Raw genomic sequence first — 57,671 nt, 5'->3', positions numbered from 1 at the left:
ACGATAGAAGAGGCGCACCGCTTCCTTGACCCAGCCATAGTTCAAAGTACCATCTTCGGCACAATTGCCCGTGAACTGCGAAAATATTTCGTCACACTTCTAGTAGTTGATCAAAGACCCTCTGGGATAGATAATGAAGTCATGTCCCAAATCGGCACTCGCATCACCGCTTTGCTCAACGATGAGAAAGACATCGACGCAATCTTTACAGGTGTTTCCGGTGCTGGTGGTTTAAGGTCTGTGCTAGCAAAGTTAGACTCCAAGCAACAAGCCTTAATCTTAGGTCACGCCGTCCCTATGCCTGTGGTAGTAAGAACCCGTCCCTACGATGCCACCTTTTACACCGAAATTGGCGATACCGCTTGGGAAGAAAAACCAGATGAAGAGGTATTTGCAGCTGCTGAACTAGCTAAAGCCGATTTAGGTTTCTGAAAATCACTAGGGGAATTAGGAATTGATGCGATGTGCAACGTATTTTTGAAACCCCTCTCCAAACCTCTCCCCTGCAAGGAGAGAGGCTTTAAATCTTGCTCCCATTCCCTTGTAGGGAAGGGGTTGGGGGTTAGGTTTGAGAGAAAGTTGCACACGGCGTTAATTAGTTTTTCTCTATCAGTCAACAGCCAACAGTAGACCTATTGCAACAGTCCGAAAATGAGATGTTTCGCTTCGCTCAACATGACAGCTTCAGCATTTATGTAAGAGGACTAGTCAAGTCCACAGTCAACAGTCAACAGTCAACAGTTCCCACAAAGAACCTATTAACTACAAATCCCCAATAGCTAATTCCTAAATTTTACTGTTCGTAACTTCCCTCCATTATCTTGCCCTACCCAGTTCGGTTATCTCCCTACTTCCATGCAACAGCAGAGGGGGTTTCCACGTCACTATAGATATAGTTAGCTGAAGAAAGGAAGTAAATTTTTTTAACAAACAAACCATTTTGGATTATAATATATATCCATCTTCGGGCTACTTTACTATCTGCCTGATTTGTTCTACGATGAGATAAGTAGAACTCATACTGACTTCGGATTGAACAGTTGCCACTAGCAACTAAAGAAAGAATTCTTGAAAACAACCCAGATTGCTTGTCAGAGATTCAAAAATGTAGGGAAGCTAGGGGAACATATCTCAAGGACGCGCCTTCTGAAAAATGGACATCCGCAATGTGAAAGTTTTGGTAGCGCGTCATGTTCTGTGATATCTGACTAATTTCCACTGTCAGATTTAGTTACTCAAGATTGATTGTGTTTAGGGAGTAGAGGACAACGCACCAATGCCTACTGTTAACACCCATAATGAAGACCTGAACGCCAAATTCACGGCTGATATGGTGCGAACCTATCTGCGAGAAATTGGTAGAGTTCCCCTGCTCACCCGTGAGCAAGAGATTGTTTACGGGAAGCAGGTGCAGCAAATGATGACACTTCTAGACGCGAAAGAAGCCTTAGCGAAGAAGTTAGAACGCGAACCCAGTTTACCAGAGTGGGCTGATCATGTTCACCAATCGGAAACCGAGGTGAAACAGACCGTAGCTCAAGGTAAACGCGCCAAGCAAAAGATGATTGAAGCGAACCTGCGTTTAGTAGTAGCGATCGCCAAAAAATACCAGAAACGGAACATGGAGTTTCTGGATTTAATCCAAGAGGGAACTTTAGGATTAGAGCGAGGCGTAGAGAAATTTGACCCGATGCGGGGCTATAAATTCTCCACCTACGCTTACTGGTGGATTCGCCAAGCAATTACCCGTGCGATCGCTCAACAAGGTCGGACAATTCGCCTACCCATCCATATTACCGAGAAACTGAACAAAATTAAAAAAGTACAGCGCGAACTAGCACAGACTTTGGGGCGATCGCCAACTCCGGCAGAAATCGCCAAAGAACTAGAACTAGAACCTGTTCAGATTCGTGAGTATCTGAACATGGCGCGTCAACCAGTTTCTTTAGATATACGAGTGGGTGACAACCAGGATACAGAACTGCAAGAAATGCTCGAAGATGACGGCCCATCACCAGAGTATTACACCACCCAAGAGTTCTTACGCCAAGACTTGAACACCTTGTTAGCCGAACTCACACCCCAACAGCGAGAAGTGGTAGCACTACGCTTCGGTTTAGAGGATGGTAACGAACTGTCTCTAGCAAAAGTCGGCGAGCGATTAAACCTTAGTCGTGAAAGAGTCCGCCAATTAGAGCATCAAGCCCTAGCTCATCTGCGTCGCCGTCGAGCTAATGTCAAAGAATACGTTGCTAGTTAAATGTAGAGTACGTCTCTATAAGGTGATGCGCCTCCTGAACCCAGGGGGCAATTTTTTGGGAAAATTTTAACGTAAACCACTGGCTAAGATTCCCAAAATTTTATTAACATCTTTAAGATAATATTCACTTAAATCAATATAGATAACTTCTCCTTCTAATTTGAGAAATTGCCAAATACTGCCAGTTGTGACAGTTCCATAAATTGTAAAATTTTCATTACCAGTGCGCTCGTTAAAAATTTTCGCTGCTAGCATTTCTGCTATACATTGTCCTAACCCAGCAGTGATATTTTCCTTTTTGGCTTCCACAATAATAATTGACTAGGTTCTATATCTGGTGAATTAGCAAATATGCCCACATCTTCAATAGTATTTATTTGAAATTTTTGTTTAATTTTTTCTAAATTAAAATCACTATATGCCATATAATCAGTTCACCCTAGATAACTATAGTAATACCAATTCAAAGCTCTTAGGACTTACGCAACTGGCAATTTTTCGCGTAGGGTGTGTGACGCTGCGAAAGTATTTGAACTTAGTCATGAGACTTATAGCGTCACGCACCAACTATCGATTGTGACACTTGCGTAAGTCCTGAAGGACTAAAGTCCTTACTACAAACGTATCAAAATTAAGAAATTTTAATGTAGGGTGTTTTGTCGCACAGCGCAACGCACCGCCAACAATTCAAGGTGCGTTAGCCTACGGCATAACACGCCACTACTATTTACATTTTTTCATATACATTAGATTTTTCTCACCAATTTACTTAAGTATAAAAACTCATGTCTGTAGGATATTCAAAAATAATTGCACCTTTTCCGAAATTGAATTATTTGCCGTTGTAGATATCTATGTACTTAACAAAGCGAGACGTTATTGAGGCGAAACGTCAATTTTTTTAACATATTAAATATAGCAGCAAGATGTCAAACCCTCTCAGTGCATGGGATTTTACGAGCGCATCCCCCAATAGAATGAACCTTCTGGGTGAAGCGTTAATGTCTTTATCAGTGATAAGGTAGGACTATCATCGGAAATTGCATAAAAACTCATTTTTTAGCTGTTTGTTATTCTCAGAAATTTTAATCAAACCTTTGACCGAATCTTAAATAATAGAAACTTAGGTATGGTTTAAGTGAATCGCTGAGGAAGTCGTTAAGTTTGTAACAGGAGAAGTCGGGTGCTTAACAACATATCTAACCTTTTTTCTTTGCGCCAATTGACAATCCCCGCCATTGGTTTAATTTTCACCCTTGGTGTGGTGGGTGAAAAAACTTTACTAAATAATCAGATCAAACAATCGCCTCACTCTACACAAGCGATATCTAGGACGGGTTATGCTTACGCTGCGACTCTCCCTACATCGACGCAAAAAAAACAAGATAGTTCCTCGACTCCTCTGCTAGTGCAACTAAGACAAATTCGTGAGCAAAGAAGTCAACTGCGGACAGTAGCCAAAGACACTGAAAGCATTAACAATCTTCAGTCACAGCAATCAAGACTAGTTTCCTCTGTCAGTTTAGAGAAGAATATTAATACTCAAAAAGCTGCTAAAAACTCAGGAAATAGCCAAAAAGTCAACGTACCTACAAAAGATGGAATTTATCTATATGGTCAATCAGCACAACCAAACCAGATAGGCCAAGGCTATGTTGTATTTCAAAAACGGCAAGGTAGATTAGTGGGTGCATTATATATGCCTAGGTCTGAGTTTAGCTGCTTCCAAGGCACACTCAACCAATCTGGAGAGTTGGCAATGACTGTAACTAGTACACCAGATGCCGGTATTTCACCAGATGTAGCTACAGCTAGTAGAATACCTAGATTTTCCAGCGATGAGCCAATGACTTATGCCCACTCTGTAGCCCTGCAAGACTATCATCAGATTAACTCTATTAGTGGAGACGATCGCCGCATTCTCCAAATGTGTACTCAACGTTAACTGTCACCTGTCATTTGTCCCCTGTCCCCTAATTAAAACTCAATCCCTGGTTGCGCCTTGACGTTTTGGTCACGAAAAGGATGCTTAACCAGAGTCATTTCTGTAACTAGGTCGGCGCGGTCAATGATGGCGGCTGGTGCGCCTCTACCAGTGAGGATGACGTGTTTATTGGCTGGTTTCTCTGCTAGACCAGCTAACACTTCATCTACTTGTAAATATCCCATTTTCAGCGCAATATTGATTTCATCTAATAGCACTAGCTGAAAATCAGGGTTGCGGATGAATTCTAGTGATTTTTCCCAAGCTGCGCTGGCTTTTTCCAAATCGCGATCGCGGTCTTGGGTTTCCCAGGTGAAGCCTTCCCCCATTGCGTGAAATTCTATTTGGTCTTCCCAAAGGCTGAACACCTTTTTCTCTGAAGGTTCCCACGAACCTTTGATGTATTGGACAATGGCTACTTTGTAACCGTGACCAAGCGATCGCAACACCATTCCCAGTGCGGCGGTTGTTTTCCCTTTACCGTTACCAGTATTGACAATAATTAACCCTTTTTCTGGCACAGCTGATGCTATGCGTCGTTCTTGTACTTCTTTACGACGCTGCATTTTTTCGCGGTACTGTTCATCAGTCAGATTGGCTGACATTATTTCATCAATTAAACGCTCAATTTCCTTATCTGATTCTAATGCTTCTGGTGTATCACTTGTCATCAAAGTCATCCGAGGATACAGAAAATAGATGTTACAACTAACAAAACCAAGAAAAATTTGTGCTGAGATTAATGAGCATCTGAGGTGAATCTGGCAGAGAAACAAGAAAATTTTGTGAAAAAAGACTGATATTTTTGACTAAATCTGCTCCTGTTGGAGATGTTGCGTGCATGATTTAGTGTGAGATTGTATAAGAATATATCTGGTGAATCTGTATAATTGTCTTCTAGCACCTAATTTTTGCAATTGAGTCTTGAGGATTTGAGTATGTCTAATCAGATTGCTCTAGAAAATATTGATAATATACTCACCTTTTTAACATTATTTTCTCATCAAGACTGCCAACTATATGACATACAAACAGAACCTCTAGCGTTAGACTCCTACAACTATTCTAAAGAATTTAATAGATTCATCACAGCACTTTATACAGAAAAATTTGTCATATCTTTTGATTGGACAAATTGGCAGCATGAAGCTAATAGTTTTGTAACTACTCCTGAATTATTAAATGTAGCCGATATTTCTACAATACAGAAATTATTTACTAGCCACGTTCGTCAAGAACGTTTTTGTAGTGGACATTTAGCACAACTCATAGATAATGGTCATTTCTTGACAATATTGCAGCGACTACAAGCAATCCGCAAGGGTTTAATTTGAGAAAATTCTGACAAATCTAGCCAATAGAATTCAAAGTAATATTACTCTTCTGCAAGCCCTAATTCTAGCTAGTCGCACAAAGAGCGATCGCTATCTTCTAAAGCTATATTAGTTTTCAAATAATCTTTGACTAAATTGCAACCATAAGCTGGTGCATCTAAGTTGAGAATGCGCTGCAAATTCCAGATAATTAGTGTGTTGTCATCACCGCCTGAAGCCAGCAACGTTCCATCGCGGCTGATAGCAATTTTCCTAATAGCTGCGGTATGTCCTTTGAGGGTTGTTAGTTCTGTACCATCTAGCTTCCATAACTTAATGGTAGTATCCACACTAGCAGAAGCAAGTATTTTGCTGTCGGGACTAAAAGCCACTCCCCAAATCGCAGCTGTGTGACCTTTGAATGTTTTCAACAACTTACCATCAACAGTCCATAACTTAGCAGTATTGTCGCCACTTCCAGAAGCTACCATTTTACCGTCTGGACTAAAAGCAACTCTCCATACTGCCGCCGAATGTCCAACAAGAGTTCTGAGTAACTGGCCATCCAGTGTCCATAACTTTACATTACCATCACCACTGGCTGAGGCAACCAGCCGACTGTCAGGGCTAAATGCAACCTGCCACACTTCAGCTTGATGTCCTTTAAGAATCTGTGGTGCAGACTGATCACGCTTCCATATCTGAGCAATTTTATCAACATTGGCGATCGCGATCGCTTGACCATCAGGACTCAATACTGCGCCTGTGCTTTTGCCATAAGGATATTTGTAACTAGCGATTAAACTACTGTCTCGCTGCTTGACTTTTACCGTATCATCGTGAGCAGGAAGAGCAACTAACTTGCCATCCTCACTGAATGAAATCTCGAAAACTACGCTTCCTTCAGTCCAAGTTTTCCGTAATTTGCCTTGGGGACTCCAAAACTTAGCAACTTTTTCATGACTGGCTGTGGCGATGGTGGAACTATCGGAGGTAATAGCGATTGACCAAATCCCTGCACCATGAGCCATCACACTCTTCTGGAATTGATTTTCACTTTGCCAGAGTCTGACTACGTTTTCTGCCCCCGCCGAAGCAATAAAGCTACCATCAGGACTGAAAGTTACGCCCCAGACAGACGCACTATGTCCTCTGAGGGTTCTCAGTTCTGTACCATCAATGTGCCAAAGTTTCATACTTTTGTCGAGACTGGCACAGACAATAGTCTGGCCATCAGGACTAAATGCTACTCCCGCAATACCCGCACTGTTACCTTGCAAAGTTTTATCCAGGCGATAGCTACCATCTGTACTGTCCCGTTGCCAAAGTTTGACAGTTTTGTCTTCACTCGCTGAAGCAATAGTCTGTCCGTCAGGACTGAAAGCAACTCCTATAACCCAACCTGTGTGACCTTCCAGAGTTTGTAGAGCTTTGGCATTTTGCCAGCCTGTAGCATCTCGTTGCCAAATTTTCACTGTTCCATCTAGATTTGCAGCCGCGACAGTTTGACCATCAGGACTAAAAGCAACTCCCCAAAACCCCCATTTGTAACCCGAAAATGTTTTGAGTAAAGTCCCGTCTTGTTGCCAAAATCTTACTGTTTTGTCCCAACCAACAGAGGCTAAAAACTGACCATCAGGACTAAAGGCGACTCCCCAAACAGAAGCAGTGTGACCTTTAAATGTTTGAGAGACACGCCACAGTGCATCTGTGTCCTGCCGTTTCCAGAGTTTAATCGTACCATCCTCACTCGCCGAGGCAAGTATCCGACCGTCAGGACTAAAAGCGATCGCCCTGACTGCTCCCTGATGACCTAGAAGAGTTGCAACTGCTGTACCATCACGTCGCCACAGCTTAATTGTTTTATCTATACTGGCTGAAGCAATGAGAGAACTATCAGGACTAACTGCTACGGCCATAACTGCTGCTGTATGACCGACAAAACGGTTGTACTCATCTGCACCATAAACAGCTTGACGCAGTACATTCTCTACCTGATGCTGAATATTCGTGTTTGGTTTTGCTAGTTTTTGCAGCCTATCTTTGGCTTTAATTGCTTCTATAAGCGCATCTAGCTTGCGATGTGAGGCAAATAGTCCCTCAGAAGAAGAGACAATCGCCCGAATTTCACTGTTTTTAGCTTGAGTTTCGCTTTTCAGAGATCGGCGGTACAAAATGAAAATTCCTACCCCTAAACTTATAGAAATGAGTAACTTAATACACATTCCAATTAGCAGAAATCTTTGCAATTTAGCAGTTTTTTTCTCATGTACCAGTCGTGCTTCTACTTCTTTAGCCTTTGCTACCTCCAATGCTGTTCGTACTTCGCGCTGTTCGTATTCTTGACTAGCGGCAAAAAACTTATAATCGAAATCGCTCAAACTTTTACCTTGCGACCAATTTTGAGCATCTTTTAAAGCTTGCCCTCGCAGTAACCGGGACTCATCTTTATAGCCCGATGCTACCCAAGCATTGAATACTTGCGAGTAAGGACGCAGATTGTCTAATTGCCTTACCACCCATTCAGAATTAAAAATATGCCGATAAATGGGATTTTTAATCTTGAGGTAGCCGTTGTGTTTCTCGACTAAACCAGATAACAATAATTCTGTCTGTTCTCGACTGTCATCGATGACTATAGGAGCGTTAGCCTGCGCCTTTTCTCTTGCTGTCTCCGCTTGCAACACCTGCTGATAAAGGCCTAACAACCGCCCTGCCCGTTGTTCGTTGAATAGGAGGCGATCGCGGATCGTGCGGAGGTGTTCGGGATCGTCTTTGGCTTTCCAATGTTGAATAATATGCTTTTTTACCAGTTGCTCTAGCCAATATCCTTCTGTACCTGGGGGTAGATTAATTTTTTTGGTTGGTGTTTCCCCAGCAATGTGAACTACTAACTGACAAAGTTTTTGAGTCAGAAAAGGTTGTCCGCCTGTCCAGGTAATAATCTTCTGTAGAATTATCTGGGGTTGGCTGATTACTTGTGCTAACCCTGACAGCAATGGTGTAGCTTCGTCTATTTTAAAACCATACAACTCAATTGCTGTACCAATATTGAAAGGTGTGCGACGCTTGTCAGCAATTAGGTCGGATGGAGTGACTACCCCAAACAGTGCAAATCCTAAACGTTGAAATTTCGGATCGTGCGCTCTTTGGTTATAACAATGACGAATCCAGGCAAAAAAGTCACTGGCTGAAAAGCTCAAGCTCAACAAACTATCAATTTCATCAATAAAAATAAAAATACGCTGATTTCGTTTTTGGCACAATAACACCTCTTCTATAAACTGATTTAATTTCTGTACAGGGGAAAGACCTGCTTGCATCTCCCACCACTGTTTAAAATTGACTTCTTCAGCCAAATTTAAGCCGTAAAAAAGACTGATAATAACTCCTTTGTACCATTGTTCAGTTGTTGTATCCTCACTACCTAAACGAGTCACATCTAGATAAACACAGTTATGACCTTCTTTCGTCAGATGATCCCTTGTGCGATGTAGTAGAGATGATTTACCCATTTGGCGAGAATTAAAGACGTAACAAAAATCGCCTGCTTTGAGACTGGCATAGAGATGTTCGTCCGCGTGACGGATAACATAGCTAGGATCATCACTAGGGAGACTACCGCCAACTTGGTATTTCATGTCAAATTCTGATATCAAACAAAGAGATTAACACAATGGTCAGCAATTTTTAGATACTTTATGCCGATGAAATAGATATACTTTACAATGCGATTTGCTCCGTTTAAGTACATTAAATTTTAGTCCCATATCGCTTAGTTCTCATTAGGGAAAAACCAATCATATAATTTACGGATTTTTAGTTTAAATGTCTTAACTGTCTTTTTATTGCTTAACTTTCTGCTTAAATGTCTTAACTATCCTTGCATTTTAATTATAAAAGTATAAGTATAGTGACATGAGTTCAGGGTAATTAATCTGCTCTCATGTTTAGTCCAAAATTTTAGAAGATTTTCAACATCTGCGTGAAAAAATATGATTCCATAATCAAGGAGATTTGTAATTTTTAAATCTCCTTGATTATGGAATTTTAGTTAAACAATGGCAGATAGTTGTTTTTTAAAATAAGCAAGGTAAAGTTCACAACGGGGTAGGACGCGATCGCCATCAAAGCAAATCAATCCTAAACTTTCGAGTTTATAAGTATCAACAGGATCAAGAATCATACTTTGTTGTGCAAATACAAGCTGAGTATATATTTTTACTAAACTAGGATTAGTTTGTAGTCTTAACCAGTGTCGCCGTAAGTGATGGCGGTAAATTCCACCATTGGCGATCGCTTCGTGTATGAGGTCTTGTAAGGTTATATTTTGAGAGACAAGATAAAACAAAGCTAGTTGAATCAACGCTGGATGACCGCCAACAAGAGACATCAATTGAGCAGGTTCTTGACCAGAACTCCAGTCGAGTCCATATCTTCTAGCTAAATATATGACTTGTTGCTGGGTAAATTCCTCTAGGCGAATAGGGAGTCCAATATTAAATGGCGATCGGTTAATATTTAGAGATAGATACTGTTCTGTAGAGTAAACTACTACTAACTTCAGCTTCTGCCAAATTTTATCTTGCCGTGCTTCTTCGCACCAGGAACGCAACAAAGCGAAAAACTCCTGAGCAATGTGAGGATATTCAAAAAAGCGATCCACTTCACTCAATACCAAAACTATGGGACTTTTACTCGCCTTGAGAATATAGTTTTGTAAGTAAAAGCTACAGATCAACTTACAACCAAACTCCTCATCCCAATTATCGTGAAGTTTAGGGTCAATCCCCATTTCTTTAGCAATTTGCCAACACAGACAACGCAAAAGCTGATTTAAGTCAGTTAAACATTGGTCATCAATCTGGTAGCAATTTAGATTGACAGTGCGATATCCTTGTGTCTGTGCAAAGTTTAACAGACGCAGTACCAAAGAAGTTTTACCCATCTGTCTGGGAGCGCGAATCCGAATTACACAGCCTGGTTGAGTAATTTCTCTATAAACTAATTCCTCTACCGGCGGACGCTCTATATATAAGGTGGAATCCAAAGGTACTGGCCCATCTGGATATGAGAAACAACTTTCTAATTCGTCACTAGAGTATTGAGACGGATTATCTTCTGGTGTAGACAAACTCTCTGTGAAGAAACTAGATATTTCGGTTTCATTCTCTTCACTCAGGGCAATGTAGTCTTCTGCCTCTAATTCTAACTTAAAGGTACTAAAGCACAATTTGAGCGTTTTTTGATCTACACCTTTACTTAAAGACCACAATCGACTCAGAGTTTTGCTAGAAACATTGATCCGGTTGCCCAGTTCTGATAAAGTTAGCCGATTACCTTGGTTTTCTACAATCTCCCAAGATATAATCGCTTCTTGCAATCGTTGTAGACCTTGAGAAGTTAAGATAACTCCTCGTTTTCTCTTAATCTTAGTTTGTTTCATTTCCATAGGCTGTGTACCAACAATTTTTGTGGACACAAAATTTATTTGTTAAAGTCTGGTTATTAAATCACTGTGTTAATTCAAACAACACATTGCTTTGAATTAGAGAGTTTTCGTCAAATATTTAGCATTTCCAGTTTGATTAGCTGCCAAAACCAGCGACAGAAATGTTGCCCAAAAATTGGCTATATTTTACTCAAGCAAATAAGAGATATAAATAAAATTTGTTGCCAAACAAGCTAAAGAGGTTAAATACACATAAAACGCACATTTTAAGGCATAAATCGCTAAAATGTAGGTTCTAGTAGGGTTTTAAATTGTCTAGGCTTTATTTAGCCACAAATTCGTTGCTTTACCTTTATTTGCTCTGTTTTAATTTACTTCAGATATTTACGTAGGATTTTGAAGTTTTCATGAATTTATCTATGGAAACTATAGACTATCTCACAAACAAATTTACAGCATATTAACATCATAGTAAACAGTTCAGACGCATTTGATGTGCTGATTCGCCTTGAACTTGTTGTCGAAACAATACGGAACTTCCTCAGAGTTATTACAGTGATGGCTGTTCAAGTCCTAGAGTTAAAGATGAAGAATATAGCGATCGCACAGACCTGAAGCGAAGGTTGAGCGGGAATTTTTTGTTTTCTTGACGGACTCAATGTAGTCTATTTGTCACTTACCAAGGGTATTAGAATTAACACAGACTTAAGAAGTTCAGGGTACTTCAATCAATTACCTGTTTTCTCATAGACTTAATCTGTCCTCGCTTAGTTTTACTGTCGATACGTTTTCTTTGAGAACTGCGAGTTGGTTTAGTGGGTTTGCGTATTTGGGGTAGTATGACCGCGCTTAGTATCAGTTGTTTGAGTCGTTGCAAAGCTTCCTCACGGTTTTTCTCCTGGCTGCGGTATTCTTGAGCCTTGATGACAATAACCCCCTCTTGGTTAATGCGTCGGTCATTTAGCTTCAGAAGCTGTTCTTTGTAGAAAGCAGGTAATGTTGAAGCTTCAATGTTAAAGCGTAAGTGGATAGCAGTAGAAACCTTGTTGACATTTTGACCCCCTGCACCTTGAGAACGAATCGCGCTAATTTCGATCTCGCTATCGGAGATGCTGATTTTATTAGAAATTTGTAGCATAACTTAATATATGATGTTATTTAGGACGATAGCGCGGATTGTAGTCCCGAAAGCGATTATGTTCAGCCCTCCATAGGCGTTGGCCTTCCGCCCACCGGAGGCGTTGGCGTTCCGCCCACCGGAGGTGATCGCAGAATTACTAGGTTAGTGTCTACTAGGTCATCAAATTTGAATTGAGGGATCAGCTTTTTTTGTAGTAAGGACTTTAGTCCTTAGAAAAATCAGGACTAAAGTCCTCTCTACGAGACGCTACGCGAATACTACGAACCGTCAAAACTAACTTGATAGACTACTACTAATATTTTACAGAAACACTCGGTAAGATGAAAAGTGCTGTTAGCGGAAGCGGGGTGTTGAGCAGCGTGCCGTTAGCGGGAGCGCGGCGTTTAGCCGGTGCTGAGTGGCACGCCGACAATTCCTACATTCAGTCCATGCCAGAAATTGCCGAAACATAGTTAACATGAGATTCGGCGTATTTACTATTCGGGAGTCTCAAAATGGCAAAACATTTGGGTAAAAAAATTTCACCCATACCGATGTCAACGGATATTAGTGTGGTGGATTTAATTGATAATTACTTCACCGCCTATAACTCGGCACGTTTGCGGGAAGCCTGCCAAATCATGAGTCGTGATGTACTTAAAGATGGTGTCACCGTGGGAGTTAGTCTTTCCGGTGCAATGACACCAGCCGGTTTTGGGGTGTCTGCACTAGCACCTCTAATTCGTAATGGCTTCATTGACTGGATGATTAGCACTGGTGCAAATCTTTACCATGATATGCACTATGGCTTGGGTTTTGAGTTGTTCGCCGGCAATCCATTCTTAGATGATGTGAAATTGCGGGAAGAAGGCACAATCAGAATTTATGACATCATCTTTGGCTATGATGTCTTGCTAGAAACCGACGCATTCATCCGTAAGATACTGCAAGCTGAACCTTTCCAAAAGCGCATGGGAACGGCTGAGTTTCATTATTTGCTAGGTAAGTATGTGCGGGAAGTAGAGAAGCAATTGGGAGTGCAACATTCTTGCTTACTAGCTACAGCCTATGAATGTGGCGTACCTATATATACATCTTCCCCTGGCGACAGTTCCATTGGGATGAACGTAGCGGCGTTGGCGTTAGAAGGTTCGCAGTTGATATTAGATCCAGCCATTGATGTGAATGAAACAGCTGCGATCGCCTACAATGCCAGAGAAGGAGAAGGTAAAAGTGCGGCTGTCATTCTTGGTGGTGGTAGCCCTAAAAACTTTTTGCTACAAACCCAACCGCAGATTCACGAGGTCTTGGGATTAGAAGAACGGGGACATGATTTCTTTGTCCAGTTTACCGACGCTCGTCCTGATACTGGTGGTTTATCGGGTGCAACACCTGCGGAAGCGGTTAGCTGGGGTAAGATTGACCCTGATGAATTACCCAGCACTATTGTTTGTTATACCGACAGCACGATTGCCCTACCGTTGCTCACAGCTTATGTCCTCAAGCAGTGCCAACCCCGCCCCCTGAAGCGGTTGTATGATCAGCTACCCACACTATTTGATAAACTCCGCACCGATTATTTAGCAGCCAAAGACCAACCAACAGAGAAAGTTGTCACTGATGCAGAGGTAGCAACTTATCCCTGTGGGACGCCCATTCGGAAATAGCCTGTAGAGACGTTGCATTGCAACGTCTCTACTTTAACCAAACCGTATTACACCCCTAAACACTCCCATATATTGGAATCGCTGCGCCTCGGATATCCTTAGCTGCATCTGAGCCTAAAAAGCAGATTAATTCGGCTATAGATTCAGCTTTTACCCACTTATCGGCATTTTCTGCACCCATAGCTTGACGATTTTTGGGGGTATCAATCACCGAAGGTAAGACGACATTAGCTGTGATATTTGTACCTTTAGTTTCATCTGCGATCGCTTTTGTAAAGGCTACCACACCAGCTTTCGCCGCAGAATAGGCAGCTAGTTGTCCCGCAGGTTCTAAAGCTGACCTAGAACTGACGGTGACAATGCGCCCATAACCATTTTCCAGCATCTTTTGCAGGCTGTACTTGCAAGTCAAAAAAGTGGTATTCAGATTGATGGCAAACTCATGCTGCCAACTGTCATAACTGTATTCGTGGGTTTTGCCCATTGAAAAGCCTCCTACCAGATGAATTAACACATCAACCCGTCCCATGCGGTTGATGATATTTGCTACTGAAGACTCTTCTTCCAGGTTAGCGGTGATAAAATTCACCCTGGCGAAATCTGCGGGAGGGAGAATTGCTTTGAGGCGTTCGACTTCTTGGGGATTGCGGTAAGTAATCGTAACGTCAGCACCTTGAGCCAGAACTGCTGGTGTAACACCTAAACCAAGTCCACCAGTCCCGCCAGTGATTAGCACTTTTCTGCCTTTCATAAAATATGAGACCCTCAGAGCATCATGTTTAAGATACCGCGAATAGGGGATAGGGGATAGGGGATAGGGGACAGGGGACAGGAGACAGGAAACAGGTTACGAGCATCTCCAGAAATGAAATATGCGTTATCTAGAAACCTTGTAGAGAGAGATGTAGCATTGCTACGTCTCAACTAATTAAAGAATTGTGCCTACGTCGTTTTTGGAGATATCTAATATTTCTGTCACCTGTCACCTGTCACCTGTCACCTCTTTTTTCTCAGGAGTTTAAAAATTACTCAATCTTTAAATTGAAAGGCAAACGAGCATAAACCCCTTGGGGGTCGTTCATATTTTGCATAATTGCTAGTTCCTGTTGGATTTTTTGAAATTCAGCAGTTAGGAGATTAGTTGGCTTAGTGTCTAATTTCTGCACACCTAAAACGGTGCTGGCTTCTTCAATTGCTCGCCCAAAAAAACGTTCCCCCAATGTGCCTTCTTTGGGATATTCTTGTAACTGCCAATCTTTGCCGAGTTTAGCTTGTTTGGCGGCGTATGTCAGGGCTGCATTTAAACCACCAATTTCATCAACTAAACCAATTTGTTTAGCCGCTACACCAGACCAAACTCTACCTTGAGCAATTTCTGCTACTTTTTGTTCTGGGAGTTTGCGACCTTGGGCAACTTTATTAAGAAATAGATTATAAATGCGGTCAACACTGCGTTGATAAAGGGCTAATTCTTGGGATGATTTGGGACGCGCAAAGGTTTGACTATCAGCATAACGAGCAGTTTTTACAGAATCCCAGGTAATACCATTGTCATTTGCTAGCTTTTGACCATTGAGTAACACCCCAAATACACCTATTGAACCTGTAATAGTATTGGGTTCGGCAAAAATGCGGTTGGAATCGCTGGCTATCCAGTAACCACCAGAAGCGGCGACATCTCCCATCGAGACGACAACTGGTTTCACTTGGCGAGTTAGTCTGACTTCGCGTTGCATCACTTCGGAAGCTGTAGCACTACCACCAGGACTGTTAATTCTTAAAACAACAGCTTTGACATTTTTATCTTGGCGGACTTTGTTGAGGATAGTAGCAAAGCGATCGCCTCCTATTTGTCCACTGTCACCTTTACCATCGACAATTTCACCCTCAGCATACACTACAGCAATTTTATTCTTAGCTTGGCGTTCTACAGGTAAAGACTTGTTAGGGACTTCTGCATACTCAACTAAATCGATTTGGCGGAAAGTTTTATCATCTTTATCGCTATTAGTTAATTTCTTTAAGTCAGCCACGACCTCATCAGTGTATGCTACTTTATCTACTAAACCGTTAGTTTTAGCTGTCTTGGCTTCCAATAATGCTTGAGTATCTGCGATCGCTTGTAACTTTTGCGGAGTAATTTTCCGGCTTTTACCTACTGTGGTGCGCCATTCTCCCCAAATATCATCTAATAATTTCTGAGTTTGTTCGCGGTTTTCGGGGCTAAGTTTATTCAGTAACAAGGGTTCGACTGCACCTTTGAATTTCCCCACACGGACAATCTGCACCCCAATCCCATACTTTTGTAATGCACCTGCTAGAAATAATGGTTGGCTACTCAAACCGTTAATTTCCATTGCACCAAAGGGATTCAAGACGACGGTATCAGCAACGGAACTGAGATAATATTCCTTTTCGCCCCAGTCCACACCATAGGCGACAACCTTCTTCCCCGCCGCACGGAATTCTTCTAAAGCTTTACGAATTTCTTTAAGAGAAGCAAAACCTAAGCTACTCGTCCCACTGCTGCGTGTTGCATCTAGATAAATACCAACAATCCGCGAATCACCCTTAGCTTTTTCTATGGTGTCTAGAACACTACGGAGTGTCATTCGTTCATCTCTTACTCCAGACAGGGTATTTTGTAGCACCTCGCCAGAACTAGGTTTTCTATCAGTGATGTTCGTTGATAAGTCAAAAACTACAACTGACTTATCTTTGACTGTGGGGCCTGGATCTTTAGAACTAGCAATAGCTAACACCAAAAATAAAAATCCGACTGTACTGATACCAGAGAAAATCATGAGTCCTAGTACAGTCCCGACTAAGCTAGCAAAAGTTTGTTTTAAAAAGTTATTCATTAGTTTTTAGTTAATAGTCATTAGTGTATTTTTCTCCCCCTGCTCCCCTGTCCCCTACTTCCCCCCTGTCACCTGTCACCTGTCACCTGTCACCTGTCACCTGTCCCCTGTCACCTATCCCCTGTCACCTGTAAACTATTTGAGTGTTTCAACTCGGACAGGTTTGTGTTGCCTGTACAGAATAATACAGTAGTGATTTCTGCAATTAGTACCTCAGCTAAATCTTGCAGTGCTGTTTCTGATTCTACTGCGGCTTTAAGGAAAGGCATAGCCAAACCTGCGATATCTGCTCCTAGTGCGATCGCTTTGGCAACATCTAAACCATGACGCAACCCACCGGAGGCAATTAAGGGTATATTGGGTGCGATCGCTCTGATACTCGCAATACATTCTGCTGTCGGTATTCCCCAATCTGCAAAGGTTCGGCCTAAACGTCGTTGCAGTGCGTTTTCTGCTCTTTCTCCTTCTACCTTTGCCCAAGACGTACCGCCTGCACCAGCCACATCAATAACAGTGACTCCGGCTGCTATCAGTTTCTTTACCATTGCGGCGGAAATACCATTACCTACTTCTTTCGCAATCAATGGCACTGATATCTTACTGCATAAATTATCAATTTTGTCTAGTAAACCGCGAAAATTAGTATCACCGCTAGGTTGAATAAACTCCTGTAGGGGGTTGATATGCAAAATTAAAGCATCCGCCTCTAACATATCGATGATTTGCAGACATTGATCTAAACCATATTTGTAGTTCAGTTGCACCGCACCGACATTGGCAAACAAAAGAATATCCGGTGCATACTTGCGAACCGCAAAAGTATCAGCTACTTGGGGTTTTTCTACCGCCACTCGTTGAGAACCTACACCCATTGCCAATTTATAGTTTTGGGCAACTATGGCTAAACGCTGGTTAATCATTTTCGCTTGTTCAGTTCCCCCAGTCATAGAAGAGATTAACAGGGGTGCGTTGAGAGGTTTGCCTAAAAAATTTGTCTTGATATCAATGTCGTTGCGGTCTAATTCTGGTAAACAGCAATGAGTGAAGCGATAGCGTTCTAGTCCGTTGGTGATTTCGTGACATTGTACATCTTCTTCTAAGCAGATACGGATGTGATCTGCTTTGCGTGACTGGGTTTGGCCTGATGTGTTATTAGACGCGTTCACTGGTGGGTATGATTTATAGCTTGCGATTACTATTGTATGGTTTACTCAATCTCCAAGTAACTCGCAACATCTCTACTTTCGCCTCTGTGTTCTCCGTGTCTCTGTGGTTTAAAATCATCCATCTAACCACAGAAAGAAGATATTAAAATTTGTTAAAAATGGCAACAAAATCAATTCATCGGGCGATCCATATTATACAGGCACTAAGACAATCAAAGAGTTGATTCTAGAAAGCAAGTTAAATGCGGTGAGGAGTAAAAATCATGCAACCAAAACTTAAACATATTATTAACACATCAATATTGGGTATAGCATTGGTCGGTAGTGCGATCTCTTCCATAGAGATATTCACACCACAGCAACCAGCTTTCGCCAGAGATTCATTAGGGCAATGTATTCAAAACCTCAGAAACCGTGGTGTTTCTGCACGCGAGGCGGCAAACATTTGTAGAAACCGACGGGATAGGGATGATAGGGATGATAGGGATGATAGAGATGATAGAGATGATAGAGGTGATAGATATAACAATAGAGATAGAAGAGGGAGAGAGCGGTATATAGAGCTACGTTCTAGGTCTGGTCGTACCCGCGAAGGACGTTGGCGTTACTCTGCTCCTGGTGTGCCTTATGAAGCTATGCAAAGAGCCGGGTGTCAACGCATTTCTGGGGATGATTGGCGTTGTTCTACACCTAGAATCCGAGTGCTAATCCGAGACGATAGGGATCAGTATCCACGCCAAGACCAGAGGACGCAGTATATAGAGCTACGTGCTAGGTCTGGCCCCACCCCCGAAGGACGTTGGCGTTACTCTGCTCCTGGTGTGCCTTATGAAGCTATGCAAAGAGCCGGGTGTCAACGCATTTCTGGGGATGATTGGCGTTGTTCTACACCTAGAATCCGAGTTCAAGTGACAAATAGATATTAATTGAAGTCGGGGATTTGGTTTCTCATGAATGATTTAGGATGGCTCTATGTGTGACGAGTAAGTTACCCAATTTTGCGAACACCTACGGTGGAGCGCAGCCCATCGCCATCAATTTAAAACATACTAATGAGTAAAACCCCAAAAATTGACCGTCAACGCGAACACCAAGCCAACGAGCGGACTTTTTTAGCTTGGCTACGTACTTCTATAGCTTTAATTGGCTTTGGGTTTGCGATCGCTCGTTTTGGGCTATTTTTACGTCAGCTTAATGTTGTCATAACACAAAAGGAAACATCCGTAAATCCCTGGTTTAATTCAGAAAACTTAGGGATTATGTTAGTCGTTTTCGGTATTGTCACTATCGGTTTGGCTGCATGGCGTTACAATCAAGTGTTTTGGCAAATTGAACGCAGTGACTATCAACCTAACCGTTGGGCAGTTTGGATTATGACTGGAGTAGTCATGATTTTAGGATTCTTGAGTATTCCTTTGCTTCTATTGCGAAATCATATTTCCCCTCGCCCATCATCTCCCCTTCAGCCCCAATCCCGCAATTTTCAACGTTGAAGCATTTTCTCGCAGGATACAGACTGTTTTTGAGTTTAACTCAAATGTATCAATCTCTTAACCTACGCATGATATTTATACAAGAGTTTAAATATATTTACAGTTTTTAACTCTATGTAAGGGGAGAGATAGCGACATGGAAACTCAAATCGACCAATTGCAAACTTACATTCCTTCAACTGTATCTTCTCAGGAGTTACTTCTCATTGATAACGTGATTGTCGGTACACCTTTGAAGGATGTTCTCTTGGGGACTCCCTGGAATGATCTGATAATTGCCCTCGCAGGAGACGACCATATTATCGGCAGTGTTGGCAACGATATCTTAATTGGCGGCACGGGACTTGATACTGTTGACTATAGTGAACTAGGTCAGGCAGTTACCTTAGAAGCGACTGGGATTATTAAAAAAGGCCAAGCTGGCACAGATAGACTATTTGAGATAGAGACTATCATTGGAGCGAAGGGAAAAGCCAATACTATCGATGCTTCCACCAGCACAGGTACAACAACATCTATTAGCGTTAATCTGGCAGCTAACAGTCTAGTTGTCAATGGTGTTCCAGGCATTGGGACGCTGAATTTTACAGTTCAAAACTTTGTCAACGTCATTGGTACTGCACAAAATGACAGCATCATTGGTGATAGTAACAATAACCTGCTGATTGGTGGTCAAGGCAACGACGAAATCTTTGGACTCAACGGTGATGATACAGTGCAGGGTGGAGATGGTGATGATGTCATTGGTGGAGGCTACAAAGGTAGTATCTTCACCTCCAGACGTAGTGATGGCAACGATATTTTATCCGGCGATAGTGGTAATGACATCTTAATCGGAGGAACTGGTAACGATTTCCTTGATGGCGGTACTGGTTTTGATACGGCTGACTACAGTAATTTGGGTGTTGCTATTACCTTACAAACGTCTGGGATTGTCAACAAAGGCATTGCAGGTACAGATCAGATCCTCAATATAGAAAGCATCATTGGTGCAAAAGGACAAGCCAATAAAATAGATGGTTCTACCGGCACAAGTACAACAACTTCCTTCAACGTTAATCTGTCAACTAACAGTCTGATAGTCAACGGTGTTCCAGGGTTGGGTACGCTGAAATTTGACTCTCAAAACTTTATCAATGTCACCGGAACTTCACAAGATGACAACATCGTTGGCAATAACCAAAGTAACTTATTGATTGGTGGTAGAGGAAATGACCAAATTTCTGGTCTTGGTGGTAAAGACACCATCATTGGTGTTGATGCTACAAATCGCCAACCAGGTATCAACGAAGTAGATATCCTCACCGGAGGTGCAGACCCAGATAAGTTTGTGCTAGGAGATCAGAGCAATCCTTACTATGTAGGTGGTGGGGGCTTTCTAGGTCTGAATGACTTCGCCTTAATCACAGATTTCCAGACTGGTCAGGATCAAATCCAACTGAAAAAGTTAGGAAATTATGTCTTCGGACGCAACTATATTGCGATCGCTAATCAATTACTATTAGAGACTAGCAAAAACTCCGATGATTCTCTGCTAGTCGCCACTGTAGATGAGATTGTCCAAGCTAACGGTGTCTACGATGCTTCTAGTCGGAGTAATCTAGAATCTTCCTCAATATTTTCTAGTTTTGATATCGTCTCAATTTTTGCCACTAGCTATAGCCTCAGTGATATTCACTTTGTCTAAAAAACTGTTGGTGTAATAGGACAGGCAATCTGCAACTACACCAAACAATTTTGCTATCCAACTATCTAGTCATATACCGACTAGCCATTTGGATAGCATCAGCAATATCAACATCGCCATCTCCATCTGCATCCAAGAAGTTATTCAGTATAGGATTACCGGCAGTTTGAGGATTTTGAGCATTAGTACCAGATTGCAACAAATTCAGCACTAAAGGCACAACCACAGGTAGCAATTGTTGAATAGTGCTAGCGTCTAAACCAGTGCGCTGGGCTGTTACTCCTGCTACTTGTTGTTGTGTGTTTGGAGAGAATAGCGAGCTTACTGCTTGGGGGTCAAAAGAAGTCCCCGCATACTGATTAACCAAAGCTTGGGCTGATTCGTTGCCCTCTGTGGCTTGCTTTTGTTGCAACGCACTGCGTACATAATTACCCACAACGCCCACAACAGATTGGATTGTTGCAGGATCTGTGCCAGTTGTATTACTCAAATCCTGTACAGTTCTGACAATAGTTTGTATTTGACCCATATTACCTTGTAAATTGGGGTTGCTCACAGCACCGAGAATTTGATCAAACAGTCCCATCGGTTGATTTCTCCTGATTGTGTTCTTGGCAAAGACAGAAAGACCAGGAAGACGAGGAATAATTTTGATTAATACCCCCAGTCCCCAGTTCCCATTTTGCAAAAATCCTGCCGACAAAACTAGGAACTTAAGGATGAGAAATGGGGAGAGCGATCGCAAATTCTAGCTCTGAGTATGATAATGACTAATGCTGAAACTATTAAGATGAGAAGCATCTGGGTAATGAATATTTAGCAATGCCACGAATCCCTTTGTCGCGCCTAGTTACGCTAATTGTTGGTTTAATCGTCATTCTGGGACTCGCCCTGTGGCTGATTGATTCCCTGTCTCGCCTGTATTGGCAGTTATCCTATTCCCCGTTTTTGGGTAATCTGCTGCTGTTGCTGCTGATTGTTCTGGTAGGGGCTTTAGTTGCTGCCTTTGTCTATTACGTACTAGTATTGCAGTCTGGTGAACAGCGTTCCCGCCGCAGCCGAAAACGGGTGACACCAGCACAGATTCCCGTTGTCAAATCTGACGCGGCTTCTTCCACCCTGCAAGCTGTACGCCAACAGGTAGCGCAAATCCAAGATGAAGTCACACGCCAAGCTTTGCTCAGTCGGACAAAAGAAATTGAATCTAACTTAGCTAGGGGTGAGATTCAAGTGGTGGTGTTTGGGACAGGGAGTGCAGGCAAAACTTCCCTGGTGAATGCCATTATGGGGCGGATGGTAGGCAAGGTAGATGCACCAATGGGGACAACCACTGTCGGGGAAACCTACTGTTTGCGGTTGAAAGGATTGGAACGCAAAATCTTAATTACCGATACACCAGGGATTTTAGAAGCTGGGGTAGCGGGAACGGAACGGGAACAGTTAGCTAGGGCGTTGGCGACAGAGGCAGATTTACTGTTATTTGTAGTGGATAATGACTTACGGCGATCAGAATATGAACCATTGAAGGGGTTAGCAGAAATTGGTAAGCGATCGCTTTTAGTTCTCAATAAAACCGACCTGTATACTGATGAAGATAAGGAGTCAATCTTAGCAAGATTGCGGCAACGGGTGCGGGGATTTATTGCTACAAATGATGTCGTAGCGATCGCAGCTCATCCCCAATCGGCTCAACTAGAAACTGGGGAAACCTTCCAGCCCGAATCAGATATTGTCCCCTTACTCCGCCGCATGGCAGCAATTTTAAGGGCAGAGGGTGAGGATTTGGTAGCAGATAATATTCTCTTACAATCTCTGCGGTTAGGAGAAGAAGCCCGTAAACTCATCGATGCCCAACGTCGCCGCCAAGCTGATAAAATCGTCGAGCGTTTTCAGTGGATTGGGGCTGGTGTGGTATCAGTTACGCCTTTGCCAGTAGTAGATTTACTAGCGACAGCCGCCGTCAATGCCCAAATGGTCGTAGAAATTGGCAGAATCTATGGTTGTGAATTGAACATGGAACGGGGACGAGAGTTAGCCCTGTCTTTAGCCAAGACTATTGCTAGTTTGGGTATAGTTAAAGGAGCAATTCAACTACTCACAACAGCTTTGCAGCTAAATGTGGCTACATTTGTGATTGGGAGAGCCATTCAAGGGGTGACGGCTGCATATTTAACTAGGATTGCCGGTAAAAGTTTTATTGAATATTTTCGCCATGATCAAGACTGGGGTGATGGTGGGATGACTGAGGTGGTACAGCGACAGTTCCAGATGAATCGCCGGGATGAGTTTATTAAAGCATTCGTGCAGGAGGCGATCGCAAAAGTCGTCAAACCACTCACACAAAAGGCTGAAGTCGTTGAAGAAGATACAGAAGCATAGTCATTGTTTTTGGATAACGCATATTTAAGGTGGATATTGAAGATACGCAATCAATCATAGGCAAAGTATTAGCAACAATTATCACAATGTCCACAACGCCAGTTAGCAGCTTCCTTGTCAAAACCAAAAGCATTTAACAAAAATTGCCAACGGCATTGTTTAGTATTTAAGTATTGAGTCATTTGCTGGGAAGCCTGTAATTGTGTTGATGGCTGGTTTTTTGGCTTGTGTTCTATTTTGTAATTGAAAGGGTCAAGCCAGTTTAATTGTCCACCACTATGGAGTAATGCTAAAGCGATCGCACTATCAGGAAATTGTCTGGTAATGGCGTTAACTTCTCCCTGTTGTGGTAATTTTTTCACTAGTTGCTGGGCTTTTTGCTGTTGCGATCGCATTTGTTCTTGAAAAAATTGCTGTCTTTGTTTATCCTCTGAATCTAGCCACCCTGTCGGTTCACTTACCAGTGTCAAAGCCTCCGCCGGTTTACCATCCCTTCCCGCACGTCCAATTTCTTGCACATATTCAGATAAAAGATGCGGTGCGTGAAAATGTATTACCCAACGCACATCAGGTTTATTTATCCCCATCCCAAAGGCGCAGGTACAAACCACAAACGGGATTTTACCACCCAACCAACTAGCTTCCACAGCCCGGCGTTCTGTTGCACCTAATCCCGCATGATAGCTAGCGGTTTTATAACCCATCTCTGCTAACCAAGCAGCTAAATTTTCACTATCTCGCCGAGTGCGGACATAAATTAATCCGGCTTGTTGCGGTCGATTTTGAATAAATTTGACTAATTGCTGTTTTCTCCCCCTAGGAGTCCAAGCAATGCGGACAGTAGGATGCAAATTAGGACGGTAAGGGTTGAGGCGAAAAATCTCTGGTTGCTGTAATTGTAAAACTGTTTGAATAGTTTTTTGCGCTGAGGGGTCAGCTGTAGCGGTAAATGCAGCAATGCTAATTTTAGTCCCTGGTGGCTTATGTTTGAGTAATGCAGGTCTGACAGCCCCTAATCTGCGGTAAGCTGGCCGAAAGGTTTCACCCCACTGCACCAGACAGTGTGCCTCATCCAATATCAATCCATTAATTTGCAATTGCGGCTGACATAATCGTTCCCAAACTGGCGGACTTAATAAAGTTTCTGGAGATAAATACAGTAATCTTAGCTGTTGTTTTTCTAATGCTTGCAAAGTTGCACGGCGTTGAAATGATGGTAATTCACTATGCAACAATGCGGCTTTTTGCTGACTTTGAAGAAGTTCCTGGACTTGATTTTCCATCAGTGCTACTAATGGGGATACTACCAAAGTCAACCCGGTTTGTAGCAATGCAGGTAGTTGAAAACAAATTGATTTTCCGCCCCCCGTGGGCATAATTATGAGCGCATCTTTTTGTGATAATAAACTGTTGACGATTTCTCCCTGTGGCGGACGAAAATCTTCATAACCCCAGATTTTTTGGAAAGCAGCGCGGACTTCTTCCCAGGATTTTGTTTTGTGAGTATTCATGAATGGTAGTAGATGCTCATATTTTTGAATTTACACTCTACTACCTAAATACTGGTTCAGTATTTTTCTCAGTTGTTTACAATAGGTAAACCATCTTCGTGGAGAGCAGTAATATAACCTGCGATCGTTCATATGACTTTCTACACAAGCTATCTCGCAAAATAATAGCATACGAAAACCAAGTTATTTGTGTAGAAGATTTAGCGGTTAAGACTATTGCTGTGTCAAGTTATTTTTGATGGTTTGTAGTAAGGGCTTAAGTTTTTACTACAAACTTGCTTATCCATCAATTCAACTTTATGAACTACTATAGCTACTCACTAGAACATTTGGCAACCTATACGTATAGCCCCCGGACACATTCGCAACATTGGACAGTGAGAGTTTAGTGAGTTTGATAGCTACTCACTAGAACATCTTTCAACCTATACGTATAGCCCCCGGACACATTCGCAACATCGGACAGTGAGAGTTTAGTGAGTTTGGACTCTTTAGGGTTTTGTTTGGTCTTATTTTTCTTCATTGTTTTCATGGATATAATCTCCTTCTGTTCCCTTATATGGGAAAGATAATTCCATTCCCTGGGCTTTCACCTGGGCTTTGGTTGAGTTGATAGTATTAATTTAGTCTGAGGTTGTAAGAGCGCACATCGGATCAATGTCATTACTTAACCGTGACATTTATCATTACTAAATTTACTTTCTCTAAACACCTGCATAACTAGGGGTGGATCTAGCGAAGACACTGTTGGCGAAATATTTCTTCACAATTTGAGCAAGTAAGATTGCATGAAAATTCTAGTTGTTTTCGCCTTAACGGGTGACAAGGTGGTTAAGCTGCAATAAATATTAGAATGTTCGCGAAGCGTTCCCGAAGGGTAGGATTACGAATTTTGGAGTTAGGAACTAGCTCTTCTGCCCTTGGAGGGGATGTAAGACCAAAGTCTTCGGGACGTAAAAAATCTACGAAGGTCGAGGCAATCACTGATGAATTGGGAAGCCTACACTGACCTTTCGGTACAGTGTAAGTTCACTTGGATTGACACTGCAAAACTTGAGCAGCAGTCAACTTGAGCTCGGTAAATATCGGTGAAGCGATCGCGCTATCCCCTGTATACACCTTCTCTTCATAAAAACCCTCTACCCATTCCAAAACCGTGACTCGCTCTTGTATGGGATCGACAATCCAATACTCAGCAATACCCCGCGCTGCATACTCTGATCGCTTATAGCGATAATCACGACTGCTTTGATTTGGACTTACCACTTCCACTACCAATAACGGTGGTGGCATTTCTGGCATGACAGTAGATCGTTTAGCACCCTCCATCGCCGTCGCCAACTCTTGAGAAAATACCACCAAATCAGGAACGCGCACCCGTGAGCCAGTAGTCACAATTTCTGTTTTCATCCGCAACTGAGAAGATGAGATACCTAATTGCACAAGATAAACAAGGATAAACATGGCAATTCGTTGATTTCTCTCACTCTCAGCCGGCATCGGTATCAGTTCTCCATCTTCCAATTCATACATTGCATCTGTGCCATCGTCATAATTAAAGAACTCCTCCAGAGTCATTTTCACAGACAGAGATTGATCTAGTGTGATTGCCATAATCACCTTACTTGCTCGTTAAAATATCAGCTTAATCTATTATCGCAATATTTCCTCTAAGTCCTTAGAGGGTATTAGTTGCCAAACCATAGGCGATATCACTAATTTCGTTACAATCTTTACCGCTAATTCCTATACCAATTAACTGTAAATTATCCTCATTGAAAATTTATATTATTGTGAATAGTTCATCTGATAATTCTCCTTGGGCAACTTTGGTAACAGAACCAGTCATAGAGATATGAAAGTCATCTTTAATTTGAATTAAAATATCTCCCCCAGGCATTTTTACGGTAATTTCAGCATCACACAAACCAAGTTTATGTGCAGTAGCCGCCGCCGCACTGCTACTACTACCCGAAGCTAAAGTATAACCAGCACCTCTTTCCCAAATTTCAATTTGAATAGTATTTCTATCTAAAACTTTCATAAATTGCACATTCGCGCGATTGGGAAATAAGGGATGAACTTCTAGAAGCGAACCATACTTTTTTGCAATGGCGGGACTAGTTTCACCTAGAGGAATTACGCAGTGTGGATTACCAATTGTCGCTGCACAAAAATCAAAAGTTTTATCACCAACAGTGATTTTTTCTTGGATGACTTCTCTCTCATTTCCTAATACTGGAATATCAGAACTCCAAAAGCTGACTTTCCCCATTTCAACCTGGACTGTTTTACCTGCATCTTTAATTACAGATTGTACTATTCCACCAACAGTTTCAATTGAAAATGGCTCTTCATTAACTAGTCCCATATCCCATAAATAACGGGAGAAAATCCGCAATCCATTACCGCTTTTCTCGGCTTCACTTCCATCGGGGTTGAAGATGCGTAAAGCGAATTGTGAGGTTTCTGATACGAATGATCCTAACAAAATACCATCAGAACCTATACCAAAATTGCGTAGGCGTAGCCCGTCGTAGACATCGCAAATTATTTTAATTTTCTCAGGGGTCAAATCAAATGATAAATCTTGGGGATTGATAACTAAATAATCATTACCCAAAGCATGATATTTACAAAACTTCAACATTTGAGGCTAGTAGTGAAACTGTCTTTAGTCGCTGCTGATTTTTGCTGCTTCTAACTTTTGTCGAATTGCGGCTTGAATTTTTTCATCAAAATCAGCATCTTCTGGACTGGCAATGATTTTGTGTGGTTGCTGATTAAGTCTATCTAGGTATGCTTGAAAAGCAGCTTTATCCTGACGGTTGCAAAGAAAGTATTGCTTCAATTCTGCATCTGACATTGCACTATAATTAACTTGGCTCATCAAAATACCTCTCCATTAGGTAATATTTGAAACTCAAGCTCTTCGTTATGTCCGGCTAAAATGTAAATGTTCAAAGTTCTGTTATCTAAGCATATAAGATGTATGGGCTGAAGCATAATATACGTCAGTTGATAACCAACGCGATATAAACTCTTTAATTGAGCCTCAGTAGCCTCTCTAGTCAATCAATCCACCTGCTATCTATTTTTACACTCATCGCGGACAACGGTACTCTCATAGTTTTGAGGCAAGGTTGAAGAAGAACAAATACTTACAACAACCTTGACTCTAAAACTGCTACACTTTTTCAGCAGTTACTTCTGTTTGCTTCTTTTGCGTTTGCAAAGATGCGTACAAACGATTTAGGGCATTAACATAAGCTTGTGCAGACGCAACTATGATATCAGTGTTGGCTGCATGGCCAGCAAATACTCGCGATTCATGTCTTAAACGGATAGTCACTTCCCCAATTGCATCTATACCAGCTGTTACTGACTGCACAGAAAATTCAATCAACTGATTGGGTACATTTACCACACGGTTAATTGCTTTATAAACCGCGTCTACTGGACCTGTCCCAATGGCTGCGTCGGTAAGCTCTTCGCCTGTGGGGGTGCGGAGGGTAACTGTAGCTGTAGGACAAGCATTGCTACCGCAGGAAACCTGTACCAATTCTACCCGGAATAAATCGGGTGCTTGTTGGATTTCGTCGGTAACAATTGCTTCCAAGTCCCAATCAGAAATTTCTTTCTTTTTGTCGGCTACTTCTTTGAATCTGACGAAGGCTTTATTGAGTTCGGTTTCTGATAGTTCAAAACCCAATTCTTTCAACCGGGTACGGAAAGCATTACGCCCAGAATGTTTGCCCAAAACTATTTGATTGTCTGTTAAGCCAATCAATTTGGCATCCATAATTTCGTAGGTGAGTTTATTTTTCAAAACTCCATCTTGGTGAATTCCTGACTCGTGAGCAAAGGCATTTGCGCCGACAATTGCTTTATTTGGCTGTACTAACATTCCCGTCAAATTGGAAACTAGGCGGGATGTTTTGTAAATTTGGCGGCTGTCAATATTTGTTAGGGGTTCTTCCGAATCTGCTGGTCTACCCAAGAATGGATTAAAATATTGCCTGCGAACGTGCATGGCCATAACTAATTCTTCTAAGGCGGCGTTTCCTGCTCTTTCACCTATGCCGTTGATGGTACATTCTAATTGCCTTGCACCATTTTTGACGGCTTCTAAGAAGTTAGCAACTGCCAAGCCTAAATCATTGTGTCCGTGAACAGAAATAATCGCTTGGTGGATGTTGGGGACGTTTTCTTTAATCCCCTTAATTATTGCCCCAAATTCGCTGGGTGTGGTGTAACCAACTGTATCGGGAATGTTAACTGTTGTTGCGCCGGCTGCGATCGCTCGCTCTAAAACTTGATACAAAAATTCAGGATCAGAACGTCCGGCATCTTCGGGGGAAAATTCCACATCATTGGTGAAACTCTTGGCATAGGCTACCATTTCTTCGGCGATCGCAATTACTTCTGCTCTAGTTTTTTTGAGCTTATATTGCAGGTGAATATCGGAAGTCGCAATAAAGGTATGAATTCTCCCTTTTGCTGCGGGTTTAATCGCTTCGGCTGCGGCTTTAATATCATCATGTCTAGCCCTCGCCAAACTGCAAATGACAGGGCCATTTTCTGTCCCCACAGTTTGAGCAATTTTGCTTACTGCTTCAAAGTCTCCGGGACTAGCAAAGGCAAACCCAGCTTCTATGATATCTACACCCAGACGCGCCAACTGTTTAGCAATTGCCAGCTTTTCATCTATGTTTAATGTTGCCCCTGGACACTGTTCACCATCGCGGAGTGTCGTATCAAATATAATGATTCTTTCTGGTTTATCTGTCATTTTGGCTCATCGTTTTAGTTTTACTTTTAATATCGCTTACATTAGTTGTTCTAGTCTTAACTTTGTAAATAATTGCTAAGGCTATTAACCTTCTGCTTTTTCTATTTTGTCTCTAATATCATTTAAGTCTATATATCGATCTGTGGCGTTACGTAACTCTCTGGCGATCATCCCTTCTGTTGAAACCACTGTAATGTGAGTATTTTTGGAACGCAATAGTTCAATTGCTCGTTCAAAGTCGCCATCACCACTAAATAAAACTACTCGGTCATACTGATCTACTGTATTAAACATATCTACAACAATTTCAATATCTAAATTAGCTTTTTGCGAGTAGCGACCGGAGGAATCATCATAATATTCTTTGAGTATTTTCGTTCTGACTGTATAACCTAAACTAATGAGAGCATCCCTAAAACCTCTTTGATCTTGCGGATCTTTTAAGCCTGTGTACCAGAAGGCATTGATTAACGTTGTTTCTGATTGCTCATGTTTAAAGTATTCTAATACTCGTCTGGGATCAAAAAACCACCCATTTTTTTGTTGAGCATAGAACATATTATTTCCGTCTACAAAAATAGACAGACGATTCATTGGAGAACCCATAGAAAAATACACCTAACAATTAGTAAAGAATTTAGATTGAACAATAGATTATAGCAATTCTCATTTGATAAATTTGCTAATATCTCAAGAGTAGCTTGTCATGTATAGCTTTTATCTTACCTCTTGCAAAGCATAAAATTATCTCAACCCTAGGATTTTATTGCCTGGGCGTTGAACATCTTAACTCCCAAGACTATAAGAGATACCCTGTAATCAAAATCTACCAATAAAATTGACTGATTAACAGGATGTTTTGCCAGCGAGTCATCAAGTTTACTTCTAAAGACGTAAGGCATAGGTCTGAGGATAGGATAGGGACTAATGAAAATCTATAGGTTGTGCAGTTAACAATATTTGCATCAGCATTCAACTATAGACGCTTTGTAAAAGCTGTACCGTGCGGATAGCATAGAGTATAATCTAGCCATAACCAAGGGATGAGTCGGTATATTTCCAGGCTCATATCATTGCTACAAGGTACGTGGATCTGGATCACAAAAAAATTTTTGGCAACGATAGTCTTAAAAGCTGCCTAGATGGATTTATATGAATAGTAAAAGTTATATTACAAATATATAAGTTAATCATTTAAGTATTATTTCAATCTGGTTGTAGTATGAGTGGGTCAAAATAAATCAAACAGTTGTACGTAAATTATTAACATGATATGGCAGAAGAACCTACATCAACTTCAAATAAGAAATATGTCTCTACTGCCAATATAGCGTCAACTAAACCAACCAAAGCAAATCTCACTGCATCATTACGCCAGTCGCAACGCATGGTAGGACTGGGTAATCTGCTCAACATTGTTGCTGCCATTGGGGCATCCCTAGTAGTGACTTCAGGTGTAGCTGTGGCTCAATGGTTGGAAAATCAAGCCTTGTCTGCATTTTGGCAAATGCGGGGGTCGCTTCTACCGCCAGAAGATATTGTAATTTTAGCAATTGATGATCAGTCCATATCATTACCCGAACAGTACTATAAGACAGATCCACACACTTACGCCTACCTAAAACCACTGAGATCATTTCCTTTTAAACGTGCTGCTTATGCCCAAGTAATTGAAAAATTAATGCAGGCGGGAGCGCGTTCTGTGGCTTTAGATGTGGTTTTTGATACTCCTGGTAGTTATGGTGCAGATGACGATCGCCAATTGCAAGCAGCATTAAAAAAATACGGCAGCAAAATCACCTTAGCAGCCCAATACGACACCTCTGAGTCCCACCAAGGCACAGTGACACAACTGAGGTTACCCTATGAGAAATTTAGGCAATATCCGGTGACTATCGGTAGTGTAAATTTTCTTTTAGAAGTAGATGGTAAGATTCATCGACTAGCGAGTGAATTTACTAAACTGCTAGCCGAAGATGATCTCCTCACTGATAAAGTCCTCTCATTTGATCAAGCAGTATTGAGGTCAGCAGCAGTCAAGTATCCACAACCGTCAGGCGATCGCATTTATTTTTGGGGGACGCCAGGTACATTTGAGCCGATTCCTTTTTGGTACGTCCTCGACGCGCAAAACTGGCATGGTTATTTACAACAAGGTCAGGTATTTCGCGACAAAATTGTCATAGTGGGCGCAACAGCCCAGTTAGCCAACGATTATCATCGAGTCCCAGTGGCTAGAAGTTGGTTGTCTTCGGAACGCATGGCAGGAGTTGAAATTCATGCCAACGCGATCGCTACTTTGATGCAAGGAAAAGCGATCGCACCAGCAATTCCCAATCCATTGCTGCGGGGTGTGTTTGTATTATTTTTAGTTGGCGGCGCATCATTAATCATAACTAGAAGTAAAAGCGGACTGAAGCGATTTTTGTTTAGTCTGATATTGGCAGGTGTTTGGGGAAGTATCAGCTATATTAGCTTTATTTATGGACAGTTAATTTTGCCGACGACTGTACCAATACTGGCGATCGCTGCTTCTGGTCTATCTTATCTGGGAACGGAAGTAGCGAGGGAAAAAATTAGAACTCGCCAATTAGTAGAAATCTTCCAGAAATATAAAACTTCTCCAGTTGTACAAGAGATTATCAGCCAACAACAGGAACTGCAAGACCTCCTGCAACAACGAGACTTAGCCCTAGCAGGGACAATACTAGGCGGACGCTATCAAATCATGAAAGTTCTCGGTTCTGGGGGATTTAGCGAAACATACATCGCCGAAGATATGCAGCGTCCGGGAAATCCCCAATGTGTCGTCAAACAGCTAAAACCAGCTAACACCCAAGCCAAGTCATTGAAAATGGCACGGCGTTTATTTGCATCAGAAGCGCAAACCTTAGAAAAACTGGGTACACATCCCCAAATTCCCCAGTTACTAGCCTATTTTGAACAGGAAGCAGAATTTTATTTAGTCCAAGAATATATTATCGGTCATTCTTTATCACAAGAATTACCATCAGGTAGAGGCATCTCAGAAACAACCGCCATCAAAATTGTTAAGGAATTACTACAAATATTAGTATTTGTTCATGAAAACAAAGTAATTCACCGAGATATTAAACCCAGCAATATTATTCGCCGTCATGCAGACAATCAACTCATATTGATTGACTTTGGTGCAGTTAAAGAAATTGCTGCACCACAGTTAGAAAATAAAGAGCCAATTCCCTTCACCATTGGTATTGGGACTAAAGGTTACGCTCCCAATGAACAATGTTTTGGTCGTCCCCAATACAATAGTGACATCTATGCAGTGGGAATGATTGGGATTAAAGCCTTAACTGGTATCCCACCCCACGATATTCCTAGAGACTCCCATGAAGAGTTGAAATGGATTGATAAAGCACTAGTGAGCGATCGTTTCGCGCAAATTCTCAGTCAAATGGTGCGGGATGATTACAAACATCGTTATCAGTCTGCATTAGAAGTATTGGCGGCAATTGATGAGTTAGAAAATGCTTCAGCTAAAAAATCTTTGCCACCAAGTGAATCATCAATAGATACGTTAGAGTCTCCAGACGATTCTGACATAACCACCGCACCTTGGCCAAAAAACTTTTAACAGTTATCACCCCTACCAAGAAGATTCTTCCTGTGGTTTATCACTAAATAATCCTAACAAGGGGCCAAGAATTGCGCCAAAGATAAAACCCCCTGCATGGGCCCAATAAGCAATTCCACCACCTTCCATACCAATATTAGTACGGGTTTCTAAGCTAACTAGTCCATAAAAAGCTTGCTGGAGAAACCAAAATCCCAAAAAGAAATATGCAGGAACACGGAAAGTTGGGAAGAACAACCCCAGAGGTACTACACCAATAATTTCAGCTTTAGGGAAGCGAAGAATGTATGCACCCATCACACCTGCGATCGCACCACTAGCACCCAAGGAAGGAATGTTAGAATCTTGAGCAAAGAACCATTGAGCCAAGGAAGCTAAAACCCCACAGGATAGATAAAACAGCAAATACTTGGCATGACCTAATTTTTCTTCGACATTATTCCCAAAAATCCAGAGAAATAACATATTACCAGCCAGGTGCAACAAACCACCATGCAAGAACTGTGAACTGATTAATGTCGCCCACTCTGGTACAGGCTGATGTATGGCAACCCCAGCAAAACTTAAACTAAGTTCACGGGGAACTACAGCCGCTAAGTGTAAAAACCCGTTTAATGCTTGCGGCGGAAGACTAGCTTCATAAAGAAACGCCAGAACATTCACCGCAATTAGTCCAAAAGTTACATAAGGCGTAATTGTTGTCGGATTATTATCTCGAATAGGAACCACGAGTATTGACCTGATTTTTAAGACACCAGCCTTAGAATACTGAATTTCCTGCGTATTTTCTTCTACCTCATGGATAGATATTGGCATCTGCCTATTATACTAAGTACAGCTTTATATAAACTCGTATCATCATCTCTAAAAAACTCCGCGCTTACCTCTGTCTGGAAAATTTCCTCCGCGTTTAAATTTCACCTAATAAATATATACAAGAATTCTGAATTACAAATTATTATGTATTTTACTAATTCTCTAGAAAATCAACTCCAGAACTGGCACAACATTATCAAAAACCAACCGCACAATGCTAATGCTTATATTAGGCGAGGCATGATCAGATTTAAACTAGCCAGAATTGAGGAATCAATTCAAGATTTTGACAAAGCAGAACAATTAGATACCCGCCTAAAACCTTATCTATGGCAACGTGGTTTATCTTATTATTATGCAGAAAGATTTGCAGAAGGCGCACAACAATTTGAAATAGATTTGACAGTAAACTCCCAGGATGTCGAAGAAACAGTCTGGAGATATCTCTGTATGGCGCGTTTAGTTGGCGTTACAGAAGCGCGAAACTCTCTATTAACAGTGAAAAATGACCCAAGGAAGATTATGCAGTCTGTCTATGATTTGTATGCAGAAAATTGTACAGTAGATGACCTTTTGGCAGTAGGCAAATTAGCAGGCGATCGCGGTGAATTTTACGCGCATCTTTACCTAGGATTATATTACGAAGCTCAAAATAACCTGGAGTTAGCAAAAGATTATCTAGTTAAGGCTGCTGATAATTATAAAATTGAAGACTATATGTGGTATTTGGCGCAAGTACACAAAAAAATCCGTTTCTCCCATTAATCTTTAATCCCTACCCAAATAAGTTTTCTAGCCTTATTAACCATTCTGATAGGTTTGGTAACAGTCGCCTCTGGAAGCGGCTCTTTTTGATAGCAAATATTACAGGACTTACGCAAAAACTCTCTCAACCCCTTATTTCTCCGTGTTCTCTGCGTCTCTGTGGTATGCGCTACGCGCACGTTATTCCGTAATTTGTGCGTAAGTCCTATATTAATTAGGTTACTAATTAAGTTCTGTTTTAATGGGCAAGATAATTATAAAGTCAGTACCTTGAGATGGTTCTGATAACACCTCTATTTTACCTTGGTGTTTTTCAATGATTTTGTAGCATATACTCAAGCCTAAACCTGTACCTTTGCCGACTGGCTTAGTTGTGAAAAAAGGGTCAAACAATCTTTTGATAATCTCTGGTGGGATTCCCGGCCCATTATCATGAATTTGTACTTTGATATGGTTGTTATCTAATTTAGTTGTCAATATAGTAATTTGTTTGTTAATTTGGTTACTGTAACCTAGTAAAGCATCTATTGCATTACTAATGATATTCATAAAAACTTGGTTGAGTTGCGCTGGATAACATTCAATTAATGGTAATTTTCCATATTCTTTAATTACTTGAACTCCAAATTTCAGCCGATAATTAAGAATTAAGAGAGTATTATCAATACCTTCGTGAATATCTACATCTTTCATATCAGCTTCATCTAAACGGGAGAAGTTACGCAGAGATAAGACAATTTCTCTGATACGTTGAGAGCCCATTTTCATAGAAGCGAGGAGATTTACTAAATCTTTGCTAATAAAGTTGAGGTCAATTTCTTCTATTGTGTCTGCAATAATAAAATCTGGATCAGGATACTGTTGCTGATATAAGTTTACTAAATGTAGTAAATCATTGATATAACCATCTGCACATTCAATATTGCCATAAATAAAATTAACAGGATTATTAATTTCGTGGGCTATACCTGCAACCATTTGCCCAAGGGATGACATTTTTTCTGTTTGAATAAGTTGTCCTTGGGTTTCTTGTAATTCTTTGAGAGTTATTTTTAATTCTTGAGTACGTTCTTCTACTCGCTGTTCTAAAGTATGGTGAGCTTGTTGGAGTTCATGGGTGCGTTCTTCTACTCGTTGCTCTAAAGTTTGGCGTGAAATTTCCAAAGCCTCAGTATAATCGCCCACCCATTCTACTAATTGATTTAAAGAATTTGCTAGAGTTCCTATTTCATCATGACTATTAATATTAGCTCTGAGTCGAAAATTTGATTCTTGAGTAATTTTTCTGGCAATGTTTGTCACTGATTGTAGGGGACGAGCAATTAAACGACTGGTTAACAAAGCAATCATTGCTGCGATCGCAGTAGATAATAATATACTGATGCCAATCAACTGTAATCTTAAAGTCCGCGCATTATTAAAACTATTACTGGCTTGCTGTTGTTGTTTTTCTGCATAGACAATCATTTGAGTTAATTCATCTGATTTCCGCTCAAATTCAACGTCAATATTAATAATTTCTTTTTGTTTCAAAAAAGCTAAGAGCTTGTTTAAGGGTAAATCGTTTGATTCTCTGGATTCTATTTCTTCCCAGAAAAGTTGAATATTTTTATTATATAATTCCACATCTTCTTTATACGCTTTTAATAGATTAAATAAAGTTTGAGAATTCATTGCTAAATCTTGGAAATGATTATTAGCAAAATTCTCTATTTCTGATAATTGCTGGTTAATATGATTAACATCTGCCAAAAATCTATTTTTTTCAAACTCTAACCAAACAGAATTATCCAGGATAGGTATTAATCTTTGAGGATGTAGTCTAGCTCTAGTTACGTCATTTTCTAAATCTTTTAAAAGATATTGCTGCTGATAGGATAAATTTAATTTTTTATAAGCTGCTAATTCATAATAATATGCAATTAATGAACCACTAATTATGCCTATTAAAGTAGTGCCAATAACAATAGTATAGCTATAACCGATTTTTTTAGTGATGCTCCAATTATAGCTAAAGCCACTTAATAGACGTAAACAACTTTTTCTTAATTTATTGAGGAAAACATCTGTCATTAATTTAAACCGGACATCATTAAACTACTTTAAGAAACTGTCTTGTCCAATTTTTTGATAAACTTCACGAATCATATTATAATCAGCATCATTTGCTATAGTCATTTGACTGCCTACATACTTACGATTAGCCTGAGCAGTTACCATACTTTGAATGAGCCTGTCTTGATTTTTCAGCATCTGCGATCGCAAGTTTTCTACAAAGCTAGATGCTAATTGATTACTAACAACAAAGACATCACTAGGAAGTTCGGGGCCTTTGAGGATGATTTTAAAATCTTTCTCTAATAAACCCTCAGAGTCTAGAACACTTTTGTATCTATCAGATGATAAAGCCCAAACATCTACTTTACCTGTTTTTAATGCTTTTCCTCCTTTGTTATCTAACATGACAGTTTTGAAATCAGTTTTGGGATCTAATCCTGCTTCTATTAGTAAACTGGTAGGTGCAATATGTCCAGAAGTTGAGCCAACTTGACGCATGGCAATTGTTTTGCCTTTTAATTGATCTAATTTTTTAATATTACTATCTGCACGCACAACAAAAATAGGATGGTACTCTTTACGTTTCACACCAACTACAGGAACAGCTTTAGCCCTAGAATGTAAAATTAGGTACTCTGATGGACCTGCAAAAGCAATATCTAAATTCCCTGATAATAATGCTGGTGCTGCTGCTGTGGGGTTTTCTACAGGGAATAATTCTATTTTGATGCCTAATACTTCTTCTAATACAGTACAAAATTCTCCAAAATCTCGTTTTAAATCATCAATTCCAGCGACATCTGTAACGGCAAATTTTAGTGATTCAGGTAAATTCGATGATTGTCCTGAACCATTATTAATAGCAGTTGTACTTGCTGTACAACCAGTAATAAACAAGAATGAATACTTAATTAAATTACGCCGTTTCATAGCTGCTTTTTTAGAAAAATATAATATTTATTGGCGATACGACAAAAATTATAAGTCTGAACAATTTTGAAGACTTCTGTGATAGTACGGAAAATAAATTTAGTTGATTTAGGTTAAGAGGAGGTTATCAATGTATTTTCAGGACATAGATGAGCTTGTTAATGTATATTTGATAAATAAATTTTTAAAAAGTTTCCTTACAAAACAGTGCATTAGGAATAAACATGAGCCAATTAATTTAAAAATAAGATCGGCAAATTCAACGAAATTATTGTCGATACAAGTAAGTCGTAGGGAAAATTCATAAGTATGTAACAAATCGCCAATCTTGTGTAGGTTTTCCATCAGATGAAACCAATCAAGTACCTCCCGACGCTGGTGTTCGGGAGCAAAATCGTGGACAATATTCCAAATACCGTCATGGCCATCACCAAGACAGGTCACGATAAGAGCAAGTGATTGGCTTTTGACCCAATCAACCATAAGGCTATTTTCTTGAAATGAGGCAGCGATCGCCTAATATGGGTGATGAGATTCTTATCAAACCCAAGAAACCCTTTGTAGAAACTACATTAAATGACGTTGCAGGTTTTTTAAAATATCAAGGCGCACCCAAATCTTTAGAAGATATAAATGTGTTTTGGTGTACATATTTAACTATTTTTAGTTTATTGTAGTACATTTGTTCGCTGCACCCAATTTACCCTAAACAGACCCAATTTTTTGTTTGGGTATGGTACTTAGGTACTATGAATTAGCTATCTTATAAACACAAAAAAACCTTGTAAGGTAAGCCTTACAAGGTTTTCACGTTTTAAGCGGGCGGCGGGAATCGAACCCGCATTAATAGCTTGGAAGGCTATATAAAATCCTTTATTTACAACAGTTTCAGCTTATTTGTACAATTTCTACACCCAATTTACACCCAACAGAACAATATTAAAATTTCCTGACTTTTTGACTTCTGATTAAGGTTGAACTATTGACAGAAATAATGAAATATGTATATGGGTTTTAGAAAAGTAGGATTGAATTTGGGCGATCGCCAATGCTCTCATTTTTATTGATCGCATGGTTCTACTACTCTATTACAAATGGCGTTAACACAACAAATTAGAGATTTTTGTGACTGCTACCACCTACAGAGGGCTGGGCGTTCTGCGCCATTGCTACCTATAAACCTTCAAACTGACAATCAGGTAATGCTTGAGAAAGTATAAAAGAAAACTTTTATAGCTCAAATATACCTTGTAATAGTATTGAAGCATTATTTAGCAAGATAGTTCTGTATCTTCGGGGTGTCGTAATGAGCTTAATTAACCTGGATCTAATTATCAGCGCAGTTACTAGCATTGCCAATCCTTTGATTAAAGAAAAAATTCTGCGTAGTGAGACAGTAATTAAGTTACTCCAGCAATTTCACCTTGATCCAGAGCATCCACCAGCCGATTTTAGTGGTGTTTACGCCTATGCCTTAGTAGAATACGGCATAGGTAAACCAAAACCATTTCTCGAATTATTTCGACAAGAAGCCATTAAGCAGGCTTGTCGTCAAGCATTAGAACATCATAACTCTTCGATTCTCCTTTCTGAAGTTGATGCTTTTCTTGATGCCTATACATTGGGTGATGAAATCAGAAATTTAGAACTGGATGTCAGACGAGAGGTAGCTGCATTTGTGACTGTGTTTAGTGAAGTTGCACAACGCAGTCGTACACCTGCTGATGTCTTGATGAGTTGGCAAATAGGTTCTTTACATGACAGGATTACCAACATTCAAGAACAACTGGAGAGATTACCTACACTGGAAGGCATTCGGACAGAAATGGCACGATTAGCCACCCAGAATTATCCAGCATTAACCGGAACTGCCACTGAAAATCAATGTAGAGCGATCGCCTTAGCCCAACAAATGCGAGGATGGTTTGAAACCTTGGGCTATCGCCTGGAAAAATATGAAATCTGGGCAGAAGAATATTTTGAATGGATTATCACCGTTCCAGTCCGCCGCAGTTATGACCGCATTCTTGTACGAGGTGTTGCGGGAGAAGTGAGACTGAGTGATGTTATAGCATTGCGTCAATCAGTTAATGAACAAAAAACCGATGAAGGCTGGTTGGTAAGTACCCGTCGGATTTCCCGTGCAGCTAGGGATGAAGTCAAGAAAGAAGAAAATCGTCACCTTGACTGCTTTACATTTGACGAACTGATTGATTTAGATGCTGACTTTACTGGTTATCTCGACTGGTTAGAAGCGGAAATCAAACGCCGAAAGATTGATCTAAAGTATGTCCCGCTTGCTTGTACTAAAGAAGAAATTGATCCAGTAACTAAGCGGCGAATTGGTGTCAGCCGTTATGAAGCAGAAGACGGTTGGATTGATGGCTATATCGACCTTTGGCTGGATGACCCTGCTAAAGAACATATTTCCATTCTGGGAGAATTTGGTACAGGTAAAACTTGGTTTGTCTTTCACTATGCTTGGACAGCACTGCAACGTTACAAAGATGCTCAAAAACGTGGTGTTGAACGTCCCCGTCTACCTTTAGTAATTACCCTGCGTGACTTTGCCAAGGCTTTAAATGTAGAAAATGTTTTGGCGGGTTTTTTCTTTACTCAACACAACATCCGCTTAAATAGCGAAGTTTTTGACCAACTCAACCGCATGGGTAAATTGCTGCTCATTTTCGATGGTTTTGACGAAATGGCAGCAAAAGTTGACCGCCAACAGATGATTAACAATTTTTGGGAACTGGCAAAGGTAGTAGTTCCAGGTTCTAAAGTTATCCTTACCTGCCGTACTGAACATTTCCCAGAGGCGAAAGAAGGACGTGCTTTACTCAATGCAGAACTACAAGCCTCTACGAACAAATTAACTGGGGAAACACCACAATTTGAAGTTTTGGAACTGGAGAAATTCAACGATGAGCAAATTCGGCAGGTGTTGTTATATCAAGCTGAACCAGCCACAGTTGAACAAGTCATGGGCAATTCGCAATTATTAGACTTAGCCCGTCGTCCAGTGATGACTGATTTAATTTTGGAAGCATTGCCAGATATTGAGTCCGGTAAACCTATTGATATGTCACGGGTTTATCTGTATGCAGTGCGGCGCAAGATGGAACGAGATATTAAGGCAGAACGTACTTTTACTTCCTTGGCAGATAAGTTGTACTTTTTATGCGAACTGTCTTGGGAGATGTTGTCTACTGACCAAATGAGTCTTAATTATCGCTTGTTCCCAGAACGTATTCGTCGCTTATTTGATTCTGTTGTGCAAGAAGAGAAAGATTTAGATCACTGGCATTATGACATGATGGGACAGACGATGCTTGTCCGTAATGCTGATGGTGACTACACTCCGGCTCATAGGTCACTGTTAGAGTTTTTTGTGGCGTATAAGTTTGCGGCAGAGTTGGGGGTGTTATCTAGCGATTTTACAGAATTGGCCCAAGCGCAATCGCTTGTAGATAAAAGCGTCGTCCCTGTTGATTATACTTGGTCTAGTTATTTTTCGCGTCAAAGGAGTGGTGAGGCGATCGCACCACTTAAGGCATTTATAAGTGAATCTTTGGAGAAGTTGAGGGAAACTTTTGGCAAAACGCCACTTACCAAAGCTGTCATGGATTTACTTTTGCCGATGGTTGATCTTGAAGCAACAGAGGCAATTATTAAAGTTATTAAGGGGACAAGGAGAAGAAGTGAGGATGAGGTTGGCTATGTTGGTGGGAATGCGGCAACTGTTTTAGTAAAAGCAGATAAGGCTGCATTAAATCATCTTGACCTTTCTCAAGCGGTAATTTTACAAGCTGATTTGACCGAAGCAACTTTACATCATGTCAATTTTTCTCAAGCTAATCTGAGCAATTCTATTTTCACTAAGGTATTAGGCACTGTCTTGTCAGTAGCATTTAGTCCAGACGGAAGGATTTTTGCTACAGCAGATGCTAATGGGGAAATCTACTTATGGCAATTTATAGATTGTAAACGGCTGTCCACTTTAGAAGGGCATATTGATTGGGTACGAACAATTGCCTTTAGTCCCAATGGTCGAATGCTCGCCAGTGGTAGCCAAGACCAAACAGTAAAGTTGTGGGATATCCTCACAGGTAGATGCGTTAAAACTTTCAATGAACACACTGATAGAATATATTCTGTTGCTTTTAGCCCTAATAGCCAAATACTAGCTAGTAGCAGCCAAGACCAAACAGTAAAGTTGTGGGATATCAATACAGGTAAATGTCTTCAAACTTTACATGGTCACACTAATAGAATATATTGTGTTGCTTTTAGTCCTAATACTCTGATACTTGCTAGCGGTGCGGAAGACCAAACAGTAAAGTTGTGGGATATCAATACAGGTGAATGTCTTCAAACTTTACATGGTCACACTAATAGAATTAGGTCGATTAATTTCAGCCCTGACGGTAAAATCCTTGCTAGTGGTAGTAGGGATCATACAGCAAGGCTTTGGGATATTGATACAGGTAAATGCGTAAAAGTTTTAGAGGGGCATACTGGTACAGTATGGTCAGTAGCATTTAATAACATTGGTCAAATAATCGCAACTGGCAGTGGTGATAATACAGTAAGGTTATGGGATTTACAAACTGGTAAATGCTTTCAAATATTACAAGGTCATTTTAATTGGGTACGTTCTGTCAGCTTTCACCCACAAAATCATATTTTAGCCAGTGCTGGTGATGACCAAGCAGTAAGATTATGGGACATTAATACTGGCGATTGTTTACGTTCTTTACAAGGATACCACCATTTACTATTATCTGTTGCTTTTAGTCCTGATGGTAAGACTTTAGTTAGTGGTAGCAACGACACTTTAGTAAGATTATGGGATATCAATACAAGCAAATGCTTCCAAATTTTACAAGGTCATAAAGCATGGGTGTCATCTATTGCTATTAGCCCAAATGGACAAATTATAGCTAGTGGAAGCTCAGATAAAACAGTAAAAATTTGGAATATACGTAATGGTAGCTGTCTAAAAACTATAGAAGCGAAAAGTAATTGGGTTTTACCGACTGTGTTCAGTCCAGATGGTCAATTTCTAGCTTTTGCTGACAAAACAACAATTCAGTTGTGGAATATTTCTACTGGTGAACATTTTAAAACTTTACAAGGACATACAGACTGGCTAAAATCTATCGCTTTCAGCCATGATGGCAAATTATTAGCTACTGGAAGTGAAGATAACACAATAAAACTATGGGATATTAGTACGGGTAAATGTATCAACACTTTGCAAGGACATCTTGATTGGGTTTGGTCAGTTAGCTTTAATCTTGATGGACAAATATTAGCAAGTGGTGGTGGTAACTATGATAAAATAGTAAAACTATGGAATATAAGCACTGGTGAATGTATCAAAACTTTGCAAGGACATAGCAGTGACGCAAGGTTTGTGGAATTTAGCCCAGATAGTCGAATTATCGCCAGTAGCAGTCACGATAGAACAATTAGACTATGGGATTTTTATACAGGTGAGTGTTTTAAAACTTTAGAAGGACATACTAACTGGGTAGTATCTATTTCGTTCAGCCCTGATGGAAAAATTTTGGCTAGCGGTAGTGAAGATGGAACAATAAAACTTTGGGATATACAAACAGGTTGTTGTATATCGACCCTGATACCTGAAAGACCTTATGAACGTATGAATATAATAGGCGTTAAAGGCTTAACCGAAGCTGAAAAAGCCACCCTTAAAGCATTAGGTGCGGTGGAATATGGAGAATAAATCTGGAATGATAACGGAAGCGATGTTTAGGCGATCGCACTACCCTTGACCTGACGCTGATATAGTAAGAGGGATCGCCCTTATGAACGCATGAACATCACAGCCTTTAAAGGCTTAACTTAAGCTGACGCACTAGAAGAATAAAAAATGTAAAATTAAAAATACAATACAAACAAGTCTTGATTTTATAATCATCAAATTGTTTCAATATATGGAAGTCACAAAAGTATCCGGCGAGGGCAAAGTAATTATTCCCGAAGAATTGCTAAAGGCTTCAGGCTGGAAAATCGGACAGGAATTAATAGCAATTAATATGGGTGATGGGATTCTTCTCAAACCCAAGAAACCCTTTGCAGAAACTACATTAAATGATGTTGCAGGCTGCTTAAAATACCAAGGCGCACCCAAGTCTTTAGAAGATATGAATGATGCCATCCGTCAAGGTATTGAGGAATCATGGCATGGTGGCAGTTGATACTAATATAGTTGTGCGTCTATTGACTCAAGATGATAAATTACAGTACCAAAAGAGTCTAGAAATTTTTCAAAACCAAAATGTTTTTATACCAGATACTGTAATTCTAGAAATTGAGTGGGTACTAAGGTTTGCTTATAAATTTAAACCTGTTGAAATCTGTACAGCGTTAAGAAAACTGTTTGGGTTGCCAAATGTCCATCTGAGTAATTCTGGTCTAGTGTTTCAGGCGTTGCAATGGCATGAATTAGGCTTAGATTTTGCTGACGCTTTTCATCTAGCGCACAGTCAGAATCATGCAGAATTTTACACTTTTGACGATAAATTTGTGAAAAGGGCTAAGGGGTTAACTACCTGTGAAGTCAAGCAGCCTTAGTAATGATTCAGCAAAAAAAACTTAGCTTCAAAATATATGATTAGGCGATCGCCCACTTTTTCACTAACATTGATTTGGTAAGAGCGATCAGCTACGCTGGGCGGTTACGCCATCGCATGGCGAATTCTGACAGGTTTCTAATGTCCGATGACCATGACAACTCTATGCCAGGATATTAATATCCTTGTCATTAACTATATATGTACAGCCTAGAAATTCCAGAAGATCAAGCTGAATTTGCTGAACTACTCCGTCGAGTGCTAGAAGGAGAAGAAGTGATTATTTCTCAAGCAGGCACTCCTATCGCGCGTATAGTCCCAATTGCTGAACAGAAATTACCTCGAATTCCAGGTTTAGACCGTGGTCAGGTAACAATTTCCCCAGACTTTGATGCTCCCCTCCCCGATGAGGTGCTAAATGCTTTTATCAACCCAACAGACGCAGAAGCATGAGAGCATTACTTGATACCCATACGTTTATTTGGTGGGTTATTGACGATAACCGACTCTCATCTACAGCTAGAAATATAATTGCTGACCCAGGGAATAACTTATTTTTTAGTGCTGCAAGCGCATGGGAAATTGTAATTAAAGTTCGTTTGGGTAAATTAAATTTACCAGAGCCACCAGAAACTTACATTCCCAGTCGGTTGACTATAAATCGATTTGAAAGTTTGCCTATTCACATGAATCACGCTTTACAAGTCGTCAATCTACCTGCTTTACATCAAGACCCTTTTGACCGAATAATTATCGCTCAAAGTCAAGTGGAAAAAATGCCCATAATTACTGTAGATAAGAAAATCACACAATATCCTGTTGATGTAATTTGGTAGCCAAAGATAAGAATTACTAAAAGATGAATAAGACTCAATCAGTGACAGAAGTGAAAGGATAGCCCATCACCGCAGTAAAGCTAATCCTCGTCTTCTCTCTCTTCACCATACTGTGCTGGTGGTTCGCCATGATATTCAAGAATCTTGGGCTTTTTCATTTTGGCATTGGCAGGCTCAATCTTTTCTAGCTGCAAATCAAACTCCCACTCATCCAGTAAATCAAAGGTAAATTGCAAATGATTTCTTACCTCAAGCGGTAATTCACCTAAGCGGAAATCGTTGGTGTTAGGTGGAATATCAACAAAGGGATGAGTAAATTCAAAAATGCGTCCTATATGGTCTTTGTAAATAAACCGATAAAGATGTTCAAAGTCAAAATCAAATGCTTCGACAACTGCGGCCGCAACTTGATCCAAATTGAGGTCGCTAGGAATGGCTATGCGTCGCCAAGCGTCTAATAGCTTCACTTTAAAAGTATAAATTGCCTGCTTAAACTCTCCGTTGGCGATGACTAAGGTTTGTTCCCATTCAGGAAAGTATTGCTGGAGATATGGTTTGAGTTTTTCAAAGGTGATGTGGAAATCTAGAGATATTTCTTCATCTTCTGGCTGTCGTTCAATTTCATCATAAATTTCAGAGAGCAAACCTATAATGGCATCTCCCCAAGGACAGCGTTTTACAGTAGTGATACGCCATCCTTTAGCGGGTTTTGGTTCTCCTGGAGTGAGGTCAAGAAAACCAAATAAATGCAACAGGCTAAGATTGTGGAAGCCTGGATAATAGACTAATTTATCTTGTTCTTGGTAACTGTTAACGGTTAAACCTTCATCTGGAATTTCTCGCCAAAATTGGCAGCAGCGAAATAATGGTCTATATATGTCTCTAGATTCGCCTAAGAGTTCGCCTTCTCCCCAAAGTAGCCAGGATTCTAAGAGTGTGAAATATTTTTCAGTTGGGTTGAAGCCTTGCCAAATTTTGAGGCGTTTTTCGTCTAAAACTAATTTGGTTTTTTTGCCTTGGGTGATAACTTGAGACAGTCCAGATGTGCGAAGGACAAAGTATAACCCGTGAATGTAGGGGTAGGATTTTTGTTGGGGACGCTTGAGGTTAGTTTCAATGGGGTAACTCAATCGAGAATTGAGTTGCTGGAGGTATTTGAGAGAGAATTGGTGATATGTGCTGCTGACTTCAACGCCGTCTGGTTGGAGAAATTCTAGGATGGTTTGAAAATCCCGCAGAATTTTTCCTGGGAAATTTTGGCTAATGCTTTGCTGTTGGAGGATTTGCTTATTATCTTCCGTCAGGGTGGGAAGTTGTTCTCGCAGATGATTGGGAACGGAGAAAAGTCGTCTCATCATCTAATTTCAACTCTCATTTACAGGGTATATAAAATGCTTTGTTTACAATAGTTGCAGCTTATTTTGACTTTGCAGAAAGTAAGATTGCATTTGGGCGATCGCACACTATTGTACAGTAGCAGCAGCCCGCTAAACCAACGCATCCATAAACAATTAGTAGCTAATTTGACATCGAGAGGCTGATATATAGGATAATACAAGTTACATACCTAAACATTATTTACGGTAGGCTATGTAATTTCACTGTCTAAACTCTAAATCAACCCTTTTATGTCAGAAGCCATTGACAAGAAATCCTTGAGTGAACGTGACATTTGTACAAAGTACATTACGCCTGCTCTAGTTAATCAAGGCTGGAATATCAACACTCAGATTCGAGAGGAAGTGACGCTGACAAAAGGTAGGGTGATTGTAAGAGGTAAGCTTACTAGTCGAGGTGAGCAGAAACGCGCTGATTATGTGCTGTATCACAAACCCGGTGTACCACTGGCTGTAATTGAAGCTAAAGATAATAATCACTCTGTCAGTGCGGGAATGCAACAGGCGATCGCAACTGGTGAACTAATTGATGTACCATTCATCTTTAGCTCCAATGGCGACGCTTTTATGATGTGCGACTGTACAGTCACCGAGGGACAGCGAGAGCGAGAAATCCCCCTCGACCAGTTCCCGACACCGCAGGAACTTTGGCAAAAATACTGTGATTGGAAGGGAATTAACTCCGACATTCAGCCGATTGTTGCTCAAGATTACTATCCCAGTCCTGACAAAAAACAGCCACGCTATTATCAACAGATTGCTATTAACCGGACAATTGAAGCGATCGCTAAAGGAGAAAACCGCATTCTGTTAGTGATGGCGACGGGTACGGGTAAGACTTTTACAGCTTTTCAAATTATCTGGCGGTTGTGGAAGTCAGGGGCGAAAAAGCGTATTCTGTTTTTGGCAGACCGCAACATTTTGGTTGATCAAACTAGAGTTAATGACTTTAAACCCTTTGGCTCAAAAATGACCAAAATTAAGCAGCGACAGATAGATACATCTTACGAAATTTATCTATGCCTGTATCAGGCGGTAACGGGAAATGAAGAGGCGAAAAACATTTATCGGCAGTTTTCAGCAGGTTTTTTTGACTTAATTATTATAGATGAGTGCCATCGGGGAAGCGCATCTGAAGATTCGGCATGGCGAGATATTTTAGAATATTTTAGCAGTGCAACGCAGATTGGCTTGACTGCTACCCCAAGGGAAACCGAAGAAGTTTCTAATAGTCTTTATTTTGGCGATTCAATTTTTACCTATTCGCTCAAACAAGGGATTGAAGATGGCTTTTTAGCTCCCTACAAAGTTATTCGCATTGACTTTGATAAAGACTTGAGTGGATGGAAACCCAAGCCAGGACAAAGAGATAAATATGGTAAAGAAATTCCTGCCCAAGTATTTAATCAGCGAGATTTTGATAGAACTCTGGTTTTAGAGAAGCGTACCGAGTTAGTCGCCCGGATTATTTCTGATTATCTCAAATCAAGCGATCGCTTTGCCAAAACTATCATTTTTTGTGAGACGACTGACCACGCAGAACGGATGCGGGTGGCGTTGGTGAATGAAAATACTGATTTGATGGCGGAGAGTAGCCGCTATATTATGCGAATTACTGGGGATGATGTTCAGGGTAAGGCAGAATTGGATAATTTCATTGACCCCGAAAGTAAATATCCTACGATTGTTACTACCTCTGAGTTACTGACGACTGGTGTTGATGCTAAAACCTGCAAATTGATTGTTTTAGACCAGCGCATCTTGTCAATGACTAAATTTAAGCAAATTATTGGTCGCGGGACTCGCATTGATGAAGACTATGGCAAAATGTTCTTCACCATTATGGACTTTAAAAAAGCGACGGTGTTATTTGCTGACCCTGACTTTGATGGTGAACCTGTACAAATTTATCAGCCTAAGCCAGTTGATCCAATTGTTCCGCCCGATAATGGAGACGATGAGGTAGTCATTGATGGTGAGATTACCCGCAAGCAAAGGCGGGAGAAGTATGTAATTGCAGACGAAGAGGTGGCGGTTGCTTTTATTCGAGAGCAATACCACGGTAAGGACGGTAAGCTGATTACGGAATCGATTAAAGACTATACTCGCAAAACAGTTAGTCAGGAGTACGCCTCGTTAGATGCTTTCTTGAAGCAATGGCACTCTAGTGAGCAGAAGCAAGCTATTATCCAAGAGTTACAAGAGTTGGGTGTACCTTTGGAAGCTTTAGAGAAAGAGATTGGTAAGGATTTTGACCCATTAGATTTGATTTGTCATGTTGTCTTTGACCAACCGCCACTAACACGGAAGGAAAGAGCAAACAATGTCCGCAAGCGTAACTACTTTAGCAACTATGGTGAGCAAGCCAGAACAGTTTTAAATGCTTTGTTAGATAAGTATGCAGATGAAGGGATTGAAGATATTGAAAGTCTAGATGTGTTAAAGGTGCAACCAATCAGCGATTTAGGCACTCCCTTAGAGATAATTCGTATTTTCGGTGGTAAGCAAGCTTATTTACAAGCTTTGTCTGTTCTCAAAGAAGAATTATATCGAGTATCTTAAATCTTTGAATAGGATATGATGTCTCTTCTAGGTGAGTTTGGTCACATCTCCGACTTGCTTGGGGATATAGCTGCCCTATAAAGGATAAGTCCTTTAACAATGGCACTGTATTGAGTCACAATGCGATTGTATTGCCTGACAATGGCACTGTATTGAGTCACAATGCGATTGTATTGCCTGACAATGGCATTGCATCGAGTCACAATGCGATTGTATTGCCTGACAATGGCATTGCATCGAGTCACAATGCGATTGTATTGCCTGACAATGGCATTGCATCGATTCGCAATGCGATTGTATCGCCTGACAATGTGATTGAATCGATTCACAATGCGTAAACCTAAAGCTGCTTGTCTTAGACATCGCATTACCTTGCAAAAATTACAAGGGGCGTTGTGGCTGAGACTAAAGCACAGCAAATCTCGGAAGGTGTCGTAGTCTCAGCTATAACACTAGCTACAAAACTACAAAATTAATTATGTCAATCAGCACTACAATTAAGACTATTCAAGATATCATGCGGAAAGATGCGGGCGTTGATGGTGACGCGCAACGCATTAACCAGTTAGTTTGGATGATATTCCTCAAGGTTTTTGATGCCCGTGAAGAAGAATATGAACTGTTAGAAGATAATTATAAATCTCCGATTCCTGAAGGTTTGCGTTGGCGAAATTGGGCAGCAGATTCCGAAGGTATCACAGGAGATGGTTTACTAGATTTTGTCGATAATGCTTTATTTAAAACCCTCAAAGAACTAAGAACTACGGCAACTGATGCCCGTGGGCAGATGATTGGTAAGGTGTTTGAGGATGCCTACAACTATATGAAAAATGGTACTCTCATCCGCCAAGTAATTAATAAGCTCAATGAAGTTGATTTTAATAAAAAAGACCAGAAAAAACAGTTTAGCGAGATTTACGAGAAGATTCTCAAAGATTTGCAGAGTGCGGGAAATGCCGGAGAATATTATACTCCCCGTGCGGTAACAAAGTTTATTGTCGATAGAATTAAGCCGCAATTAGGCGAAATTGTATTTGACCCGGCTTGTGGTACAGGTGGCTTTTTAACAGCAGCAATTGATTACATTCGCCAATATTTTCAAAGTGCTGATGTTCCAGAAATTCTGCAACGGACGATTCGCGGGACTGAGAAAAAGCCGTTACCTTTTAACCTTTGTGTAACGAATCTGATTTTACATGGTATTGATGTACCGGAAGCAGAACATGATAATACTTTGGCACGTCCTTTGCGTGATTACAGTCCTCAAGAACGGGTGGATGTAATTATTACTAATCCGCCTTTTGGTGGGATGGAAGAAGATGGAATAGAAGATAATTTTCCCGCTACTTTCCGCACACGAGAAACAGCAGATTTGTTTCTGGTGCTGATTGCTCATTTACTCAAGGAAGGCGGTAGAGGCGCAATAGTTTTACCAGATGGTACGCTGTTTGGGGAAGGTGTGAAGACGCGGATTAAAGAAAAACTGCTGCAAGATTGCAATCTGCATACAATTGTGCGCTTACCAAATGGCGTATTTAATCCCTACACAGGTATTAAAACTAATCTGCTATTTTTTACAAAAGGTGAACCGACAGAAACGATTTGGTATTATGAACACCCTTACCCAGCAGGGTATAAGTCATACTCGAAAACTAAGCCGATTCGCTTTGAGGAGTTTGCACCGGAGCAAGAATGGTGGGATAACCGCGAGGAAAATGAATTTGCTTGGCAAGTTTCAATTGCAGATTTAAAGGCGAATAATTACAACTTAGATATTAAAAATCCTCACAAAGTTGATGTAGAACACGCTGATTTAGATGAGATGTTAGCAGCGCATCAAAAGCTTATGGCTGAGTTGGGTGAGGTGCGGAGTAAATTGAAGTCTGAATTAATGGAAGCATTGGAGAGAGATGAGTGATAAAAAAATGCGGTTAGAATTGATTTATATTCTCCATATAAAAGGAATTAAATATGCTAAATTCAGTTGAATTTCAAGCAAAGATTCAAAATGGTTTAATTCAGATTCCTGATGAGTACAAACAAGAACTCAGTGAAGGAGATGATATTAAAGTAATTGTTTTAGTAAATAAAAAGTCATCTCGACAAAGAGACATAATTGATGAATTGACACAGAATCCTGTGCAGGTGGATGGATTCCTCAACCGGGAAGAAATTTACAATCGCTAATTATGATATCTGGTGCATCATTCGTTGATACAAATGTTTGGCTTTATCGCTTGTTGGATGACCAAAAAATAGAAGTAGCAGAAAGAGAAAGAAAGCGTAATATTGCTATTTCTATTACAGATGCTGAAGGAATAATTATCAGTACACAGGTTGTCAATGAAATTTCTAACAATTTACTGAAAAAAGCAGCCTTTAATGAGGAGCAAGTTAAAGCTGTGATTCAGTCGCTTTATCGTCGCTGCACTGTGGTAGAGTTTAACCTAACTATTTTTGAATCTGCTTCTAACCTCCGCAGTCGATATAATTTCTCTTTTTGGGATAGTTTAATTGTTGCTTGTGCTTTAGCTGCGGGAGCAAGTATTCTCTATTCTGAAGATATGCAGGATGGGTTAGTAGTAGATAGTCAATTACAAATTGTGAATCCGTTTAAATGAAAGTAGATAAGTTTTTTCAAAATTTTGAATTATTGACTGATGCGCCGAATGCAGTTGTAAAAATGCAGGAAATCATTATGCGGCTAGCATTCTCTGGTAAGCTTACTAAGCGTGATATTAGCGATGTTAAAGTTAACGATATTTTTAAAGAAATCAAATTTGAGAGAAAGCGTTTACTAGAAGAGACAACCTTTAGAGAACCGAAAGATTTCAAACCGATTCATCATAATGAAATACTTTTTGAACTTCCCAAAGAATGGATGTGGGCTAGAATTGGTGAACTTTTTCTAATTTCTAGTGGGACAACACCTAATAGAACGAATCATAAATATTTTGAGAATGGAACAGAATATTGGGTAAAAACGACGGATTTAAATAATGAAACAGTATTAACTTGTGAAGAAAAAATTACCAAGCAGGCAGTTTTAGATTGCAACCTCAAATACTATCCTGTTGGAACAGTTTGTGTAGCTTTGTATGGTGGTGCTGGAACTATCGGAAAGTCAGGTTTATTAGGTATAGAAACAACTATTAACCAATCTGTTTGTGGAATTTATCCTAATAAATATGTTAATGCTAAATATTTACACTTATATATCAAATTAATTAGACCTTTGTGGATGAATTTTGCTGCTAGTTTGAGAAAAGCACCAAATATTAATGCAGGGGTTGTCAATAATATGGTTTTTCCACTAGCACCTCTAGAAGAACAGAAACGCATTGTAGAAAAGTGCGATCGCCTGCTCTCAACCTGCGACGAAATCGAAAAACGCCAGCAGCAAAGGCAAGAGAGCATTTTGAGGATGAATGAGAGTGCGATCGCTCAACTCCTCACCTCCCAAAATCCCGAAGAGTTCCGCCAACACTGGCAGCGCATTTGCAATAATTTTGACTTACTCTACAGCATCCCTGAAACAATTCCTAAACTACGTCAGGCGATTTTGCAGTTAGCTGTGCAGGGTAAACTTGTGCGTCAAGATCCAAATGATGAATCCGCCTCAGTTTTATTAAAAAAAGTTGAAACTGAGAAAGAAAATTTAATAAATCAGAAAAAGATTAAAAGAATTGACTCATTGCCTGCTATTGATTTTAATAACTTACCTTATCAAATTCCAAAAACCTGGGAGTGGGTTAGATTAGGTTCACTTGTTGAAGTGATTACTAAGGGATCTTCTCCCAAATGGCAGGGAATAAATTATGTTGAGGATAGCTCTGGCACACTTTTTATAACAAGCGAAAATGTTCAAAATTATGTAATTAATGTAACTGAACCTAAATTTGTCGAAGCAAAGTTTAATGAAATAGAGCCAAGATCAATACTAAAGCGGAACGATATTTTAATGAACATTGTAGGCGCATCAATTGGTCGTACTGCGATATTTGATAGAGATGATATTGCAAATATAAACCAGGCAGTGTGCTTGATAAGATTTATTTCACCTGAAAAATTTATTGAGCTTCGCTACATACTTCACTTCTTCAACAGTCCTGTTTGTATCAGTTTCATGTTCGATAAGCAGGTTGATAGTGCCAGAGCAAATTTAAGTATGGGTAACATTGCAAAATTCCCAATTCCGCTTCCCCCGCTTGCAGAACAAAAACGGATTGTAGAGAAGTGCGATCGCCTGATGTCTCTCTGCGATACCCTAGAAACCAAACTAAAACAAGGGCGAGACAGCAGCGAGAAACTGATGGAAGTCGCAGCAAAACAGGTATTAACAGCCTAATAGCCATTTTCCGTAGGGGCGGGTTGACAAATATGCTCAATGATTAATGATGATCTGGGTGAACCCGCCCCTACAAACCGCGTTTAGACTGACGATAAGGCAAAATTAAAATATTAGCCCTGACATTTAACAGTCAAGCCAACCATGACCTCAATCAAAGCAAAACTCATCGAAGCGATCGAAACAGTACCAGATTCGATTTTAGAGCAAACCCTTGATTATCTCGAATATCTCAAAACCAGAGAACAGAAACCTCAGACTTTATCTCAAGAAATTGCTCAAACAGAAGGAGAGCCGATTTTGCGTGGTTCTAAAGCCAAAGATTTACTCAAGTTTGCAAAAACATGGCAAGGAAACGACTTCGAGGAATGCCTTCAGCTTGTTTATGACACCCGTTCCCAAGCAGAGTTCTAATGTATTTGCTTGATACCAATCACTGTAGCCGCATCATTTTTGGTGATTCTAACCTGATCCAACAACTACAGCTTCATAGCGAAGCAGGAATTGCTACCAGTGTCGTAGTATGTGGAGAACTCCTATACATGGCAGCAAAATCCGATCGCAGTGTCGCCAATCTTCAGCAGGTCAGAGTATTTTTAGACACAATCGATATTTATCCCGTCAATTTCTCAATTTCTGAGGTTTATGGCAATCTCAAAGGCAAATTGGTGAAAGCTTTCGGGCCTAAAGAAAAAGCCCAGCGTCGAAACTTCAACCTGCAAGCCCTTGGTTTTGGAGATAATGACCTTTGGATTGCAGCCACAGCAATTCACTATAATCTCACTGTAGTTTCCACAGACAATGATTTTCGACGGATTCAGCAAGTAGAAACTTTGCTTTTGGAATCTTGGCTTGCCAGTTAATTTACTGAGAAGAATTACGAATTGGTATCAGATGATCTCTGCTACTGGCTACGCCTACGCACTTTCCTAGTTGAGAAGCGATCGCCAATGATGGATTCCAGAGGTTGTAGGGGCGGGTTCACAGATATGATTCAATCATTCACCACTATCTTGGTTAACCCGCCCCTACTGCTTGTAAAAAATGCGGGGTAGGTTTTGTATAGAAGCGATCGCCTTTTCAACCAACTACAAATTATTTCGGTGTAATAGTCCCATCATTCTGAGCTTGTCTAATCGCTCGTCTCAAAATTAACACTGCCATTTGAGATAAAGAACGCTCCTCTGCATCAGCCAATTGTTGCAGGGCTTCTTTGTCTACTTCTTCCATGTAAATAGTTACAGTTACTTTTCCCATATCACCATCATAAGCTATCTTGTGTCTTTTTCTATTAAACACACTAAGACGCATAAATTAACATAGCAATACATCATATTTATGTATAATTACTGATAAGTCAAAAGCCAGCCTCGAACTTTCCTACGGCTCAAGCTGGCTTTTGGCCCCTCTATTCAGGAGTCATATACAATGTTAAACCCTGTTCGCTATAAAACAGAAGAACACCGAGCTTATCAACAAGCCTTAGATGATTTCGGCATCACCGAATTACTAGCCAAGCTCAAAAACTACTCTGAAGCTGACTTTGAGAGCACCTGGATGCAACTCCAGCAGCAAGAAATAGAAACTCTAGCGGCAATTCTGATTTCTGCGTTAACTCATAGCATCAATGGAAAATTGATTGCCGCTTATCTCAATCTCATCAGGCACAATCACCAAGATATAGCCCCAGGTTTGATTAACCTGAAATACCCAGACGCATCTATTGAGCTTCCCGCTAACTTTCCTGATGTAGCCCAGACACCCAGATTTTTATATGGCGATCGCCTGCGTTGGCTTAGTAATGAAAGCGATACTGACTGGGGTATTGTCATAGGTCGATTTTATAGCTTTGCTTCCCACCGTTGCTGCTGGAGTTGGTGTTACCTGATTTGGTTGAGTAAAGATAGCCTTAGTGCAGCTTGGACATCTGCGGATATTGCTTGGGAAGAAGATTTAGAACCAATCAGCGAGGAGACATACTGATGAATCCTCATCCACTCCAACAGCGAGAGCAAGATTTGATGCAACTCTACAGTTATTGTCAGTTAGGTATGACTCCCAAACAGTTTTACGCCAAATGGCAGGTGAACCACGAAGAAATTGCTCAGATTTGCTCTCGTTCCCTGTCCACTGTTAGACGCTGGTTTGCAAGAGGTAAAAACTACCGTCGCCCCATGCCAGCCGATTTACGCCACCTAGCACTGATGAACTTTTTGCTGGAACACTTTGAGGAAATTCCCCAAGAACTGTTGCAGAACCTGTGTTTCCCAGACGAAAGTAGGGGCGGGTTCATAGATATGTTTGAGGATAAATGAGGTTATTTGTCAACCTGCCCCTACGGCATTTAATTGCAATATCAAAATGATATTTCTTGCCAGCCACCTTCACAGTAGGCTGGCTTTTGTCTTGGAAATTACAGATAATCACCAGGAGAATTTGATGACATACCTTGAAAAGCTCAGTCCTTGGTGTATAGTTCGGCTGTTACCTAATATGCAGAACCGGATTGTCGCTCGTTTTCGTCGCCGCAGCGACGCAGAAGCTCATCTACAAGTTTTACGCCGACTCATCCCCAGTGTCAGTTTTAGACTTATTTTCGATGTGCCGTTAGAACAGCAAAACCTAACTGCTTGAAATCAACAATATCAATGATCCGTATTTAGCGATCCTAGCGATCCGAATAAACCACATTTTTGTGATCCGCGATCACATACCAGCATCAAAAATCCTGTTATGGCATTACTCAGCCTGCTGTGAAGTTGGGCGATCACCTACGGTGGGATACCGTTGGCGAAATGTTTTTTAACGCTGGAAATCCTTATGCCACCGTGGTAATCCCTCAACAAAAGTTCCAAAAACCACCCTTTTAATGAATTCGCCAACGGTATCCGGTGGGCGGAACGCCATCGCCAGGATACCAAACTGAAAACTATTGATCAGGCGATCGCTTCGCTACTCAAGGTTAATTTTTGCCAACTAGCAAATTAAGTTCAAGCAAGGAGGTTTCAAGCTGAAACATACTCCCGTAATTTCTGCTGAATTTACACCTACTGTCTGAATATGGACAACATTCTGCAAGCTAAAGTCTCAATTCTAGGAACTAGAACACTTGCCATACACCACTTTGGAATTGATGCTTTGCCATTAGAAGCTAAAGAAAAAGATGGTGTAGCTGGCCATAGTCCCAATGAGTGGAAAAAGACAGTTCTCATGGATGAAGAACGCCAATTATTTCTACTCCCAACATACTTTTTCGGCTGCATCAAATATGGCGGTAAAACTGTGAAACGGGGCAAAAGTAACTTACTTGCAGACATTGCCAGCACCTTGCAAGTTATGGATGACCAAATTTATATCTGTAGTGGCGACGGGCCAATTCAGTTACCTGATCCACCTCAAGTAATTGAAGCAGGAACTATCAAAAGCGAGAAACTACCAGATACCTACGTCGAAGTAATTGGTGTACGTAACCCATCCACTAAGGCGAGGAACATTCGTTATCGTGTTGCTGTAAAACCTGGATGGCAATGTTCGTTTACTATTCTTTGGGATTCTGTAGTTGTTGATAGAAAGTCATTAGAGACAGCGATCATCAACGCTGGAACTCTAGTAGGTGTTGGTGATGGGAGACAGAGCATTGGTTATGGGCGTTTTGAAGTGACTGGGCTTACCATTCTCTAAATACATGGTTGGTTCTGTTGTGTCCAGTTCAGTTGCGTCTAGTTTTGTTGAGTCACGTTCTGTTAAGTCAAGTTTTGTCATGTCATGTTATCAAGCAGTCTGTATCTACAAATAAAACAACGTCGTCAGCATCCCAAGCTGCCTATTTTTTGGTGGCGACGACAACCTCTAGAACAATGGGAAATTACAAGGCAACACATTTATAAACGCGATCGCGGTATTTGCCAAAGCCCAATCGATGCACCTCCCAAAATTAACGGCTTATGTATGGGTGAAGTAAAACTTGAGGTTAAATGTCACAAGTGTAAAAAAGTCTTTAATGAAAAACTGGATTTTGTAGATAAAAGTAAAGGATATACAAAAAGATTAGCGACG

At 40.6% G+C, this 57,671-nt stretch carries 50 protein-coding genes and 3 pseudogenes (1 of these 53 running past the window's edge); 30 read left to right on the top strand and 23 right to left on the bottom strand.

Translation table 11 applies throughout. From position 1 onward, the window contains the following. Together ACM0OR_RS11235 and ACM0OR_RS11230 are read left to right on the top strand one after the other, a co-directional pair. Nucleotides 1-432, top strand: partial view of a helicase HerA domain-containing protein gene (locus tag ACM0OR_RS11235; protein ID WP_414576274.1) — the 3' portion only. It extends 1,308 nt beyond the left edge of the window; 432 of the gene's 1,740 nt are visible here — the last part of the coding sequence; the start codon falls outside the window, past its left edge; it ends in the stop codon at nt 430-432. 844 nt (nt 433-1,276) lie between these two features. Continuing rightward, complete coding sequence (locus ACM0OR_RS11230; RefSeq protein ID WP_414576273.1) at nt 1,277-2,260, top strand: RNA polymerase sigma factor, RpoD/SigA family; 984 nt, start codon at nt 1,277-1,279, stop codon at nt 2,258-2,260. Nucleotides 2,261-2,326: 66 nt separating this feature from the next. Here ACM0OR_RS11230 and ACM0OR_RS11225 read toward each other — a convergent pair. Then, a pseudogene (locus ACM0OR_RS11225) lies at nt 2,327-2,578 on the bottom strand (hypothetical protein); the annotation flags it as partial. A gap of 865 nt (nt 2,579-3,443) precedes the next feature. Between ACM0OR_RS11225 and ACM0OR_RS11220 the strand changes: the two are divergent. Then, nucleotides 3,444-4,205 carry a hypothetical protein gene (locus tag ACM0OR_RS11220; RefSeq protein WP_414576272.1) on the top strand — a complete coding sequence of 254 codons (762 nt, stop codon included), beginning with the start codon at nt 3,444-3,446 and terminating at the stop codon, nt 4,203-4,205. 32 nt (nt 4,206-4,237) lie between these two features. Here the strand turns inward: ACM0OR_RS11220 and cobO are convergent, their stop codons facing one another. Further along, the gene (gene cobO / locus ACM0OR_RS11215; protein ID WP_323267647.1) at nt 4,238-4,915 is read right to left on the bottom strand and encodes a cob(I)yrinic acid a,c-diamide adenosyltransferase; all 678 of its coding nucleotides are present in this window, start codon (nt 4,913-4,915) and stop codon (nt 4,238-4,240) included. 267 nt (nt 4,916-5,182) lie between these two features. On the opposite strand from cobO, the gene ACM0OR_RS11210 reads away from it, so the two are divergent. After that, the gene (locus ACM0OR_RS11210) at nt 5,183-5,578 is read left to right on the top strand and encodes a DUF6508 domain-containing protein (RefSeq protein ID WP_414576271.1); all 396 of its coding nucleotides are present in this window, start codon (nt 5,183-5,185) and stop codon (nt 5,576-5,578) included. A 68-nt stretch (nt 5,579-5,646) separates the two neighbouring features. On the opposite strand, the gene ACM0OR_RS11205 is transcribed toward ACM0OR_RS11210, so the two are convergent. The 3 genes from ACM0OR_RS11205 to arfB all read right to left on the bottom strand — a co-directional run bounded on the left by ACM0OR_RS11205 (nt 5,647) and on the right by arfB (nt 12,147). Beyond that, a complete protein-coding gene (locus tag ACM0OR_RS11205; RefSeq protein WP_414576270.1) occupies nt 5,647-9,198 on the bottom strand; it encodes an AAA-like domain-containing protein in 3,552 nt (1,183 codons plus the stop codon). Nucleotides 9,199-9,611: 413 nt separating this feature from the next. Further along, nucleotides 9,612-11,009: an AAA-like domain-containing protein gene (locus tag ACM0OR_RS11200; protein ID WP_414576286.1), complete on the bottom strand. Its 1,398-nt coding sequence runs from the start codon at nt 11,007-11,009 to the stop codon at nt 9,612-9,614. Between the two features lie 724 nt (nt 11,010-11,733). Then, a complete protein-coding gene (gene arfB / locus ACM0OR_RS11195) occupies nt 11,734-12,147 on the bottom strand; it encodes an alternative ribosome rescue aminoacyl-tRNA hydrolase ArfB (protein ID WP_414576269.1) in 414 nt (137 codons plus the stop codon). Nucleotides 12,148-12,470: 323 nt separating this feature from the next. On the opposite strand from arfB, the gene ACM0OR_RS11190 reads away from it, so the two are divergent. Both ACM0OR_RS11190 and ACM0OR_RS11185 read left to right on the top strand, forming a co-directional pair. Next, nucleotides 12,471-12,602: a hypothetical protein gene (locus ACM0OR_RS11190; RefSeq protein WP_414576268.1), complete on the top strand. Its 132-nt coding sequence runs from the start codon at nt 12,471-12,473 to the stop codon at nt 12,600-12,602. 42 nt (nt 12,603-12,644) lie between these two features. After that, the gene (locus ACM0OR_RS11185; RefSeq protein ID WP_414576267.1) at nt 12,645-13,796 is read left to right on the top strand and encodes a homospermidine biosynthesis protein; all 1,152 of its coding nucleotides are present in this window, start codon (nt 12,645-12,647) and stop codon (nt 13,794-13,796) included. A 55-nt stretch (nt 13,797-13,851) separates the two neighbouring features. Here the strand turns inward: ACM0OR_RS11185 and fabG are convergent, their stop codons facing one another. The 3 genes from fabG to fni form a co-directional block, all read right to left on the bottom strand. Further along, nucleotides 13,852-14,547, bottom strand: coding sequence for a 3-oxoacyl-ACP reductase FabG (gene fabG, locus ACM0OR_RS11180; RefSeq protein WP_414576266.1), 696 nt, complete (start codon nt 14,545-14,547; stop codon nt 13,852-13,854). A gap of 274 nt (nt 14,548-14,821) precedes the next feature. Then, nucleotides 14,822-16,657, bottom strand: a complete 1,836-nt coding sequence (gene sppA / locus ACM0OR_RS11175; RefSeq protein ID WP_414576265.1) for a signal peptide peptidase SppA — start codon at nt 16,655-16,657, stop codon at nt 14,822-14,824. A gap of 110 nt (nt 16,658-16,767) precedes the next feature. Then, on the bottom strand, nt 16,768-17,823 hold the full coding sequence (gene fni, locus ACM0OR_RS11170; protein ID WP_414576264.1) for a type 2 isopentenyl-diphosphate Delta-isomerase: 1,056 nt from the start codon (nt 17,821-17,823) through the stop codon (nt 16,768-16,770). A 263-nt stretch (nt 17,824-18,086) separates the two neighbouring features. Between fni and ACM0OR_RS11165 the strand changes: the two genes are divergently transcribed. The 3 genes from ACM0OR_RS11165 to ACM0OR_RS11155 all read left to right on the top strand — a co-directional run bounded on the left by ACM0OR_RS11165 (nt 18,087) and on the right by ACM0OR_RS11155 (nt 21,003). Next, complete coding sequence (locus tag ACM0OR_RS11165; protein WP_414576263.1) at nt 18,087-18,749, top strand: hypothetical protein; 663 nt, start codon at nt 18,087-18,089, stop codon at nt 18,747-18,749. Between the two features lie 126 nt (nt 18,750-18,875). Then, a complete protein-coding gene (locus ACM0OR_RS11160; protein WP_323267657.1) occupies nt 18,876-19,316 on the top strand; it encodes a YidH family protein in 441 nt (146 codons plus the stop codon). A 136-nt stretch (nt 19,317-19,452) separates the two neighbouring features. Beyond that, nucleotides 19,453-21,003: a calcium-binding protein gene (locus tag ACM0OR_RS11155; RefSeq protein ID WP_414576262.1), complete on the top strand. Its 1,551-nt coding sequence runs from the start codon at nt 19,453-19,455 to the stop codon at nt 21,001-21,003. A 61-nt stretch (nt 21,004-21,064) separates the two neighbouring features. Here the strand turns inward: ACM0OR_RS11155 and ACM0OR_RS11150 are convergent, their stop codons facing one another. After that, a complete protein-coding gene (locus ACM0OR_RS11150; RefSeq protein WP_323267663.1) occupies nt 21,065-21,589 on the bottom strand; it encodes a DUF937 domain-containing protein in 525 nt (174 codons plus the stop codon). Nucleotides 21,590-21,834: 245 nt separating this feature from the next. Here ACM0OR_RS11150 and ACM0OR_RS11145 point away from each other — a divergent pair, with 245 nt between their 5' ends. Then, on the top strand, nt 21,835-23,382 hold the full coding sequence (locus ACM0OR_RS11145; RefSeq protein ID WP_190702176.1) for a YcjF family protein: 1,548 nt from the start codon (nt 21,835-21,837) through the stop codon (nt 23,380-23,382). 68 nt (nt 23,383-23,450) lie between these two features. On the opposite strand, the gene ACM0OR_RS11140 is transcribed toward ACM0OR_RS11145, so the two are convergent. From ACM0OR_RS11140 to ACM0OR_RS11110, 7 genes are all read right to left on the bottom strand, one after another. After that, a complete protein-coding gene (locus ACM0OR_RS11140; RefSeq protein WP_414576261.1) occupies nt 23,451-24,893 on the bottom strand; it encodes a RecQ family ATP-dependent DNA helicase in 1,443 nt (480 codons plus the stop codon). 1,029 nt (nt 24,894-25,922) lie between these two features. Beyond that, a complete protein-coding gene (locus tag ACM0OR_RS11135; RefSeq protein WP_414576260.1) occupies nt 25,923-26,507 on the bottom strand; it encodes a Uma2 family endonuclease in 585 nt (194 codons plus the stop codon). A gap of 169 nt (nt 26,508-26,676) precedes the next feature. Then, nucleotides 26,677-27,540: a diaminopimelate epimerase gene (dapF, locus tag ACM0OR_RS11130; protein ID WP_414576285.1), complete on the bottom strand. Its 864-nt coding sequence runs from the start codon at nt 27,538-27,540 to the stop codon at nt 26,677-26,679. A gap of 27 nt (nt 27,541-27,567) precedes the next feature. Then, the gene (locus ACM0OR_RS11125) at nt 27,568-27,783 is read right to left on the bottom strand and encodes a DUF6887 family protein (protein WP_414576259.1); all 216 of its coding nucleotides are present in this window, start codon (nt 27,781-27,783) and stop codon (nt 27,568-27,570) included. Beyond that, the gene (locus ACM0OR_RS11120) at nt 27,783-27,968 is read right to left on the bottom strand and encodes a DUF6888 family protein (RefSeq protein WP_414576258.1); all 186 of its coding nucleotides are present in this window, start codon (nt 27,966-27,968) and stop codon (nt 27,783-27,785) included. The genes ACM0OR_RS11125 and ACM0OR_RS11120 overlap by 1 nt, the downstream gene beginning before the upstream one ends. Nucleotides 27,969-28,080: 112 nt before the next feature. Continuing rightward, entirely contained in the window at nt 28,081-29,685 is a 1,605-nt protein-coding gene (locus ACM0OR_RS11115) for a 2-isopropylmalate synthase (protein ID WP_414576257.1), read from the bottom strand. A gap of 84 nt (nt 29,686-29,769) precedes the next feature. Then, nucleotides 29,770-30,291: an NYN domain-containing protein gene (locus ACM0OR_RS11110; protein ID WP_190710290.1), complete on the bottom strand. Its 522-nt coding sequence runs from the start codon at nt 30,289-30,291 to the stop codon at nt 29,770-29,772. A gap of 667 nt (nt 30,292-30,958) precedes the next feature. On the opposite strand from ACM0OR_RS11110, the gene ACM0OR_RS11105 reads away from it, so the two are divergent. Beyond that, nucleotides 30,959-33,301 carry a CHASE2 domain-containing protein gene (locus ACM0OR_RS11105; protein WP_414576256.1) on the top strand — a complete coding sequence of 781 codons (2,343 nt, stop codon included), beginning with the start codon at nt 30,959-30,961 and terminating at the stop codon, nt 33,299-33,301. A 12-nt stretch (nt 33,302-33,313) separates the two neighbouring features. Here the strand turns inward: ACM0OR_RS11105 and ACM0OR_RS11100 are convergent, their stop codons facing one another. Then, entirely contained in the window at nt 33,314-34,030 is a 717-nt protein-coding gene (locus ACM0OR_RS11100; protein ID WP_414576284.1) for a rhomboid family intramembrane serine protease, read from the bottom strand. Nucleotides 34,031-34,261: 231 nt separating this feature from the next. On the opposite strand from ACM0OR_RS11100, the gene ACM0OR_RS11095 reads away from it, so the two are divergent. Continuing rightward, a complete protein-coding gene (locus ACM0OR_RS11095) occupies nt 34,262-34,882 on the top strand; it encodes a hypothetical protein (protein ID WP_323269156.1) in 621 nt (206 codons plus the stop codon). 222 nt (nt 34,883-35,104) lie between these two features. Here the strand turns inward: ACM0OR_RS11095 and ACM0OR_RS11090 are convergent, their stop codons facing one another. The 3 genes and pseudogenes from ACM0OR_RS11090 to ACM0OR_RS11080 form a co-directional block, all read right to left on the bottom strand. Beyond that, nucleotides 35,105-36,955, bottom strand: a complete 1,851-nt coding sequence (locus ACM0OR_RS11090) for an ATP-binding protein (RefSeq protein WP_414576255.1) — start codon at nt 36,953-36,955, stop codon at nt 35,105-35,107. Nucleotides 36,956-36,979: 24 nt separating this feature from the next. Continuing rightward, the gene (phnD, locus tag ACM0OR_RS11085) at nt 36,980-37,870 is read right to left on the bottom strand and encodes a phosphate/phosphite/phosphonate ABC transporter substrate-binding protein (protein ID WP_414576254.1); all 891 of its coding nucleotides are present in this window, start codon (nt 37,868-37,870) and stop codon (nt 36,980-36,982) included. A gap of 321 nt (nt 37,871-38,191) precedes the next feature. Next, nucleotides 38,192-38,386 (bottom strand): annotated as a pseudogene (locus ACM0OR_RS11080) (ISKra4 family transposase); the annotation flags it as partial. Here ACM0OR_RS11080 and ACM0OR_RS11075 point away from each other — a divergent pair. From ACM0OR_RS11075 to ACM0OR_RS11050, 6 genes are all read left to right on the top strand, one after another. Then, nucleotides 38,371-38,547, top strand: coding sequence for a hypothetical protein (locus ACM0OR_RS11075; protein ID WP_414576253.1), 177 nt, complete (start codon nt 38,371-38,373; stop codon nt 38,545-38,547). The pseudogene ACM0OR_RS11080 and the gene ACM0OR_RS11075 sit on opposite strands and share 16 nt — an antisense overlap. A gap of 629 nt (nt 38,548-39,176) precedes the next feature. Further along, complete coding sequence (locus ACM0OR_RS11070; protein ID WP_414576252.1) at nt 39,177-43,622, top strand: NACHT domain-containing protein; 4,446 nt, start codon at nt 39,177-39,179, stop codon at nt 43,620-43,622. A 211-nt stretch (nt 43,623-43,833) separates the two neighbouring features. Then, nucleotides 43,834-44,097, top strand: a complete 264-nt coding sequence (locus tag ACM0OR_RS11065; protein ID WP_414576251.1) for an AbrB/MazE/SpoVT family DNA-binding domain-containing protein — start codon at nt 43,834-43,836, stop codon at nt 44,095-44,097. Beyond that, nucleotides 44,084-44,473 carry a type II toxin-antitoxin system VapC family toxin gene (locus ACM0OR_RS11060; protein WP_414576250.1) on the top strand — a complete coding sequence of 130 codons (390 nt, stop codon included), beginning with the start codon at nt 44,084-44,086 and terminating at the stop codon, nt 44,471-44,473. Before ACM0OR_RS11065 ends, ACM0OR_RS11060 begins: the two co-directional genes overlap by 14 nt. A gap of 200 nt (nt 44,474-44,673) precedes the next feature. Continuing rightward, the gene (locus ACM0OR_RS11055; RefSeq protein ID WP_414576249.1) at nt 44,674-44,925 is read left to right on the top strand and encodes a type II toxin-antitoxin system Phd/YefM family antitoxin; all 252 of its coding nucleotides are present in this window, start codon (nt 44,674-44,676) and stop codon (nt 44,923-44,925) included. Then, entirely contained in the window at nt 44,922-45,308 is a 387-nt protein-coding gene (locus tag ACM0OR_RS11050; RefSeq protein ID WP_414576248.1) for a type II toxin-antitoxin system VapC family toxin, read from the top strand. Before ACM0OR_RS11055 ends, ACM0OR_RS11050 begins: the two co-directional genes overlap by 4 nt. A gap of 80 nt (nt 45,309-45,388) precedes the next feature. Here ACM0OR_RS11050 and ACM0OR_RS11045 read toward each other — a convergent pair whose 3' ends face one another. Further along, the gene (locus ACM0OR_RS11045; RefSeq protein WP_414576247.1) at nt 45,389-46,666 is read right to left on the bottom strand and encodes an IS1096 element passenger TnpR family protein; all 1,278 of its coding nucleotides are present in this window, start codon (nt 46,664-46,666) and stop codon (nt 45,389-45,391) included. 270 nt (nt 46,667-46,936) lie between these two features. Here ACM0OR_RS11045 and hsdR point away from each other — a divergent pair, with 270 nt between their 5' ends. Continuing rightward, on the top strand, nt 46,937-49,267 hold the full coding sequence (hsdR, locus tag ACM0OR_RS11040; RefSeq protein ID WP_414576246.1) for an EcoAI/FtnUII family type I restriction enzme subunit R: 2,331 nt from the start codon (nt 46,937-46,939) through the stop codon (nt 49,265-49,267). Nucleotides 49,268-49,308: 41 nt separating this feature from the next. Here the strand turns inward: hsdR and ACM0OR_RS11035 are convergent, their stop codons facing one another. After that, nucleotides 49,309-49,635 (bottom strand): hypothetical protein, encoded by a 327-nt coding sequence (locus tag ACM0OR_RS11035; RefSeq protein ID WP_414576245.1) that lies wholly within the window; start codon nt 49,633-49,635, stop codon nt 49,309-49,311. A gap of 110 nt (nt 49,636-49,745) precedes the next feature. Here ACM0OR_RS11035 and ACM0OR_RS11030 point away from each other — a divergent pair, with 110 nt between their 5' ends. The 6 genes from ACM0OR_RS11030 to ACM0OR_RS11005 all read left to right on the top strand — a co-directional run bounded on the left by ACM0OR_RS11030 (nt 49,746) and on the right by ACM0OR_RS11005 (nt 54,478). After that, a complete protein-coding gene (locus tag ACM0OR_RS11030) occupies nt 49,746-51,185 on the top strand; it encodes an N-6 DNA methylase (protein ID WP_414576244.1) in 1,440 nt (479 codons plus the stop codon). Between the two features lie 53 nt (nt 51,186-51,238). After that, nucleotides 51,239-51,454 (top strand): hypothetical protein, encoded by a 216-nt coding sequence (locus ACM0OR_RS11025; RefSeq protein ID WP_323268847.1) that lies wholly within the window; start codon nt 51,239-51,241, stop codon nt 51,452-51,454. 2 nt (nt 51,455-51,456) lie between these two features. Next, nucleotides 51,457-51,888: a PIN domain-containing protein gene (locus tag ACM0OR_RS11020; protein ID WP_323268846.1), complete on the top strand. Its 432-nt coding sequence runs from the start codon at nt 51,457-51,459 to the stop codon at nt 51,886-51,888. After that, nucleotides 51,885-53,615 (top strand): restriction endonuclease subunit S, encoded by a 1,731-nt coding sequence (locus ACM0OR_RS11015; RefSeq protein ID WP_414576243.1) that lies wholly within the window; start codon nt 51,885-51,887, stop codon nt 53,613-53,615. The genes ACM0OR_RS11020 and ACM0OR_RS11015 overlap by 4 nt, the downstream gene beginning before the upstream one ends. Nucleotides 53,616-53,759: 144 nt before the next feature. Then, complete coding sequence (locus ACM0OR_RS11010; RefSeq protein WP_323268844.1) at nt 53,760-54,029, top strand: hypothetical protein; 270 nt, start codon at nt 53,760-53,762, stop codon at nt 54,027-54,029. Then, nucleotides 54,029-54,478 (top strand): type II toxin-antitoxin system VapC family toxin, encoded by a 450-nt coding sequence (locus ACM0OR_RS11005; protein WP_323268843.1) that lies wholly within the window; start codon nt 54,029-54,031, stop codon nt 54,476-54,478. The genes ACM0OR_RS11010 and ACM0OR_RS11005 overlap by 1 nt, the downstream gene beginning before the upstream one ends. 232 nt (nt 54,479-54,710) lie before the next feature. Here the strand turns inward: ACM0OR_RS11005 and ACM0OR_RS11000 are convergent, their stop codons facing one another. Next, the gene (locus ACM0OR_RS11000) at nt 54,711-54,926 is read right to left on the bottom strand and encodes a ribbon-helix-helix domain-containing protein (protein WP_414576242.1); all 216 of its coding nucleotides are present in this window, start codon (nt 54,924-54,926) and stop codon (nt 54,711-54,713) included. Nucleotides 54,927-55,043: 117 nt separating this feature from the next. Here ACM0OR_RS11000 and ACM0OR_RS10995 point away from each other — a divergent pair, with 117 nt between their 5' ends. The 5 genes and pseudogenes from ACM0OR_RS10995 to ACM0OR_RS10975 form a co-directional block, all read left to right on the top strand. Then, complete coding sequence (locus tag ACM0OR_RS10995; RefSeq protein ID WP_414576241.1) at nt 55,044-55,598, top strand: hypothetical protein; 555 nt, start codon at nt 55,044-55,046, stop codon at nt 55,596-55,598. Beyond that, nucleotides 55,598-55,930: a helix-turn-helix domain-containing protein gene (locus ACM0OR_RS10990; RefSeq protein WP_414576240.1), complete on the top strand. Its 333-nt coding sequence runs from the start codon at nt 55,598-55,600 to the stop codon at nt 55,928-55,930. Before ACM0OR_RS10995 ends, ACM0OR_RS10990 begins: the two co-directional genes overlap by 1 nt. A 124-nt stretch (nt 55,931-56,054) precedes the next feature. Further along, nucleotides 56,055-56,249: a hypothetical protein gene (locus tag ACM0OR_RS10985; protein WP_190406094.1), complete on the top strand. Its 195-nt coding sequence runs from the start codon at nt 56,055-56,057 to the stop codon at nt 56,247-56,249. 426 nt (nt 56,250-56,675) lie between these two features. After that, entirely contained in the window at nt 56,676-57,296 is a 621-nt protein-coding gene (locus ACM0OR_RS10980) for a hypothetical protein (RefSeq protein WP_414576239.1), read from the top strand. An 84-nt stretch (nt 57,297-57,380) separates the two neighbouring features. Then, nucleotides 57,381-57,671 (top strand): annotated as a pseudogene (locus ACM0OR_RS10975) (hypothetical protein); the annotation flags it as partial.

It is taken from the genome of Anabaena sp. CCY 9402-a, from assembly GCF_963920945.1.
In the GTDB taxonomy this organism is placed as follows: domain Bacteria; phylum Cyanobacteriota; class Cyanobacteriia; order Cyanobacteriales; family Nostocaceae; genus Trichormus; species Trichormus minutissimus.
The sequence above is the reverse complement of the archived record's forward strand: the minus strand, read 5'-3'. Positions and strand labels throughout refer to the sequence as shown.

What these genes read in the sequence shown, in the direction of transcription:
- ACM0OR_RS11020 (WP_323268846.1), top strand. Translation starts at nt 51,457, where the DNA reads ATGATATCTGGTGCATCATTCGTTGATACAAATGTTTGGCTTTATCGC.
- ACM0OR_RS11065 (WP_414576251.1), top strand. Translation starts at nt 43,834, where the DNA reads ATGGAAGTCACAAAAGTATCCGGCGAGGGCAAAGTAATTATTCCCGAA.
- ACM0OR_RS11095 (WP_323269156.1), top strand. Translation starts at nt 34,262, where the DNA reads ATGTATTTTACTAATTCTCTAGAAAATCAACTCCAGAACTGGCACAAC.
- ACM0OR_RS11155 (WP_414576262.1), top strand. Translation starts at nt 19,453, where the DNA reads ATGGAAACTCAAATCGACCAATTGCAAACTTACATTCCTTCAACTGTA.
- ACM0OR_RS11160 (WP_323267657.1), top strand. Translation starts at nt 18,876, where the DNA reads ATGAGTAAAACCCCAAAAATTGACCGTCAACGCGAACACCAAGCCAAC.
- ACM0OR_RS10990 (WP_414576240.1), top strand. Translation starts at nt 55,598, where the DNA reads ATGAATCCTCATCCACTCCAACAGCGAGAGCAAGATTTGATGCAACTC.
- ACM0OR_RS11200 (WP_414576286.1), bottom strand. Translation starts at nt 11,009, where the DNA reads ATGGAAATGAAACAAACTAAGATTAAGAGAAAACGAGGAGTTATCTTA.
- ACM0OR_RS11015 (WP_414576243.1), top strand. Translation starts at nt 51,885, where the DNA reads ATGAAAGTAGATAAGTTTTTTCAAAATTTTGAATTATTGACTGATGCG.
- ACM0OR_RS11185 (WP_414576267.1), top strand. Translation starts at nt 12,645, where the DNA reads ATGGCAAAACATTTGGGTAAAAAAATTTCACCCATACCGATGTCAACG.
- ACM0OR_RS11030 (WP_414576244.1), top strand. Translation starts at nt 49,746, where the DNA reads ATGTCAATCAGCACTACAATTAAGACTATTCAAGATATCATGCGGAAA.
- ACM0OR_RS11050 (WP_414576248.1), top strand. Translation starts at nt 44,922, where the DNA reads ATGAGAGCATTACTTGATACCCATACGTTTATTTGGTGGGTTATTGAC.
- ACM0OR_RS11115 (WP_414576257.1), bottom strand. Translation starts at nt 29,685, where the DNA reads ATGACAGATAAACCAGAAAGAATCATTATATTTGATACGACACTCCGC.
- ACM0OR_RS10995 (WP_414576241.1), top strand. Translation starts at nt 55,044, where the DNA reads ATGTTAAACCCTGTTCGCTATAAAACAGAAGAACACCGAGCTTATCAA.
- ACM0OR_RS11070 (WP_414576252.1), top strand. Translation starts at nt 39,177, where the DNA reads ATGAGCTTAATTAACCTGGATCTAATTATCAGCGCAGTTACTAGCATT.
- ACM0OR_RS10985 (WP_190406094.1), top strand. Translation starts at nt 56,055, where the DNA reads ATGACATACCTTGAAAAGCTCAGTCCTTGGTGTATAGTTCGGCTGTTA.
- ACM0OR_RS11025 (WP_323268847.1), top strand. Translation starts at nt 51,239, where the DNA reads ATGCTAAATTCAGTTGAATTTCAAGCAAAGATTCAAAATGGTTTAATT.
- ACM0OR_RS11140 (WP_414576261.1), bottom strand. Translation starts at nt 24,893, where the DNA reads ATGAATACTCACAAAACAAAATCCTGGGAAGAAGTCCGCGCTGCTTTC.
- ACM0OR_RS11150 (WP_323267663.1), bottom strand. Translation starts at nt 21,589, where the DNA reads ATGGGACTGTTTGATCAAATTCTCGGTGCTGTGAGCAACCCCAATTTA.
- hsdR (WP_414576246.1), top strand. Translation starts at nt 46,937, where the DNA reads ATGTCAGAAGCCATTGACAAGAAATCCTTGAGTGAACGTGACATTTGT.
- ACM0OR_RS11045 (WP_414576247.1), bottom strand. Translation starts at nt 46,666, where the DNA reads ATGATGAGACGACTTTTCTCCGTTCCCAATCATCTGCGAGAACAACTT.
- phnD (WP_414576254.1), bottom strand. Translation starts at nt 37,870, where the DNA reads ATGAAACGGCGTAATTTAATTAAGTATTCATTCTTGTTTATTACTGGT.
- ACM0OR_RS11135 (WP_414576260.1), bottom strand. Translation starts at nt 26,507, where the DNA reads ATGGCAATCACACTAGATCAATCTCTGTCTGTGAAAATGACTCTGGAG.
- ACM0OR_RS11055 (WP_414576249.1), top strand. Translation starts at nt 44,674, where the DNA reads ATGTACAGCCTAGAAATTCCAGAAGATCAAGCTGAATTTGCTGAACTA.
- ACM0OR_RS11110 (WP_190710290.1), bottom strand. Translation starts at nt 30,291, where the DNA reads ATGGGTTCTCCAATGAATCGTCTGTCTATTTTTGTAGACGGAAATAAT.
- ACM0OR_RS11190 (WP_414576268.1), top strand. Translation starts at nt 12,471, where the DNA reads ATGAAAAGTGCTGTTAGCGGAAGCGGGGTGTTGAGCAGCGTGCCGTTA.
- cobO (WP_323267647.1), bottom strand. Translation starts at nt 4,915, where the DNA reads ATGACAAGTGATACACCAGAAGCATTAGAATCAGATAAGGAAATTGAG.
- ACM0OR_RS11210 (WP_414576271.1), top strand. Translation starts at nt 5,183, where the DNA reads ATGTCTAATCAGATTGCTCTAGAAAATATTGATAATATACTCACCTTT.
- ACM0OR_RS11075 (WP_414576253.1), top strand. Translation starts at nt 38,371, where the DNA reads ATGAGGCAGCGATCGCCTAATATGGGTGATGAGATTCTTATCAAACCC.
- ACM0OR_RS11105 (WP_414576256.1), top strand. Translation starts at nt 30,959, where the DNA reads ATGGCAGAAGAACCTACATCAACTTCAAATAAGAAATATGTCTCTACT.
- ACM0OR_RS11165 (WP_414576263.1), top strand. Translation starts at nt 18,087, where the DNA reads ATGCAACCAAAACTTAAACATATTATTAACACATCAATATTGGGTATA.
- ACM0OR_RS11060 (WP_414576250.1), top strand. Translation starts at nt 44,084, where the DNA reads ATGGTGGCAGTTGATACTAATATAGTTGTGCGTCTATTGACTCAAGAT.
- ACM0OR_RS11035 (WP_414576245.1), bottom strand. Translation starts at nt 49,635, where the DNA reads ATGCGATGTCTAAGACAAGCAGCTTTAGGTTTACGCATTGTGAATCGA.
- ACM0OR_RS11000 (WP_414576242.1), bottom strand. Translation starts at nt 54,926, where the DNA reads ATGCGTCTTAGTGTGTTTAATAGAAAAAGACACAAGATAGCTTATGAT.
- ACM0OR_RS11090 (WP_414576255.1), bottom strand. Translation starts at nt 36,955, where the DNA reads ATGACAGATGTTTTCCTCAATAAATTAAGAAAAAGTTGTTTACGTCTA.
- sppA (WP_414576265.1), bottom strand. Translation starts at nt 16,657, where the DNA reads ATGAATAACTTTTTAAAACAAACTTTTGCTAGCTTAGTCGGGACTGTA.
- ACM0OR_RS11010 (WP_323268844.1), top strand. Translation starts at nt 53,760, where the DNA reads ATGACCTCAATCAAAGCAAAACTCATCGAAGCGATCGAAACAGTACCA.
- arfB (WP_414576269.1), bottom strand. Translation starts at nt 12,147, where the DNA reads ATGCTACAAATTTCTAATAAAATCAGCATCTCCGATAGCGAGATCGAA.
- fabG (WP_414576266.1), bottom strand. Translation starts at nt 14,547, where the DNA reads ATGAAAGGCAGAAAAGTGCTAATCACTGGCGGGACTGGTGGACTTGGT.
- ACM0OR_RS11005 (WP_323268843.1), top strand. Translation starts at nt 54,029, where the DNA reads ATGTATTTGCTTGATACCAATCACTGTAGCCGCATCATTTTTGGTGAT.
- ACM0OR_RS11230 (WP_414576273.1), top strand. Translation starts at nt 1,277, where the DNA reads ATGCCTACTGTTAACACCCATAATGAAGACCTGAACGCCAAATTCACG.
- ACM0OR_RS10980 (WP_414576239.1), top strand. Translation starts at nt 56,676, where the DNA reads ATGGACAACATTCTGCAAGCTAAAGTCTCAATTCTAGGAACTAGAACA.
- ACM0OR_RS11205 (WP_414576270.1), bottom strand. Translation starts at nt 9,198, where the DNA reads ATGAAATACCAAGTTGGCGGTAGTCTCCCTAGTGATGATCCTAGCTAT.
- ACM0OR_RS11125 (WP_414576259.1), bottom strand. Translation starts at nt 27,783, where the DNA reads ATGAGCCAAGTTAATTATAGTGCAATGTCAGATGCAGAATTGAAGCAA.